Origin of the sequence: Rhizobium sullae (genome assembly GCF_900169785.1) — a bacterium.
Taxonomy (GTDB): Bacteria; Pseudomonadota; Alphaproteobacteria; order Rhizobiales; family Rhizobiaceae; genus Rhizobium; species Rhizobium sullae.
The window spans coordinates 1-49755 of record NZ_FWER01000040.1; the positions used below are offsets into that span (position 1 = coordinate 1).

The 49755-nt window shown below is 58.5% G+C and carries 46 protein-coding genes and 3 pseudogenes; 23 read left to right on the forward strand and 26 right to left on the reverse strand.

Translation table 11 applies throughout. The features are described from left to right. Positions 1-199: 199 nt before the first annotated feature. Positions 200-529 (reverse strand): ATPase inhibitor subunit zeta, encoded by a 330-nt coding sequence (locus BN1800_RS27535; protein ID WP_087001972.1) that lies wholly within the window; start codon positions 527-529, stop codon positions 200-202. Positions 530-785: 256 nt separating this feature from the next. On the opposite strand from BN1800_RS27535, the gene BN1800_RS27540 reads away from it, so the two are divergent. Further along, positions 786-1640 carry a DUF309 domain-containing protein gene (locus tag BN1800_RS27540; RefSeq protein ID WP_244564669.1) on the forward strand — a complete coding sequence of 285 codons (855 nt, stop codon included), beginning with the start codon at positions 786-788 and terminating at the stop codon, positions 1638-1640. 126 nt (positions 1641-1766) lie between these two features. Here the strand turns inward: BN1800_RS27540 and BN1800_RS27545 are convergent, their stop codons facing one another. The 7 genes from BN1800_RS27545 to BN1800_RS27575 all read right to left on the reverse strand — a co-directional run bounded on the left by BN1800_RS27545 (position 1767) and on the right by BN1800_RS27575 (position 7432). After that, positions 1767-2993 (reverse strand): GGDEF domain-containing protein, encoded by a 1227-nt coding sequence (locus tag BN1800_RS27545; protein ID WP_244564670.1) that lies wholly within the window; start codon positions 2991-2993, stop codon positions 1767-1769. A gap of 119 nt (positions 2994-3112) precedes the next feature. Further along, a complete protein-coding gene (locus tag BN1800_RS27550) occupies positions 3113-3913 on the reverse strand; it encodes an IclR family transcriptional regulator (RefSeq protein WP_027509150.1) in 801 nt (266 codons plus the stop codon). Between the two features lie 53 nt (positions 3914-3966). Next, positions 3967-4356 (reverse strand): RidA family protein, encoded by a 390-nt coding sequence (locus BN1800_RS27555; protein ID WP_027509151.1) that lies wholly within the window; start codon positions 4354-4356, stop codon positions 3967-3969. A 50-nt stretch (positions 4357-4406) separates the two neighbouring features. Next, positions 4407-5177: an amino acid ABC transporter ATP-binding protein gene (locus tag BN1800_RS27560; protein ID WP_027509152.1), complete on the reverse strand. Its 771-nt coding sequence runs from the start codon at positions 5175-5177 to the stop codon at positions 4407-4409. Between the two features lie 10 nt (positions 5178-5187). Then, positions 5188-5859 carry an amino acid ABC transporter permease gene (locus tag BN1800_RS27565; RefSeq protein WP_375714142.1) on the reverse strand — a complete coding sequence of 224 codons (672 nt, stop codon included), beginning with the start codon at positions 5857-5859 and terminating at the stop codon, positions 5188-5190. Continuing rightward, on the reverse strand, positions 5859-6521 hold the full coding sequence (locus BN1800_RS27570; RefSeq protein WP_027509154.1) for an amino acid ABC transporter permease: 663 nt from the start codon (positions 6519-6521) through the stop codon (positions 5859-5861). The genes BN1800_RS27565 and BN1800_RS27570 overlap by 1 nt, the downstream gene beginning before the upstream one ends. A gap of 62 nt (positions 6522-6583) precedes the next feature. After that, positions 6584-7432, reverse strand: a complete 849-nt coding sequence (locus BN1800_RS27575; RefSeq protein WP_027509155.1) for a transporter substrate-binding protein — start codon at positions 7430-7432, stop codon at positions 6584-6586. A 188-nt stretch (positions 7433-7620) separates the two neighbouring features. On the opposite strand from BN1800_RS27575, the gene BN1800_RS27580 reads away from it, so the two are divergent. Beyond that, the gene (locus BN1800_RS27580; RefSeq protein WP_027509156.1) at positions 7621-8685 is read left to right on the forward strand and encodes a D-TA family PLP-dependent enzyme; all 1065 of its coding nucleotides are present in this window, start codon (positions 7621-7623) and stop codon (positions 8683-8685) included. Between the two features lie 324 nt (positions 8686-9009). Here the strand turns inward: BN1800_RS27580 and BN1800_RS27585 are convergent. The 3 genes and pseudogenes from BN1800_RS27585 to BN1800_RS27595 form a co-directional block, all read right to left on the reverse strand. Beyond that, positions 9010-9254 (reverse strand): annotated as a pseudogene (locus tag BN1800_RS27585) (GTP-binding protein); the annotation flags it as partial. Between the two features lie 107 nt (positions 9255-9361). Next, positions 9362-10630, reverse strand: coding sequence for a DUF3422 domain-containing protein (locus tag BN1800_RS27590; RefSeq protein WP_179213906.1), 1269 nt, complete (start codon positions 10628-10630; stop codon positions 9362-9364). Positions 10631-11307: 677 nt separating this feature from the next. Further along, positions 11308-11790, reverse strand: coding sequence for an Lrp/AsnC family transcriptional regulator (locus BN1800_RS27595; protein WP_087001978.1), 483 nt, complete (start codon positions 11788-11790; stop codon positions 11308-11310). Between the two features lie 94 nt (positions 11791-11884). Here BN1800_RS27595 and BN1800_RS27600 point away from each other — a divergent pair, with 94 nt between their 5' ends. From BN1800_RS27600 to BN1800_RS27610, 3 genes are read left to right on the forward strand one after another with little or no spacing between them, the layout of a single operon-like run. Beyond that, positions 11885-13390: an aminotransferase class V-fold PLP-dependent enzyme gene (locus tag BN1800_RS27600; protein WP_087001980.1), complete on the forward strand. Its 1506-nt coding sequence runs from the start codon at positions 11885-11887 to the stop codon at positions 13388-13390. After that, positions 13377-14255 (forward strand): MBL fold metallo-hydrolase, encoded by an 879-nt coding sequence (locus tag BN1800_RS27605; RefSeq protein WP_087001982.1) that lies wholly within the window; start codon positions 13377-13379, stop codon positions 14253-14255. The genes BN1800_RS27600 and BN1800_RS27605 overlap by 14 nt, the downstream gene beginning before the upstream one ends. A 4-nt stretch (positions 14256-14259) precedes the next feature. Then, complete coding sequence (locus tag BN1800_RS27610; RefSeq protein WP_087001984.1) at positions 14260-15042, forward strand: sulfite exporter TauE/SafE family protein; 783 nt, start codon at positions 14260-14262, stop codon at positions 15040-15042. Here the strand turns inward: BN1800_RS27610 and BN1800_RS42865 are convergent. Next, positions 15016-15375 (reverse strand): annotated as a pseudogene (locus BN1800_RS42865) (hypothetical protein); the annotation flags it as partial. The gene BN1800_RS27610 and the pseudogene BN1800_RS42865 sit on opposite strands and share 27 nt — an antisense overlap. A gap of 202 nt (positions 15376-15577) precedes the next feature. On the opposite strand from BN1800_RS42865, the gene BN1800_RS27625 reads away from it, so the two are divergent. Both BN1800_RS27625 and BN1800_RS27630 read left to right on the forward strand, forming a co-directional pair. Continuing rightward, complete coding sequence (locus tag BN1800_RS27625; RefSeq protein ID WP_027509162.1) at positions 15578-17224, forward strand: acetolactate synthase large subunit; 1647 nt, start codon at positions 15578-15580, stop codon at positions 17222-17224. Between the two features lies 1 nt (position 17225). Then, on the forward strand, positions 17226-18617 hold the full coding sequence (locus BN1800_RS27630; protein WP_027509163.1) for an aldehyde dehydrogenase family protein: 1392 nt from the start codon (positions 17226-17228) through the stop codon (positions 18615-18617). Between the two features lie 261 nt (positions 18618-18878). On the opposite strand, the gene BN1800_RS27635 is transcribed toward BN1800_RS27630, so the two are convergent. Beyond that, positions 18879-19361, reverse strand: a complete 483-nt coding sequence (locus BN1800_RS27635; protein WP_087001988.1) for a RidA family protein — start codon at positions 19359-19361, stop codon at positions 18879-18881. 19 nt (positions 19362-19380) lie between these two features. Continuing rightward, the gene (locus BN1800_RS27640; RefSeq protein ID WP_087002036.1) at positions 19381-19815 is read right to left on the reverse strand and encodes a cupin domain-containing protein; all 435 of its coding nucleotides are present in this window, start codon (positions 19813-19815) and stop codon (positions 19381-19383) included. A 119-nt stretch (positions 19816-19934) separates the two neighbouring features. On the opposite strand from BN1800_RS27640, the gene BN1800_RS27645 reads away from it, so the two are divergent. Continuing rightward, a complete protein-coding gene (locus BN1800_RS27645; RefSeq protein WP_087001990.1) occupies positions 19935-21509 on the forward strand; it encodes a winged helix-turn-helix domain-containing tetratricopeptide repeat protein in 1575 nt (524 codons plus the stop codon). 171 nt (positions 21510-21680) lie between these two features. Beyond that, positions 21681-21932, forward strand: coding sequence for a Fic/DOC family N-terminal domain-containing protein (locus BN1800_RS27650; RefSeq protein WP_244564672.1), 252 nt, complete (start codon positions 21681-21683; stop codon positions 21930-21932). Between the two features lie 64 nt (positions 21933-21996). Here the strand turns inward: BN1800_RS27650 and BN1800_RS27655 are convergent, their stop codons facing one another. The 5 genes from BN1800_RS27655 to BN1800_RS27675 form a co-directional block, all read right to left on the reverse strand. Next, entirely contained in the window at positions 21997-23037 is a 1041-nt protein-coding gene (locus BN1800_RS27655) for a quaternary amine ABC transporter ATP-binding protein (protein ID WP_027509167.1), read from the reverse strand. After that, positions 23030-23917 (reverse strand): ABC transporter permease, encoded by an 888-nt coding sequence (locus tag BN1800_RS27660; RefSeq protein ID WP_087001992.1) that lies wholly within the window; start codon positions 23915-23917, stop codon positions 23030-23032. The genes BN1800_RS27655 and BN1800_RS27660 overlap by 8 nt, the downstream gene beginning before the upstream one ends. A gap of 93 nt (positions 23918-24010) precedes the next feature. After that, positions 24011-25012 carry an ABC transporter substrate-binding protein gene (locus tag BN1800_RS27665; RefSeq protein ID WP_027509169.1) on the reverse strand — a complete coding sequence of 334 codons (1002 nt, stop codon included), beginning with the start codon at positions 25010-25012 and terminating at the stop codon, positions 24011-24013. Between the two features lie 68 nt (positions 25013-25080). Next, positions 25081-25875: a pyrroline-5-carboxylate reductase family protein gene (locus BN1800_RS27670; protein WP_087001994.1), complete on the reverse strand. Its 795-nt coding sequence runs from the start codon at positions 25873-25875 to the stop codon at positions 25081-25083. A 10-nt stretch (positions 25876-25885) separates the two neighbouring features. Then, positions 25886-26515, reverse strand: coding sequence for a TetR/AcrR family transcriptional regulator (locus tag BN1800_RS27675; RefSeq protein WP_087001996.1), 630 nt, complete (start codon positions 26513-26515; stop codon positions 25886-25888). Positions 26516-26662: 147 nt separating this feature from the next. On the opposite strand from BN1800_RS27675, the gene BN1800_RS27680 reads away from it, so the two are divergent. Next, positions 26663-28699 carry an NADH:flavin oxidoreductase gene (locus BN1800_RS27680; RefSeq protein ID WP_087001998.1) on the forward strand — a complete coding sequence of 679 codons (2037 nt, stop codon included), beginning with the start codon at positions 26663-26665 and terminating at the stop codon, positions 28697-28699. A 310-nt stretch (positions 28700-29009) separates the two neighbouring features. Here BN1800_RS27680 and BN1800_RS27685 read toward each other — a convergent pair whose 3' ends face one another. Continuing rightward, positions 29010-30095: an FAD-binding oxidoreductase gene (locus tag BN1800_RS27685; protein ID WP_087002000.1), complete on the reverse strand. Its 1086-nt coding sequence runs from the start codon at positions 30093-30095 to the stop codon at positions 29010-29012. Next, a complete protein-coding gene (locus BN1800_RS27690) occupies positions 30085-31338 on the reverse strand; it encodes an aromatic ring-hydroxylating oxygenase subunit alpha (RefSeq protein ID WP_087002002.1) in 1254 nt (417 codons plus the stop codon). Before BN1800_RS27690 ends, BN1800_RS27685 begins: the two co-directional genes overlap by 11 nt. Before the next feature lie 290 nt (positions 31339-31628). On the opposite strand from BN1800_RS27690, the gene BN1800_RS27695 reads away from it, so the two are divergent. The 12 genes from BN1800_RS27695 to BN1800_RS27750 all read left to right on the forward strand — a co-directional run bounded on the left by BN1800_RS27695 (position 31629) and on the right by BN1800_RS27750 (position 43646). Further along, a complete protein-coding gene (locus BN1800_RS27695; protein WP_087002004.1) occupies positions 31629-32345 on the forward strand; it encodes a GntR family transcriptional regulator in 717 nt (238 codons plus the stop codon). Continuing rightward, complete coding sequence (locus tag BN1800_RS27700) at positions 32342-33253, forward strand: dihydrodipicolinate synthase family protein (RefSeq protein ID WP_087002006.1); 912 nt, start codon at positions 32342-32344, stop codon at positions 33251-33253. Before BN1800_RS27695 ends, BN1800_RS27700 begins: the two co-directional genes overlap by 4 nt. After that, positions 33246-34763, forward strand: a complete 1518-nt coding sequence (locus tag BN1800_RS27705) for an aldehyde dehydrogenase (RefSeq protein WP_087002007.1) — start codon at positions 33246-33248, stop codon at positions 34761-34763. The genes BN1800_RS27700 and BN1800_RS27705 overlap by 8 nt, the downstream gene beginning before the upstream one ends. After that, a complete protein-coding gene (locus tag BN1800_RS27710) occupies positions 34760-36106 on the forward strand; it encodes an NAD(P)/FAD-dependent oxidoreductase (RefSeq protein WP_087002009.1) in 1347 nt (448 codons plus the stop codon). The genes BN1800_RS27705 and BN1800_RS27710 overlap by 4 nt, the downstream gene beginning before the upstream one ends. Before the next feature lie 81 nt (positions 36107-36187). Next, on the forward strand, positions 36188-37033 hold the full coding sequence (locus tag BN1800_RS27715; RefSeq protein ID WP_087002012.1) for a glycine betaine ABC transporter substrate-binding protein: 846 nt from the start codon (positions 36188-36190) through the stop codon (positions 37031-37033). 92 nt (positions 37034-37125) lie between these two features. Further along, positions 37126-38217: a quaternary amine ABC transporter ATP-binding protein gene (locus tag BN1800_RS27720; RefSeq protein WP_087002014.1), complete on the forward strand. Its 1092-nt coding sequence runs from the start codon at positions 37126-37128 to the stop codon at positions 38215-38217. Positions 38218-38239: 22 nt separating this feature from the next. Next, positions 38240-39088: an ABC transporter permease gene (locus BN1800_RS27725; RefSeq protein WP_087002016.1), complete on the forward strand. Its 849-nt coding sequence runs from the start codon at positions 38240-38242 to the stop codon at positions 39086-39088. Beyond that, positions 39085-39936: an ABC transporter permease gene (locus BN1800_RS27730; protein ID WP_087002017.1), complete on the forward strand. Its 852-nt coding sequence runs from the start codon at positions 39085-39087 to the stop codon at positions 39934-39936. Before BN1800_RS27725 ends, BN1800_RS27730 begins: the two co-directional genes overlap by 4 nt. Before the next feature lie 100 nt (positions 39937-40036). After that, positions 40037-41047: a GlxA family transcriptional regulator gene (locus BN1800_RS27735; protein ID WP_087002038.1), complete on the forward strand. Its 1011-nt coding sequence runs from the start codon at positions 40037-40039 to the stop codon at positions 41045-41047. A 2-nt stretch (positions 41048-41049) separates the two neighbouring features. Next, positions 41050-41784, forward strand: a complete 735-nt coding sequence (locus BN1800_RS27740; RefSeq protein ID WP_087002019.1) for an MOSC domain-containing protein — start codon at positions 41050-41052, stop codon at positions 41782-41784. A gap of 279 nt (positions 41785-42063) precedes the next feature. Continuing rightward, a complete protein-coding gene (locus BN1800_RS27745) occupies positions 42064-43005 on the forward strand; it encodes a LysR substrate-binding domain-containing protein (protein WP_244564671.1) in 942 nt (313 codons plus the stop codon). A 239-nt stretch (positions 43006-43244) separates the two neighbouring features. Then, positions 43245-43646 carry a hypothetical protein gene (locus BN1800_RS27750; RefSeq protein WP_087002022.1) on the forward strand — a complete coding sequence of 134 codons (402 nt, stop codon included), beginning with the start codon at positions 43245-43247 and terminating at the stop codon, positions 43644-43646. A 272-nt stretch (positions 43647-43918) separates the two neighbouring features. Here the strand turns inward: BN1800_RS27750 and BN1800_RS27755 are convergent, their stop codons facing one another. From BN1800_RS27755 to BN1800_RS27765, 3 genes are all read right to left on the reverse strand, one after another. Beyond that, positions 43919-44764 (reverse strand): carbohydrate ABC transporter permease, encoded by an 846-nt coding sequence (locus tag BN1800_RS27755; protein ID WP_087002024.1) that lies wholly within the window; start codon positions 44762-44764, stop codon positions 43919-43921. Positions 44765-44770: 6 nt separating this feature from the next. Next, a complete protein-coding gene (locus BN1800_RS27760) occupies positions 44771-45709 on the reverse strand; it encodes a carbohydrate ABC transporter permease (protein WP_087002026.1) in 939 nt (312 codons plus the stop codon). Between the two features lie 83 nt (positions 45710-45792). After that, positions 45793-47040 carry an ABC transporter substrate-binding protein gene (locus tag BN1800_RS27765; protein WP_087002028.1) on the reverse strand — a complete coding sequence of 416 codons (1248 nt, stop codon included), beginning with the start codon at positions 47038-47040 and terminating at the stop codon, positions 45793-45795. Between the two features lie 490 nt (positions 47041-47530). Between BN1800_RS27765 and BN1800_RS27770 the strand changes: the two genes are divergently transcribed. Then, on the forward strand, positions 47531-48565 hold the full coding sequence (locus tag BN1800_RS27770; RefSeq protein WP_087002030.1) for a LacI family DNA-binding transcriptional regulator: 1035 nt from the start codon (positions 47531-47533) through the stop codon (positions 48563-48565). A 26-nt stretch (positions 48566-48591) separates the two neighbouring features. Here BN1800_RS27770 and BN1800_RS27775 read toward each other — a convergent pair whose 3' ends face one another. Both BN1800_RS27775 and BN1800_RS27780 read right to left on the reverse strand, forming a co-directional pair. Then, positions 48592-49527 (reverse strand): alpha/beta hydrolase, encoded by a 936-nt coding sequence (locus BN1800_RS27775; RefSeq protein WP_087002032.1) that lies wholly within the window; start codon positions 49525-49527, stop codon positions 48592-48594. Beyond that, a pseudogene (locus BN1800_RS27780) lies at positions 49524-49755 on the reverse strand (gfo/Idh/MocA family oxidoreductase); the annotation flags it as partial. The gene BN1800_RS27775 and the pseudogene BN1800_RS27780, both read right to left, overlap by 4 nt.

A 49755-nucleotide genomic window follows, 5' to 3' on the forward strand; every position in this document is an offset into this window, starting at 1 on the left:
GCATTAGACGTTTTCAATGATTTCTCAGCAGAAATGATCACGGACTATGCGCGCGAAAGCAGCCGAATCTTTGCCGTGGCGGCAAAGGCTGCGAAAGAGACCGAGACAATCGCACGCGGCGAGGCCTTGCGGACGATCGAGGACATCGCAGCCAGTTCGGTTGCTCCCTGACGCCTGCATACAGTACGTCGGTCGTCTGCTAGCTGGGCGTTGCGGCCTCGCTCTCCATGGCTTCGGCAGCCGTGTACATGAGGTCGTGCATCTTTTCGCGAATGAATGCTTCATCGGCAGCCTGGCCGGCGGCATTGAAGTCCACGACAATCTTCCGCAGCAAATCCTGATCTTCCGGTGAGGCGAGGGCCGTTGCCACAACCTCATCCACATAAGCCTCGAGGTCGTTTCGGCCGATTGCAGCGGCAACCCATTCTGCCAACAGGCGGTTTCGGCGGGCCCGAACCTTCAGTGATCGCTCAAGGTCGAGAATGTATTTGTCTTCAAGCGCCCGTCTTCTATCGTCCAAGGATGTCATGTGAAAGCTCTCCTTTTTTCTCGCCGCGCGCAAAGGCCGGGTGCGGTCGAGTGTGATCAGATGAAAACAGGACTTGCTTGTGCGCCATGACCTTACCTCCGTTTGAGGCGACTATACGCGCGCGACGGCAAGACGCTTTGATAGCGATCAGGCTCGCTCGTTTGAAAACGCTGTGACAGGGCCTGCCGTTCCCGACTTGTTGTTCGATTGAGCAATTTGGCCGACCGCAAGGACCCCGCTGATGGTGGCCTGACGGATGAGCCACCTCTCTCCGAGGATGAATTATATCAAGGATGACCGTCGCCACTGCAGAAGACGACGGCAGTGTTCGAACCACGCCGAGTGGATACGTATTTCTCCATTTGAGCGATCCGGTCAGATCACGGAAACAGTTCGCACCGTGCCCGCTTCTTTCTTCGTCCAAAGTTTTTCCGTCATCTCCGTCGCAAGCATCATGGACCAGAAGCGCTCGGCCGATTTGCAAACAGACTTGGCAACAGGTTTATATGGGACCATGGTCATTGCCATTATGTCATCCGCTTCGGCTATCGGTGTTGTGAAACGTCCTCGTTTGTTGCCGCAAAGAAGTTTTCCGGACTATGCTTATCTGCCGGGTCGGCAGCCGCATCCGGTGCGTGATCCCGCGGGGCACAGCTATCATGTCGGACCTTTGCCCCTCGCAGCAAAGGCATCGTTGGATTCTGACGCCTTCGCCTGGGGCGAAGATCTCTTCAATCACGGCTATTACTGGGAGGCGCATGAGGCTTGGGAAGGCCTTTGGCAGGTAGCGGAACGCGGCAGTGCAATGCGCATGCTCCTGAAGGGATTAATTCTGGTTTCGGCGGCGGGTGTGAAAATCCGCGAGGGTAAACATGACGCAACCGTACGTCATGCCGGACGCGCCGCCGCATTGTTTCGCCGATTGATGATAGGGCCGCGTCACCCCTTCGCGCGGGCACTTGGCATGTCGCCGGCGGTGCTTGCTGAGCACGTGGAGATAGCCGCGAGAACGCCCGCTGTTTTAGCGTCGACGATGCCGGGACAGCCTGAACCGGTGTTTGATTTTATCCTCGGGGCAAAATCACGTGCGAGTGGGCAAGCTCACCTTTAACTGTTCTGAACTGCAAGCGCGGCTCCGTGTGACCGCAGGTGAGAAAGGGACGACGGGGGTGCTCGGTGACCCGCTTTTCGGGCGCGCAAAGTCGCCGGAAGAACGAATCAACTAGCCGTCAGCTGGTCAACAAGTCAGAAGCGCTGTCTCCATCGTCCCTTTGGCTTCTCCGGAACGATCCGCCATTGCGGCCATGAACATCGAAACGGTGTTCCTGCCGTTCCGCTTCGCGTCATAGAGCGCAGCATCGGCGCCTTTGATCAGGTCCTCAAGCGAGAATTCCGACGTTTTGCCATAAGCCACGCCGAGACTGGCTGTGACGACGTGTCCGTCGCTGAGCCCGCGATGTTGGATACCGAGGGATTCTATCGCCGCCCTTGTCCTTTCCGCCATCGCTTGTGCCGCATCGCGGTCGGCATTGGCCATCAACACGAGGATCTCCTCGCCGCCGAAGCGGAAGGTTTCGCCCGCACTTGCCACTTCGCGCAAAATGCACCGGCAGACGGCGCGGATGCAGTCGTCGCCGTCGATATGGCCGTGAACATCGTTGAAGAGCTTGAACCTGTCGATATCAAGCATGATCACCGCGACCGAAGCGGCGGCATCTCCCCCGCACCAGATCGTATCGCGATTCCGCGCCAGCGAATGGCGGTTGAAAAGGCCGGTGAGTTCATCGCGCTCCGATTTGCGCTCCAGCTCAGCATGCAGCAGGCCGCCGCGCAGCTGATGGAGGAAATTCATCCGATCCTTGTGCTCCATGAAATAGGCACTCATCGCCAGAAAAATGGCGAGGGTAACGTAAAAGGTGACAATTCCGGTATAGGTGACCGCATCAAAGGACCCGTTCAACTTCGTCGTCGTGAATTGCACGGTGCACATCAGCACGAGGCCGAGCACGATGGTCGCAAAGCGCGGCCGCAGCGCGATGACGAAAAACAGGAATGCGGCGACATTGCCGTTCTGGTAGACGAACAAGTAGGGACTATGACTGTAGACCGCGACCGACATCGGCAAAAGAACGCCGAGCAACGCGACGGCAATGGATAGCAAGTCGTAGTTCCGTGCGGTCGGCCAGCGCCTCAAGGCCAGCACGCTGAACAACGCAAATGGCGTGAAAACTCCAAACCGCACCGCAACGAGTTCGGAGAACACATCCGGCATCATCGTGGCGTCGCCGAAGAACACCATATCGTAGATCAGCGTGCCGATCAGAGCCCAGATGGCTGCGAGCCTGACCCGGCTTGCCGCATAGTCGCAAAGGAAAGCCGCCTCAACGGTTGGTGTAAAACGTAGCAGCCTAAATCCGTTGCCGATTTGACGATCGACGTCCTCTAGCGTCGCGACGCCCATCATCGACTCTCCGGTTCAAGAAGCAGACTTACGTCTTCGTAACAAAAAAGTCTGAATACGTCCTAAAGAGCTATTATGCGCGCCTCACGTTGTTGGGAATGTCCTGATCCCGAGGCATCCCACTATCTCGCCATCCTAGCGCGAGTCGCGCTGAAGCCAAGTCGCTCCGAGATCTCGTTCGAAGCCGCAAGAAGGCTCTCGAGATACTGCGTACGATTGCGCAATCCGTCTTCCTTTGGCGCAACGAGACAAAGAGTTGCTACCGCTTGGCCGTCGACCTGTTTTACCGGAGCGGCAAAGCAATGGGTAAAATTCTCAACCGCGCTATTGAAGGTAAAATAGCCGTCGATCGCCGCCTGTCTAACCTCGGCTATGAACTTCGCCGGATCAAGGGGATTGCCATTCGGCAGCACAAAGTCATCTGCTGGGATGAAATCGAGAATTTCGCTGTCTGTCAGATGTGAGACGAGGAGCCGTCCAGAGGCCGTCCATGGGATCGGCACTAACTCGCCAATGTTGGACGAAATCCGGAAAGGCCTGATTCCCTCCCGCATCATCGCCACGGTATATTTGTTGCCCTCCAATAGGCACATCTGCGCTGTCTCACGGGTTTCGGTGGCAAGACGCACCAGCATCTCTTCGGATTCGCGCATCAGATCGAACTGATCGGCGTAAGCCGTGCCGAGAAAATACAGCTTCCGCCCAACGAAGACCCGCCCATCGCCGCCTTGGTAGTCGAGCATGCCGTGGCGCAAGAGGAGATTGACCAACTCATAGACCGAGGAGCGGGGAGCACCAATTTCAACGGCGATCTCGTTTGGTCTCATCGGTTGACGCTTGACCCGCAGAAACTCAAGAATCTCGAAGGCGCGATCAAGCCCACGCATGCGTCGCGATGTGATGTCCTCTGCGCTGTCGGCCATAATTACCTCGTTCGATGTCGGACACGACCCGTACAGGGCCGCATCCCATGACCTCACGTCCTGTCGGCACGATAGGCGATGCAGTCCACTTCGACTTTGCAATCGACCATCATCCGCGACTGGACGCAAGCGCGCGCTGGCGGGTTTTTCCCGAAGTACTCGGCATAGACCCCGTTGAAGCTCCAGAAATCGCGCGGATCGTCGAGCCAAACACCGACACGCACAACGTCCTCGATTCCATAGCCGGTCTCGTCCAGGATGGCGATCAGGTTTTCGATTGCCTTGCGGGACTGGGGGATAATGCCCCCGCCGATGATTTCGCCCTTCTCCATCGGCACCTGGCCCGATACGTGAAGCCAGCCATTAGCCTCAACGGCGCGGGCAAAGGGCAGGGGTTGTCCGCCAGCCCCGGTTTCTCCGACGCCGTAGCGCTTGATAGTCATACGATCTCTCTTTCTTTTTTGGAAAGCAATGCTCGATCACCTGGTTCCCGTCAGTTGAAACTGGACGTTTTCAGGAACTCGGCCAGCCGCTCGGTCTTCGGGTTTACGAACATCTCTTTCGGAGGTCCTTCCTCACAGATCACACCCTTATTCATGAAGATCACGCGGGAGGAAACCTCGTAGGCAAAGCGCATTTCGTGGGTGACGAGCAGCATGCTCATACCATCGGCCGCCAAGCCCTTGATAACCTGCAAAACTTCGCCGACGAGCTCCGGATCGAGCGCGGACGTGACTTCGTCAAACAGCATCAGGCGCGGGTTCATCGCGATGGCACGGGCAATCGCAACGCGCTGCTGCTGTCCACCGGAGAGCTGGCCGGGGTAGTGATCGGCACGAGACGCGAGACCCACCCGCTCGAGCCACTTTTCCGCGATGGCGCGCGCCTCCTCGCGCGGCATCTTCTTGACCTTCACCAGGCCGAGCATGACATTGCGGGCGGCCGTCATATGCGGGAACAGGTTGAATTGCTGGAACGCCATTCCAGTCAGCGCACGTTGACGCGCGATATCCCGTTCGCTCTTGCGTTTGCGGATCCCACCTGACTGCTCGTAGCCAATCTCTTCACCCTCCAGAAGGATGCGCCCGCCCTGGAATTCTTCGAGCATGTTGATGCAGCGTAGCATTGTTGTTTTGCCGGAGCCCGACGAGCCGATGATCGAGATGACCTCGCCCTGGTGCATGGTCAAATCAACGCCCTTCAGCACTTCAACCGCGCCATACTGTTTGTGGAGCCCCTGAATTTCGAGAAGTACCTTGCTCATGGTTGAGCCCTCACGACGGTACGGCTGTCTTGCGCTCGACATATTTGCCGAAACGCTCGATGCCGTAATTGATTACAAAGTAGAGAAGCCCCGCAAAGAAGTAGAACTGGAGGCTCATGAAATTACGCGAGATGATCTCCTGCGTTCGCAACAGCAATTCGGCCACTCCGATCACCGAAAGAAGCGTCGAGGCTTTGACCATTTCTGCCGCGGTGTTAACCCACGCGGGTAGGAACTGACGCAACGCTTGCGGCCAAAGGACATAGGCAAACGTTTGTCCGAAGGTGAGGCCGATCGCTTTTGCCGCTTCGGTTTGGCCCACAGGAATGGCCTGCAGGCCGCCGCGTACTATTTCTCCGACATGTGAGGAGCAGAAAACTGCCAAGGCGAGCACACCTGCCTGGAATGGGCCGAGTTCGATTCCGACGGTCGAAAGCACATAGTAACTTGCCAGGACGAGCACCAGAACCGGTGTTCCTCGGATGAAGTCCGTGTAAGCTCGGACGATCAGCCGCAGTATGCGATTGCCGTAGACGAGCGCCAGCCCGACAAGAACTCCGAGCAGTGACCCGACGATGATCGCAAGCAGCGAGATTGAAACTGTGGCGCCGAGCCCCTTCAGGATAACGAAGCGGGCAATCCAAAGCTGGTCGAGAAAAGGAGAAATGCTTGCCATGGGCATCACCTCGGAACGGCAAGGCGGCGCTCGACGACGCGCATCAGCGCGGCAAGCACAGAGCAGGTTGCAACATAGAGGCCCGAGGCGACAAGCCAGGTCTCGATGACGCGGAAGCTCTCGACGTTGATCTTCCTCGCTTCAAAGGTCAGCTCCGGCACGGCAATTGCGGCTGCGAGCGAGGTATCCTTGAATAAGGAGATGATCGTCGAAGAAAGCGATGGCAATACATTGCGCAGCATAAGTGGTGTGATGATTGAGACCCGAATTTGCGTCGGCGTCAGCCCGATCGCAAGACCGGCTTCCGTCAGGCCTTTTTGAATAGACAGCAATCCGGCCCGGAACACTTCCGCAAGATAAGCGCCGGAGTAGATCGATAGCACGCCGATGAAGCTCTGGATCTTGCCGAGCCGAACGCCCAGCTGCGGCAGGGCAAAGAAGGCGAAGAGAACGAGGACGAGAATCGGCAGATTCCGAATGATCGTGACATAGAGCGCTGCCGGTCTCTGCACCCAGCCGCTTTTCGATGTCAATGCAAAGGCAACGAGCAGACCGAGCGCTGCACCGATGGCGATGGAAACGAAAGCCAGGCCGAGACTGAGCAGCAAGCCTTCCAGGAGTTGATCGAAGCTGCGCCAGACGGCGGCGAAATTAAGCGTATAACCCATGGCGCAGTCCTGCAATCAAGGGCGAGGAAAGGACGGAAGGAGACCTTCCGTCCTAGACGATTTTACTTATATTCAACCGGAAAACCGATCTGCGGCGGCGTGAGATCCTTGCCAAACCAAGTCTTGTAGGACTTGGCATAGAAATCGAACTCGACACCGGTCATTGCTTCGTGCAGGGCGGTGTTGACGAAGTTCAGCCAGTCCTGATCGCCGCGCTTGACGCCGCAGGCGTAGCTTTGTGGATTCCAGCCATAGCCCGCGTCCTTGTAGCGGCCACTGTTCTGCGTCATGTACCAGGCAAGCGAGGACTGGTCCGTCGCAACCGTATCGGCGCGGCCGGATTCCAGCGCCTGATAGATGAGGTCCACCGATTCATACTGGTCCACGGTCGCTTCCGGGAGAGCGGCATGAACCATCGATTCCGCATAGACGTTCTGCAGCACTGAGACAGTCACGGAAGAGCCCGCAGCCTTAAGTGCAGCATAATCTGCATACTTGCCATCAGACTTCAGCATCAGGCCCACGCCCTCGCGGTAGTAGGGAATCGTGAAAGCAACCTGTTGCGCGCGTTCGCCCGTGACGGTCATGAATTGGCAGGTGAGATCCACCTTATCGGTCGTGATGTTCGGAATGCGGGCGTCGGACGACTGGTTGACGAACTCGATCTTGTCGGGATCGCCGAAGAGCGCCTTGGCCACGATGCGGCCCATATCGATGTCAAAGCCCTGGAGCTTGTCGTCGGCACTCTTGAAGTGCCAAGGCGCGTTGGTGCTGCCGGTACCCATGACCAGATGGCCACGGGACAACACTTCATCGAGCCTGCTCTTTGCCTCTTGAGCAGCGGCCGGCATTGCGGAAAGGACGAAAGCGGTGGCCAGCGAGAGCGCGCTGGTGCGCAGTGAGATGGTCATGATGTTCCCCTGATGAACAGTTCGTTCTTTTGATGTCCAATATATCGGACATGAGTCCGCTTTATCGGATTGACGTAGTGAGCGCCAAGATGCATAGATTGTCAAGGGATGATGTATGGTGAGAAGCGCGGTTCAGATTCAGACGAGTTCGATCAGCACTCAGTGGAGCACTTTTGAGCATGGCAACGATGTCATTTCATGGGCTGAATACACCCGTCGTTCTGGTCGATTTGGATATTGCTGATCGCAATATCCGTCGATTTCAGAACTATGCGGATGCACATGGTTTGAAGGTGAGGCCACATATCAAAACGCATAAGCTTCCCGCCATTGCAGAGATGCAGTTGCGGGCAGGTGCGATCGGCATCACCTGCCAGAAGCTATCTGAAGCGGAAGCTATGATTGCGGGCAGCCCGGAGATTAGGGATGTTCTGATCACCTACAACATTCTGGGTGCGGAAAAACTGAAGCATTTGAAAATCCTGGCCCGCAAGGTCGCGTTGAGTGTTGTTGCCGACAACGAGACTGTCATTGATGGACTCTCGTCCGCTTTTGCAAGTGAGCCAACGCCGCTCAGGGTCCTTGTCGAATGCAATACAGGCGCAGACCGTTGCGGCGTCGCAAGCCCGGAGGAGGCGTTGTTGCTCGCGCATAAGATCGCCGCCGCACCCGGCCTCGTGTTTGGTGGGTTGATGACATACCCCCCGGTGAACGGCGCTGAGGCAGTTGAAAGCTTCATGATGCAAGCGAAAGCTCGCATTGAGGCAAGTGGCCTCGCAGTCCCGGTGATTACCTCCGGAGGAACCCCTTCAATGATGGACGCAGCCGAAGCGCCCGTAACAACGGAATACCGACCGGGCACCTACGTCTATAACGATCGATCGCTCGTTTCACGCGGTGCCTGCGGTTGGGAAGACTGCGCGCTGACGGTGCTGGCTACAGTTGTGTCGGTTCCATCAAGCAATCGAGCAATTATCGACGCCGGCTCGAAGGTGCTTACCTCCGATCTGCTTGGACTTTCTGGTTACGGACATGTGGTCGGTCGGGACGATATCGTAATAGATCAGCTTTCTGAAGAGCACGGGCGGCTGGTTGCCGACGGGCTAATTGGCCTGAATGTTGGTGACCAAGTCCGCATCGTCCCCAATCACGCTTGCGTTGTCTCCAATATGGTTGATCGTCTCGTGGTGGTGAGCGACGGCTTCCAACAGCCGGAGATCTGGCCGGTGGTTGCGCGCGGACAGATTGTTTGAAACGCCGGTCATGCAAGACCGCCCCTTTCGTACGAGGTCGAGAAGAATTCTCAATCAACCACGCAGGTCGGAAAACAGGCTTTCCGTCATTGTGATTGTGGACGACATCAATGGCGTTGAATCTCCTGATAGGGAAAACCTCGGCCCTTCCGAATCGACTAAATGTGCCGACGTTAATTAGCATTCGACATTGATAATCGAAGTGCATTGCTGCCTATTTAACGGTGTCAGCAACCAGAGGGTGCTTCAGCTCCTCCACTAATCTTTGAACCCGGGCATTGGGCGGTGCATCCCAAAACGGCGAGCCATCCATAACCATTGTGTCAAGCGTCGACAGTCCGAAAGGCTCCGGCCATTCTCGTCGCGGAAATCGAAGGTCGCTGCAATCGGCAGGGGCTCCGGAATACCCCTCGATTCAATCAATAGGTAGGCGAACCGGTTCTGTTCAGCCGCGCACCTCATTGAGCAGGCATCGCGTAACGTGCAACAAATACAGCCATTGGTCATCTCCACCAGCCGCTCCTGCGTGTGGGGGACAGGGTCGCGCCACCATCGCGTACAACAGCGGCGCCGCCGACCGCAGGTGATCCTTTTTGTGGCATGCGGGAGCTTGAAATTTCCGGTTCCAATCGCAGGAGAAACTGGACGTCGCGGCTAGTTTGGCCCGATCAGCCCTCTAAGAGTCTGCGTGCCGGCGCCTCACACTTCGAACAAAGATCCAGACAAAGACCACTACGACGGGTACAGACACTCCCAATGCAACGGATGACATTGTCTCGGAGAGGCCATGGCTCAAGGCCTTCGCTGCGTAACTGAGTAGGCCTATGATATAGTAGGAAATGGCCGCGACCGAGAGACTCTCAACCGTTTGCTGGAGCCGGAGCTGAAGCTTTGCTCGTCGATCCATCGACGCAAGGAGTGCGGTGTTCTGGCGTGCGAGACCTACGTCAACCCAACTGCGCAGCAAATCTGTCGTCCTCGAAAGCTTGAGCGACAGATTTCCCTGGCGCTCTTCGAGCGACTTGCACGTGCGCATGGCCGGGGCAAGCCGCCGTTCCAGGAAGGAACCCAATGTCTCGCCGGCAATCGGCTCCTCGCCGAGCGAGGCGATACGTTCGCTTACGATCGAGTCATAGGCTTTGCTGGCTCCGAACCGATAAAGCGACTGGGCCGCGTTTGCCTCTAGTTCCGATGCCAGCCTCGTTATTTCGGTCAGCATTCCATCGGCGCTCTCCCACACCTGGCCCCTCATTTCCTGTGTGACTGCGCCCAGAGATTCTTCGATCTGCCGTATCTCTGGGGATAATGACTGGGCCAGAGGTAGAGCCAGTGTTGCAAGAGTGCGGTAGGTTTCGATGTCAAGGAGGCATTGCACCGTGGCGCCGCGACCGAGGTCGGTGAGACCGCGGTCGATGAGCAACATGCGGGTCAGACCATCGCCATCCTGCCGAAAATCGGTGGCGACCTCCGCCATACCACCGCGAACGCGGCTTCGACACAGACTTGCGATGTCAAATAACGCCAGCGCGTTTTCTGCCGCTGCCCCCTCCGGCCAAATCTCGAGCCGGATACCTGAGATTAGGCTACCTGGAGCGCGGAAGTTCCCTCCAAAGGGATGACGTGGAATGGCTCCTCCGAATTCCGTCGCTGCAGGCCCGTCCCAGAACCATGTCGAGAACTCCGTATGTCTTTCCCAGCGCAACGTCCCTTGGCCCCATTGCACTGCGCAATGTCTAGAGGCTCGATCTGGCACCGCCGCCCCTTGGGAGCGTGCAAGATCCTCGATTGCCTCTTGATGGCTGGCTTGGCCAGACTCCATCAAAAAAGCCAGTTGAAGGATCACCCGCGGGCACGTAACTGCCACGAACGGGCGCGCGTGGATCTCGCCCAGCGCCTGGCTGCGGTTTTCCGCAATTGGGAACGAGAGCCGTGCAGGGGAGCCGATACTGCTCGATGTCGCCCGTGTTTTCGCCACCTATCTCTCCCCTCCAACTTCGTCGACTTGATGATCTAGGTCGGCGGGATCTTCATAGACCGGGACGGCACCGGCATCCTCGAGCTTCGCAGTATATGGTCTCACTTCCCGCTCTCCAATTGGCACTGACAGACACCGGCGCGGCGAGATCATCAGTCTCGCATAGCCGCAGGTCGACGCTGACGACAGCGGCCTGAGACTTCAAGAGAGCAAGGAAGGTGCACCGGGTCAAGTTCAGTCGAACGAGTTGCTCACGCACAGCAGCTGGCGCAATTAACCGATAAGGCAACCGGCTGCGGCCGATCTTGAGAATGTCGACCTGATGCACGTCTTCGGGAAAGGGCGACAGGCTTAGGAAGCCGGGCCGCTTGGCTGCGATTGCTGATGAAAACCGTGGCATTGGTCATGGCGTACCTCCGGCATATCCACTTGGGATAGACCAAACTTCGCAACTCTTGAATTACAGGGGCGTCGCGCTTCGGGCCACGCTCTACTTGCCGCCTATGGCGGCCTGCGAAGGCGGGATCGGGCAATTGACCGGCGGCACTGCGGCACGGCGTGGCGACGGCAGTTGCGCGCGACACGGCGAGCGGCGTGCCCGCAAGCAGGGCAGGCTGCAAGGGGCGGTCGTCATTGCACCTGCTCGCTCATCGCAGTTTACTCAGATCCACTGGACGATTGTTGATGATCGCTTCCATTGAAAAGAAGCCTGTCACCGTCGCAAGGTCGAAATTCGTGATCAGCTTCTGATAGAACGCATCGTAGCCGGACATGCCTTTCGTCACGACCTTGATCAGATAGTCCCACTCCCCACCAATCCGATAGAAATCGATTACCTCCGGCAGCCGTTCGACATGAGCACGGAAGCTTTCACTCCACTCCTTTGAATGGTGGCGAGTGCGGATCATCACGAAGACGGTCAGGTCGAGCCCAAGCGCTTGGAGGTCGATATCGCTGTGCGATCCACGTATCAGACCGAGCGAGTGGAGGCGCTGGAGCCGCCGCCAGCAAGCATTTTGAGACAGTCCGACCTTTTCCGCCAAATCACGCTGCGAGAGGTTCGCGTCGATCTGCATGGCCGTCAAAATCTTCATATCAAATGTGTCGACTTTATTTAAAGTATCGATCATGTGACACGTCTTTTGCGAAAATTGGCAGAAAATAAGTGATTTTTCTCACGGTGGAGCAGATTACAATCTGTGTCAATATCCCGAGCCAAGGAGAATGACCGTGGAAGCCGTTCGCCCAGCGACAAGTCAGACCGAAACCCCTCTTTCCAGGTTCCGCCAGAGTCTGAGAAATGCAGGCGTGACTGCCGAACTTAGAGATGGACTCGTCGGCGCGACCGCGAAAATAGCCGGGCCTTACGGGGAAAAGGACCTGGTTTACGCCGACTATGTCGCATCAGGCCGCGCACTCCATCAGATCGAGCACTTCGTCCTGGAGGAGGTGCTTCCCTATTACGCCAACAGTCACACGGAAGCTTCTTACTGCGGAGGTTTCATGACCCGGATGCGGCGGGAGGCACGCGCGCTGATCGGCGGGTTCTGCGGTGCCACCGAACGGCATGCCGTGATCTTCACCGGCTCCGGCGCGACGTCGGGGATCAACCGCCTCGTCAAGCTGTTCGGTGTTGCCGAAGCTGCCGCCGCGGGCAAGCGCCCCCGGATCATTATCGGCCCCTATGAGCATCACTCCAATATTCTGCCCTGGCGGGAGAGCGGAGCAGAGATCGTTGAGATCGCCGAGCATGGGTCCGGCGGGCCTGACCTGTCCCTTCTCAAAGAGGCGCTGCGGGACGGATCGCCAGATCTGACGATATGCAGCCTGTCTGCTGCATCGAATATCACAGGCATCACCAGCGATGTCGCGACAATCACAGCGATGGTGAAGGCTGCCGGTGCAAAGATGATTTGGGACTACGCGGGCGCAGGCCCCTACGTGCCGATTTCCATGTCGCCCGCCGCTGATGCGGAGATCGACGCCATCGTTGTCTCACCTCACAAATTCATCGGCGGTCCCGGCGCCTCCGGGATCTTGATCCTCCGTCGAGACGCGCTTTCGACGAATAAACCGTCGTGGCCAGGCGGCGGGACGGTGAAGTTCGTCTCGCCGAAGACGCATGATTACAGTGACAGTCTTGAGTCCCGCGAGGAAGCCGGCACGCCGAACGTGGTCGGCGACATACGTGCCGCGCTGGCCTTCATCGTCAAGGATGCGATCGGGCTTGATACGATGGTAAGGCGCAATCGCGAGCTTGCGCAGCGTGCATTCAGCGCTTGGAAGGACGTGCCGCAACTGGAGCTCCTCGGTCTATCCGACCCCGACCGGCTGCCGATTTTTTCCTTCCGGGTGAAAAACGCAAAGGGCGGGTATGTCCACCAGCAGTTGATCACGCGCATGCTGAGCGACCGGTTTGGTATCCAGGCCCGTGGTGGCTGCGCCTGTGCCGGACCATACGTCCATCGACTGTTGTCGATCGATGACCAGCAGTCCGAGGAGATAAGGCAAGCCATTCTCTTCGGAGAGGAGATCAAGAAACCCGGCTTCATCCGGCTGAATTTCAGCGTTCTGCTGCCGGACGAGAAGGTACAATTCATTCTCGATTCAGTGGCGCAGATCGCGGCCGACGCAACGACCTTCGAATCCGACTACGACGTCGATCCACACCGGGCTAGATTCTTTCCGCGAGCCGCAGCCACAGAAGGCACAGCCTATGCGAAAGCCTGAAGTCGCTGGGTTCTACGATACTCGCACGGGCAGTATCCAGTATGTCGTTGCATGCCCGAGTACGCGTAAATGCGCCATCATCGATCCAGTGCTCGACTTTGACGAAAAGTCTGGCTCGACAGCAACGACAAATGCGGACCGTATCCTTGACTATGTCAACAGCCACGATCTGACGCTCGAGTGGATTCTGGATACCCATCCGCATGCCGATCACTTTTCGGCTGCACGTTATCTCAAGTCACACACCGGCGCGCCGACAGCGATCGGCGAGCATGTGACGGAAGTGCAGAAGATCTGGCAACAGATCTATAACTGGCCGGATCTCGCCTGCGACGGCTCACAATGGGATCGGCTGTTTTGCGACGGCGAGACATTCAACATCGGTGAATTGCAAGCCCGCGTCATGCATTCGCCAGGACATACATTGGCGTCGATCAGCTATGTCATCGGCGATGCAGCGTTCATTCACGACACACTTTTCATGCCCGATAGCGGCTCTGCCCGCGCAGATTTTCCAGGCGGCAGTGCAGCCAGCCTGTGGCACTCAATTCAGGACATTTTGAGCCTACCCGACCAAACCCGCCTCTTCACCGGGCATGACTATATGCCGGGGGGGCGCCAGGCTCTGTGGGAGAGTTCGGTGGCGGACCAGAAGGAAAAAAACCCGCACGTGGCCGGCCAATCAGAGAGGGACTTCATCAGACTTCGAGAGACCCGCGACAGGACATTGCCGATGCCAACGCTCATCTTGCATGCGCTACAGGTCAATATCCGTGGAGGGGAATTGCCTCAGGCCGAGGAAAATGGCCGGCGTTATCTGAAGATCCCGCTCGACGCGCTGCCAGGATCGGTCTGGGGTTCGTAACGAAGTGGATGGTTCTCTCCAGCAGCTTTTACTCGCGATCGGTTCAGGATCGCTGATCGGATGTACGCTCGGTCTGATTGGCGGAGGCGGGTCGATCCTCGCCACGCCCCTGTTGATCTACGTCGTCGGGATGCGCGATGTTCATATGGCGATCGGGACCGGCGCCCTTGGCGTTTCGGTCAACGCCTACCTCAACCTGGCCGGTCATGCCATTAAGGGCCATGTGTGGTGGCGATGCGCTGTTATCTTCGCGATCACCGGTTCACTCGGCGCCTATTTGGGTTCGAGCCTTGGAAAGATCGCCGAGGGGCAAAGCCTGCTCTTCATGTTCGGCCTATTGATGATGTTCGTCAGTGTTGTCATGCGAAAGACGAGGAGCCAGGCAGATGTCACAGCACAATCGCTGACGACCCGGACGCATGGGAAGACGAGCTTGGTTGCGCTTGCAACCGGACTGAGCTCGGGCTTTTTCGGAATAGGCGGTGGCTTCCTCATCGTCCCGGGCCTCTTACTCTCCACCGGCATGCCCCTCATCAATGCGGTCGGCACGTCACTTCTCGCTGTTGGCACTTTCGGTCTGATGACGGCCGCAAACTATGCCGCGTCTGGCTTTGTCGATTGGCTGACCGCCGGATACTTTATTGCCGGCGGCATTGGTGGCGGAATTGTCGGCACCATAGCCGCCAGTCGGCTGGCAACCCATCGAAACGCACTTGCCCAGATCTTCCGGTGGGTCGTCTTCTGCGTCAGCCTTTATGTTTTATGGCGCAGCTACGCCGCATTTTAGTGCTGCTCGCCGCACCGACCCGTTTCGGCGCAGTCCCAGCACCTCGTTGCTCCTCTCGAACGGGAAGATCCGTCCATCACTGGGCGGATTTGACCCCCCTCGATCAGGGAGGTGATGTTTCCGAGCTGCCCGCCGTTCGCTGTCACGCAGAGAAACGAATAGTCGATCCTTTGGGGGGCGTTTAGATTTTCTCCTAATGCTGGAGCTCAGCAGGCGCATGACCTGTCGACGCAGCCAGCCGTCGCCGTTCTGCCTCGCGAAGCCCGGATCGGGCGGACCGGGAATCGAGATCGGCTTCCCGCCCGGCTTCATCCCGAGCCTGATCTCCAAGGTTGGGGGAGAATATCAGCTGCCTGGCGCCGTCGCGACAGACTTTCTCGTTGAAGGCAACAATCGATGAGCCGATGGCGCCCCGCCAGAACCGGCGCCAAATCCGATTGGACTACGCCGCAAAGGCGCCTATCTTCAGGGTTGCCGTCTTCCAATCCTGGAACCCTCGACCGATTGACACGCCAACCAGCACAGGCACCCATCCATGACCAAAGGCTCTGATCTTCTCGTGGCCGCACTTGAGAACGAAGGTGTCGACCGTATCTTCGGCATTCCCGGCGAAGAGAACCTCGACGTCGTCGAGTCCATCCGCAAATCGTCAATCCAGTTGGTGCTCACCCGCCACGAACAGGCGGCTGCGTTCATGGCTGCGACCTACGGCCGCCTGACGGGAAAACCGGGGGTGTGCCTGGCGACGCTTGGGCCGGGTGCATTGAACCTTTCGACGGGTGCGGCATACGCGCTGCTCGGCGCGATGCCGATGGTGATGATTACCGGTCAGAAAGGTATCCTGTCGTCTCGCCAGGCCCGGTTCCAGGTGGTCGATGTCGTTGCCTCGATGAAGCCGCTTACCAAGCTCGCAAGGCAGATCGTATCGCCGCAGATGATCCCGACGACGGTCAGGGAAGCGTTCCGGATTGCGCAGGAGGAAAGGCCAGGCCCCGTTCACCTGGAGCTCCCGGAGGACATCGCCGCCGAGGAATGTCAGCCGATGGCCATGGTCGCGCCACATCAGCTCGAGCTGCCGACCGCAAGCAATGCGGCGCTTGATCGCGCCGCCGCCCTCATCACTGCAGCGAAACGTCCGCTGCTGATGTTCGGCGCCGCTGCCTCGCGCCCGCGCTCGACGTCCGACATTGCGCAGTTCGTCTTGCGCACCCGCATCCCGTTCTTCACGACCCAGATGGGCAAGGGCACGGTTCCAGGCGGGACCGAACTTTATATGGGCACGGCCGCGCTTTCGGAGCGGGACTATGTCCATGAGGCCATCGAGCAGGCCGACCTGATCATTACCATCGGCCACGATACGATCGAAAAGCCGCCGTTCATAATGGGTAAGGGCGGCCCTCATGTCGTCCATGTCGGATACCAGCCGGCGACCGTCGAACAGGTCTATTTTCCACAGTCGGAGGTGATCGGCGACATCGGGCCGTCGCTTAAGGCGCTTGCCGATCGCATTGAAGGCCGGCTCCCGAACGCCCAGGCACTGCTCCACCTCAGGGAGCGTATCCTCGAGCGCATCGCGGCCCGCGCCACCGAGGACCGCTTCACGCCCCAGCGCCTTGTCCACGACATCCGTGAGGTGATGCCGCACGACGGCATCCTCGCGCTCGACAACGGCATGTACAAGATATGGTTTGCCCGGAATTATCGGACGAAGATGGCGAACACGCTGCTGCTCGACAACGCGCTTGCCACGATGGGAGCAGGGCTGCCCTCGGCCATGGTCGCCTCGATGCTCCACCCCGATCGCCGTGTCATGGCGATTTGCGGCGACGGCGGATTCATGATGAACAGCCAGGAACTCGAGACGGCGGTGCGCATGAAACTGAACCTCGTCGTCCTCGTCATCGAGGACCGTGCGTACGGAATGATCCGCTGGAAGCAGGCCGTCGACGGGTTCCCTGACTTCGGCATGACGTTCGCAAATCCCGACTTCGTAAAATATGCCGAGTCCTACGGTGCGAGCGGGACCAGGGTCGATGACATCGGCCAGTTCGAACAGGTTCTCGAAAATGCGTTCTCCGGCGGCGGCGTGCATCTGGTGACCGTCCCGGTCGACTACTCGGAAAACGAACGGGTGCTGGTGAAGGAGCTCCGTGAACGGCTCCCCGCGATATTGGAGATCTGAGATGCCGCTCAACTTGAAGGTTTACCAGGCGTTTGATCGCGAACTCATTGCGGAAGTCCCGGCCGACGATGCCGCGGCTCTCGATCACAAGCTTTCTGTCGCCGCGAAAGCCTTCGCCGACCGCGATGCCTGGCTGCCAGCGCATCAGAGGATGGCGATCCTGAGAAAGGCGTCGGAGCTTTTGGAGGAGAACCGTGACCGCTTTGCAATGATGATCGCTCGCGAGGGCGGCAAGCCGCTTACGGATGCGGTCATTGAGGTTACACGCGCGATCGACGGCCTCGTCAACGCGGCCGACGAACTCCGTAACTTCGGCGGCAAGGAAATCCCGATGGGACTTACTGCTGCCAGCACGAATCGATGGGCCTTCACCACCAAGGAGCCGATGGGCGTGGTGGCGGCGATTTCGGCGTTCAACCATCCGCTCAATCTCGTCATCCACCAGATCGCGCCAGCAATCGCCGTCGGTTGCCCGGTGATCATAAAGCCGGCGGCGACGACGCCGGTTTCCTGCGTGGAGATTGCCAAGTTGCTCTGGCAAGCCGGCCTCGATGAGCGGTGGTGTCAGACATTCGTTACGGAGGACAATGCGCTTGCCGAAGCGTTCGCAACCGATCACCGCGTCGCGTTTTTAAGCTTCATCGGCTCTGCGAAAGTTGGGTGGTACCTCAAGAGCAAGCTTTCGCCAGGCACCAGATGCGCGCTCGAGCACGGCGGGGCGGCGCCCGTCATCGTTGACCGCAGCGCAAACCTCGACGTGATCGTCGGCGCCATTGTCAAAGGCGGCTATTATCATGCCGGGCAGGTCTGCGTGTCCGCGCAGCGTCTCTTCGTGCATGAGGACATTCTGACCGCGTTCACGGACACTCTCGCCGCCAAGGTCGGCACCCTTCGTGTCGGTGATCCGACACTGAAAGAGACAGAGGTCGGACCGCTCATCCTGCCACGCGAGACCGAACGTGTCGCGAGCTGGATCAAGGAAGCGGTTGACGCCGGCGCCAGGCAGCTCGGAGGAGGGCGGATGTCAGAGACCACCCTCCTGCCTTCGGTCCTTCTTGATCCTCCCGAAGACGCCAGGGTATCTCGTCTCGAGGTTTTCGGACCACTGACCTGCGTATATCGTTACAGCGAACTTGACGAGGCAATCCGCATTGCCAACGCGTTGCCATATGCGTTCCAGGCGAGCATCTTTTCCTCCGACATGGCAGTTGCGCTGAGGGCGGCGAAGCGTCTGGATGCGTCGGCTGTGCTCGTGAACGACCACACCGCTTTCCGGACCGACTGGATGCCGTTTGCAGGGCGCCGGCAGTCGGGATACGGGGTCGGCGGCATTCCCTGGACGATGGAAGAGATGGCCGACGACAAAATGATCGTGTTCAACCACGTTTCTTAAGCAATCGCGTCGTCGCAGCATCCATGCCTCAGGGATTCAGTTGGAGAACGTGCAACGCCGAATCGTCTCAGGAGACCTGGGCCTGTGGGGCCGGCCCGGGTCGCTCTGATCTGCAAGTGGGTAGCGATCGACCGCGCCGCTTAGCGTCCGACAAGCGATGCGCCGGCGATCCTTGAGGCGGCAGAACATGCGCTCGACGACGCTACGCTTTTTGTAGACGGCCTTGGGATTCGAAGACGGTTAAAGATCGATCCTAAGCGGTCACCCGTCAATTTCCACTTCCGCTTCGCAGTTTACGGGCGCGTTCAAAGGGATGGCCATGCCGATGGACGAGCGGGCGTGAGCGCCAGCGTCAGGCCCGTACAGCTCCAGTATCAAGTCGGAATAACCGTTTGTGACAAGCGGCGTCTCATTGAATCCCGGAGCAACATTCACCATGGCGAAGACGCGCAGCCAGGCCGTAACCCGATCGAGGTTCCCGACAGCCCGCTTGAGGCTCGCGAGATGGGCCAGGGCAACGAGCCGCGCTGACGCGTAACCCTGCTCCGGCGAAACCTCGGTCCCGACCTTGCCGAGGGGCCTTGCCAATGTCCCATCCCGGTTACACGCGACGTGACCCGAGATGTAGGCGCGCGTGCCGCGCACCCGGACCCAGGCGAAAGGCATATGCAGCCCTTCGCGCACTTTCAGAGGCTCGGGCAGTTCCAGACCCATAGCGGCCAGACGTTGTTTAATGATGGCCATAGCGCACCTCCCGGCCTGATTAGGGTACGATGTCGTCGAGTTCCGGCATCAGCACGACGCTCTCGTTCGCTGCGGGGTCGTTGCGGGCACCGAGGAACTCGGCGGTTTCCGTGCTGCGATTGACGGCCACGTGCGGAACGCCGGCCGGAATGAATAGGTAGTCGCCGGGGAAGACCTTTTCGCACCGTTCGAGCCCGGCCCCCGACCAAATCTCGATCTCTTTGCCTGCGGTCATAAGCAGGGCCGTCTCGTGTCCCTGATGGTGATGGGCGCTGGTTCGTCTCCCTGCGGGTAGCGATATCATCCCGAGCCACAGGATGCTGGATCCGACGCTCTCCGCCGAGACTCCCGAGCGATAGACAGATCCCTGCTCGGCGACATAGCTGTCACTCCCGCCTACGATTTTCGCGGTTAATACATGAGCATTTTTCAGTTGCATTGCTTCGTTCTTCATCGCTCTCAGGACCTCAACTGCTGCATGGAGCTGAGTTTGCTCGCGGAGCCGGCGCAAGTCCTGAAACGAGGGCCGAAAAATTCCAAAAAATTCCGAAATCGGGCGTATCATCCCCAATCATGAGCACCCCGCGCCTTGCATTCGGCCCCTTCGAGTTCATTGCCGAGAACGGATGCCTTCTCCGTGACAATCGGCCTGTCGCCATCGGCGCCCGTGGCGCTTCGCTGCTTGCCGTTCTACTCGCTGCAGATGGGCGCGTCGTCACCAAGTCGGCGCTGATGGATGTCGTTTGGCCGGGCCTCGCCGTCGAGGAGAGTAATCTTTCCGTTCAGATTGCTGCCCTCCGCAAGCTGCTCGGCCCGGCATCAGACGGTGGCGACTGGATCGTCACGGTCCCGCGGGTCGGATACAGATTTTCCGGTCCGGTGGAGCGCCGGACCGACGGACCCGATAGCCCAAGGCATTCGGAGGCGAGATCCAGCCCCGGGATTGCAGTACTGCCTTTCGAGAATCTCGGCGGCGATGCCGAGAGACAATATCTGGCCGACGGTATCGCCGACGACCTGATCATGGCGCTCGCTCGGTTCCGATGGTTCCGCGTCGCGTCGCGTGGGGCGAGTTTCGCATTGAGGAACGGCCCGAGGGATCCGAAGTCTATCGCGCACCACCTTGGCGTCGATTTTCTGGTGGATGGAGCCATCCGGCATACCGGCGATCGGATGCGGATATCGGTGCACCTCGCCGACGCAATGAAGGGCGCCACCGTCTGGTCCGAACATTACGATCTTCAAGTGGTCGACGTATTTGCGGTGCAGGACGCCATCGCCGAGCGGATCGCAGCTGCGGTCGAGCCCGAACTGCTGTTGCGCCATGGACTTCAGGTTGCTCCGCACACCGGCAACGTCACCGCCTGGGACCTTGTACGGCAAGGCACATTCAATTTTCACAAGGTAACGCAGCCAACCCACCTTCTCGCACGGCGATTCTTCCGAGAGGCCGCGGAGCTCGATCCCATGCTGCCAGAGGCGCAGATCTGGCGGGCGCGGGTCAACGCAGGCCTCATCGCCTATGGCTGGACGGAAAATCCCGCCTCGGACGGGAAGGAAGGACTCGATGCGGCCCTGCGGGCGATATATCTCGACGCCCGGAATCCGTATGCCCACTATGCGCTGGCGATTGTGTCGGCCTACACAGGCAGGGCTAACCAGGCGATCCTCGCAGCGGAACGGTCCATCGAACTCGGTCCGAGCTTCGCCTTGGGGTATCTCGTGCTCGGCATGGCCCGTCTTTTCGTGGGCGATGCGGCCGGTGCGCGAAAGCCGCTGGCTCGCGGCCTCGAACTCAACCCCCACGATCCTCAGAATGCGGTCTGGTTCAGCCTCTTGATGCTTGCGCTGTTCTTTTCGGGCGACCTCGAGGGCGCGCTCGACACGGGGCGTGCGGCGCTAAAGGCGCGGCCTGACTGGCCGGCGCTGCTCCGCATTCAGGCGTGCTGCCACACGGCCGTGGGAGATAGTCAGGAGGCTCGCCGCTTCGCCGCCGCTGCAGGCGATCTCCCGGAGCCTGCCGGCGATGCGCTTGGTCCGTTCAGAGATGGCAACAAGGAATGGGCGACCTGCCTCGAGGGCCTGCTGCGACAGGCAGGGCATCAAACGACCGGTTCCGATCGTACCGCCACCTTTCCAGAAGTCTAGGAACGAGGAACGATTCCTTTACTAACGAATCTTGTTAATAAAGACTTCGTTCTTGGTGGAGTCGGCAGGGGAATGCGACCCGCCTGGCCACCGCTCATAACTGACGGCAAGCTTGAGCGTCGCCTTCGGGAAGCCGACCAGGCGCCCGTTCGGCTCGATTTGGCAGGCGAGATGGTGCCATCGTTCGATTGGTTCATCGACGCCTTCGTGCGCAAGGAGGCGGTGATCTCGTCGCAGATCGAGGGCACACCAAGGCATCGCTCGTTGACCTTCTCACCTTCGACGCCGAAGAGCATTCTGCACCCAATGCCGACATCGAAGAGGTCACGAGGGCCTCACGTTGGTCAGCTGCGTTTCACGCAGTCCGGGCCGCGGCAGTACTCGACCTGTCAAGCGAATCGAGAAATTGACCCCCTTCATTGATTTTGGTCGGTTCCTTTGTTTCAAGCGCCGCTCCGGTCTTCTGCAGAAGGCCGGAGCGGCCAGTTTAATGAGGAGTGACTATCGCAGATGCCAGTTGTCGGAGGCTAAGGGTGCCGATAGCCGCTCCGGTCGAATCCGTCACGGCGACGTCCTCGTCCGCGCGTCGATCGGTCAATATCCTTATTGCATCTTCGATCGTCGTTCCCGATGCTATGTTCGTGCCATTCAGGCGATGCTCAGGCCCGGCCGGCGTCATAACCGCATCCACGTGGATCACTCGGCCCCGATTGACCTCCTTCACGAAGTTGGCGATGTATTCGTCGGCCGGTCTGAGGACGATGTCCTGGCTGGTGCCTTGCTGAATGACCTCGCCGTCCCTGAGAATGGCTATCTGGTCACCCAGGCGGAGAGCCTCATCGAGATCGTGAGTGATGAATACGACCGTCTTTTTGATCTCCTTTTGCAGGTCCAACAGGACGGTCTGCATGTCCGTCCTGATCAGCGGATCAAGGGCCGAGTACGCTTCGTCCATGAGCAAGACCGGCGCGTCGTTGGCCAGCGCGCGGGCAAGGCCGACGCGTTGCTGCATTCCTCCTGAAAGCTGATTGGGATATTTCTGTTCGAATCCCTTCAGCCCGACGCGCTCGATCCATTGCATGGCTGTTTCGACGCCTTTGGAGCGCGGGACGCCTTGGACTTCCAATCCGTAGATCGTGTTTTCAAGAACAGTGCGGTGCGGAAGCAGCGCAAATTTCTGAAACACCATTGCCGTCTGGTGGCGACGAAACTCCTGCAATTCCGCGGGGTTCATCTTGACAACGTCGACACCGTTCACCCGAACCTCGCCGGCGGTCGGATCGATCAAACGGTTGATATGCCGGATCAGCGTGGACTTCCCGGAGCCCGACAGCCCCATAATCACTTGAATGGAACCAGCCGGCATCTCGATGTTGATATCTTTCAGACCGAGCACGTGTCCGTGCCTTTCGTTCAGTTCGGCTTTGCCGAGACCGTTCCGGACGGCGTCGACATAGGTAGCGCCGTTGGGCCCGAAGATCTTGTAGAGGCGGCGGATTTTGATGCCGCCGAAATGGTGATCAACCATGGACGATCTCCCGGTGCCTTTGGAGTCTCTTGCCATAGGCTTGGCTGACTCTGTCGAAGATTATGGCGATGCCGACGATGGCAAGGCCATTGAAAATTCCCAATGTGAAGTACTGGTTCGCGATCGCCTTGAGAACAGGCTGGCCAAGCCCCTGCACGCCAATCATCGATGCGACCACGACCATGGCGAGTGCCATCATGATGGTCTGGTTGATGCCGGCCATGATGGTCGGAAGCGCCAGCGGCAGTTGGACTTTGAACAGCTTCTGTCGGCCTGATGATCCGAACGCATCGGCGGCCTCAAGGACGTCCTTGTCGACGAGGCGAATACCCAGATCCGTCAGTCTGATCATCGGCGGAATGGCGTAAATGACGACTGCAATCAGCCCGGGCACTTTGCCAATCCCCAGGAGCATGACCACCGGTATGAGATAGACGAAGCTCGGCATGGTCTGCATAACGTCAAGGATCGGATTGACGATCCTCTGAACCCGGTCAGACCGGGACATTAAAATGCCGACCGGAATACCGATGGCGATAGAGAGTAGGGTGCACACAAAGATCATCGAGAGGGTGCGCATGGTGTCGTCCCACATGTCGAAATAGCCAATGGCCAGCAGCGTAAAAAGACAGCCTGATGCGACCTTGAAGCTGCGGCTTGCCGCCCAGGCGATCGCGAGGACAAGCACGGTGATGATCGGCCACGGCGTCTGCGTCATAAACCGGTCGGCGGCGATGAGAAAATGCTGCAGCGGGGAGAAGAAACCTTCGATCGCATCGCCATAAGCGCGGGTGAATGTGCGAAACCCGTCGTCGATCGCCTTCTTGAGATTGCGAAGAGCGTCATCATCCATATGCGGGAATTTGTAAAACCATTCCATGCGGTTCCCCTTATTCTTAAAAAGAGCCGGCCAAATTCTTCTTATTTTCGGCGTTTACGTGCGGTGCGCATGGATACGCACCGCACACAGAACTTAAAGAGAAGCTTCGATTTTCTCTGCTGCTTCAGGCGAGACCCACTTGGTCCAGATGTCCTTGTTTTCTTTTAGGAAGTGTTTCGCACCATCTTCGCCGGATGCTTGATTTTCAGTCATCCAGGCCATCAGCTTGCCGACCGTGTCATTGCTCCAGGAGCGCTTCTCGAGATAGCTCATGACCTCAGGGCCGACCTTTTCGGAGAACGGCTTCGCGACCAAGGTCACGACCTTGTCGACCGGCCAGGCGTTCGGCTTCGGATCAGGGCAATCCGCCACAGTGTTGCAACGCTTCCACTCGGCAGAATCATGGGGCACACCGGGATCCAGCTTTACCATCGCATACTTGCCAAGAAGCGCAGTCGGAGCCCAGTAATATGTCGCAAAGCCCTGCTGACGCTCATAGGCCTTTGCAATCGCCCCATCGAGGCCGGCGGCCGAACCAGTATCCACGAGCGTGAAGCCCGCTTTTTCGCCGGCGAAAGCCTTGTAGAGCTGCGAGGTGACGACCGTTCCTCCCCAACCCTGGGGACCGTTGAAAATCGCGCCCTTCTTCGAATCCTCCGCATCGGGGACAAGTTCGGGGTGTTTCAGCATGTCGGGGATTGTCTTGAGGTCGGGATGAGCGTCCGCAAGATATTTGGGAATCCACCAGCCTTGAACGCCGCCATCGGGAAGAGGGGAGCCGACCTGAATGATCTGGCCTGCTTCCGTTCCTTTTTTCACGACATCCGGCAAAAGGTCGATCCAAGCTTCCGGCGCGATATCCGGCTGGCCTTTTTCCGCCATTGAGGTGATGGTCGGAACGGTGTCGCCAACGGTGATGTCCGCGCTACATCCATAGCCTTCGTTCAGGATTATTTTGTCGAGGTTCGAGAGAACTTCTGCACTTTGCCAGTTCATGCTCGCAATCGTCACGCTTCCACACTCTGCGGCGTTCGCAAGTGATGCTCCACCCAGGAGGCCGAACATCAGGCATGTTGATGCAAGGAGTCTGTTCATTATCGTTCCCTTTATTTAAGCGGCGCTTTTGCGAAGCGGGGCGCTGCGTTAGCCCGCTCAAGCGGTTGTCAGGAGGCGTCTCCCATACTCACCGATTTTCTGAATGCTGCCGAAAGTCCTTCCGAAACGGTGGCTTCCAGGCCAAAAGCGCGCATCGCCTCGATTGCCGCTGCGGTCGTTCCCCGATAATCGAGAAACGAATTGACGATGTTGTTTGGACAGTCATCCCGATGCTCCAGCAAAGCCCCAGCCCCTATCAGCACCGTGTTCACGGCGCGGCGTGCGATGTCTGTGGAAAGGCCGTGATGGACGGCATCTTTCATCATCGCGGCGCCGAATAGCGCCGGAAACGCGGGCCCTGACCCGGACAAACCGGTCAAATAGTCGATATCGCTTTCGCCATTCACTTCGTCCTCGACGCCACAAGCACGAAAGATACGACGTGCGACATTTCGATCGGCCTCGTCCATGCCACCTGATGCAATCCACGGCGTATAGGATCTGCCAACCTCAACTGCGGCGTTGGGTAGGGCACGGACAACGCGGCTCGTTTGATGATGTGCCGCAAGCTGGTGCAGGCGGATGCCCGCCATAACAGAGATGACGAGCTTGCCCTGGGCGTCGACCGACAGAGACGGCCAATCGGCCGGACGGACAGAAACGATGATCACGTCCGATCGCTCTGCAAGCTCCTGGTTGTCTTGCGTGCAGTAAACGTTCGGAAAACCCGCAGGCCTCTCGTGCCGATAGGAGAGCGCAAGTGCTTCGTGCCGAACAACTCCCTTGTTGAGAATCGCGTTGGCAAGGGCTTTCCCGAGCCACCCTCCGCCACCGATCACTCCGATCCTCATCGAGTCCTGCATCCGCTTCTTCTCATTTCGGTTTATGGCCATGCCTGGCAAAGAAGCGATCAAGCTCTCTTTGCTGGGGAATCTGGCCGGTGTAGATCGCGATATATTCGGGAATACGCTTCATTCGCACCGCGATCTCTTCGCGGGACTGCATCGAGATGTAGCCGATCTGAACGAGATAGGTCGTCCGGGCTCGGACGTCGGCTGTTGTTTCCTCGTATCCAAAGCGCAGGAACATTCGCTTGAGCGCCTCAAGCCGAATTTGATCTGCCTTTTGAACCTCGAAAAGAATCTCTTCTGATTGCAGCGCCCAACTGCGTACGGCAAATTCGAACTTGGAGTCGAACAAGTTCTGATCGAGCCAGCAGTCAAAAACGTTGAGCATGGCCTCGGCAAGTGATTCCGCGTAGGCTTCGCTCTGCTTTATTATGTTTCCGGTGTTTTTCTCCCGCCAGCGCGCAATCAGGCCGGCAAGCAATTCTTCGCGGTCCTTGAAGAACCAGTAGAAGCTCGTCCGCGAAAGGTTGAGTTTCTTGGCCAAGGGAAGAATTTTCACTGAATCGACGCCGGATTCTAGGAGAGATTCGTAGGCTGCTTCCAGCCAGCCCTCCTGCGATCCACGCCAGCCGGTATCGTTCAAAGCCTGTTCCATGATTGACCTCCTAACAAAAAATGAAACTCGATACAAGAAAAATGTACACCTATGTCAATGGAAATGACTTAAGTGTTTTGTTAGTTGACATGAATGTACATTTCCGCTTAGCGTTTACCACAACTGTCCTAGTCCGGAGCCCGACAGATGTCGAACGATCCTCTCCTTCAGCCTTATCAACTCAAGCACCTGAAGCTTCGCAACCGCATCATCGTGACGTCGCACGAACCGGCATATCCGGAAGACGGTATGCCCAAGGAGCGCTATCTCGCCTACACCGTGGAAAGGGCAAAGGGTGGTGTCGCCATGACGATGACGGCCGGTTCCGCGGCTGTTTCAAAAGACAGCCCGCCCGTCTTCAACAACCTGCTCGCCTACAAGGACGAGATCGTACCGTGGCTGAAGGCAATGACCGATGCGGTGCATGAGGAAGGGGCGGCGATCATGATCCAGCTCACTCACCTCGGCCGGCGCACGCGCTGGGACAAGGGCGACTGGCTTCCCATTGTCGCACCGTCGCATCATCGCGAGGCCTCGCACCGGGCTTTCCCCAAGAAGATCGAAGATTGGGACATCGAGCGCATCATAAAGGACTTTGCCGACGCTGCAGAACGCATGAAGGCCGGCGGTATGGATGGCGTTGAGCTCGAGGCCTACGGGCACCTTCTTGACCAGTTCGCATCTCCGCTGACGAACGAACTCGAAGGTCCTTACGGTGGTTCGCTCGACAATCGCATGCGCTTCTGTCTGGATGTTCTAAGGGCGATCCGGAAACGGGTTGGAGAGGACTTCATTCTGGGAATACGCTACACCGCTGATGAATGTCTTCCAGGCGGCACCGGCAAGGCTGACGGCCTCGAAATTTCGAAGCGTCTCAAGGAAAGCGGCCTGATTGACTACTTGAACGTGATCCGCGGTCATATCGACACCGATGCCGGCCTCACAGACGTCATCCCGATCCAGGGTATGGCGAACTCCCCGCACCTCGATTTCGCGGGCGAGATTCGCGCCGCGACGGATTTCCCGACCTTCCACGCGGCCAAAATCCCGGATGTTGCAACTGCCCGCCATGCGATCGCGTCGGGCAAGGTCGATATGGTCGGTATGACCCGCGCTCATATGACGGACCCGCACATCGTTCGCAAAATTATGGAGAAGCGCGAAGAGGACATCCGTCCCTGCGTCGGCGCCAACTACTGTCTCGACCGCATTTACCAAGGCGGGGCCGCCTATTGCATCCACAATGCAGCAACCGGCCGCGAGCTGACAATGCCGCACGTGGTCAAAAAGGCGGACCTTCGGAAGAAAGTTGTCGTCGTCGGCGCAGGCCCAGGTGGGCTCGAAGCTGCACGGGTTGCAGCCGAGCGTGGCCACGAGGTCGTCGTATTCGAGGCGGCCAACGACCCCGGCGGCCAAATCCGCCTAACGGCCCAAAGCGAGCGCCGCAGGGAAATGATAAGCATCATCGACTGGCGGATGAACCAGTGCGAGAAGTACGGTGTGGTCTTCCATTTCAACACCTGGGCGGAAGCAGACACAGTGGAGGCGGAAAGGCCCGACGTGGTAATCATCGCCACGGGTGGCATGCCGCATACGGAAGTCCTCTCGGTAGGCAACGAACTGGTCGTCTCGGCATGGGACATCATCTCAGGTGACGTGAAACCAGGAGCCAACGTTCTCATCTTCGATGACGCCGGCGATCATGCAGGGCTGCAGGCTGCCGAGTTCATTGCCGAGGCAGGCGCCAAGGTGGAAATCATGACACCCGACCGTTCCTTCGCGCCGGAAGTCATGGCGATGAACCTCGTGCCCTACATGCGTTCGCTGCAGAAACTCGACGTCACCTTCACCGTGACCTTCAGGCTCGAAGCGGTCGAAAAGAACGGCAACCAGCTCATTGCCCGTGTAGGCAGCGATTACGGCGGTGTTGCGAAGAGGCGCACGGTCGACCAGGTTGTGATCAACCATGGAACGATACCGCTCGATGAACTCTATTTCGAGATGAAACCCTCTTCCACGAATCTTGGCGAAATTTCGCAGCAGCAATTGGTCGCCGGTGAACCCCAGACTATCGTCCGCAATCCTAAAGGGAAATTCCGTCTTTTCCGGATCGGGGATGCCGTGGCCGCTCGCAATACCCATGCCGCCATCTACGATGGGTTGCGGATCGCCAAGGATATTTAATCAATATGGCGGTTCAGGCTCCATTAGTTGACGGCAGTGACAGCGGATCGGCGGACGAAAAACGCCGCAGGAAGATCAGAGCTGTATTCGTATTATCCTGAACATGGCTCAGGTTCTATGATCGCAGACGGCCGCCTGGGCTCCAATACCACGATGCGTGGCACACTTCCCCGCTCTAACTCCATCTTCCGAGAGAAAGGGTCGATGTACATCAAGCGCCCGGCAACAGTCCCCTTTCTCCAGATGCGCAGCGCGCGCTAGTGCAGGCGTGGCATCCACGCTGCCTTACGCGCAAGGTCACTGGAAGTTTCTACCGATCGATCACAAGATCGCTTAGCGGCTTGGAACAGCAAGGGAGAAACAAGCCTGCGTCGATCTCTCGCTGCCTGATGCCGCCGTTGTGCTTCATGTCCACAGATCCGGAGACGAGCCTGGACTTGCAAGTGCCGCATACTCCGTTCGCGCATGAGGACGGAATTCTCAATCCTGCCTTCTTCGCACAACTGAGCACCGTCTGTTCGCGGGCAACGCCGATCGTCCGCGCCTGCTTCAGGAACTCCACCTCGAAGGATTTCGCAGTGACGACCTCTCCAACGGGAAGCTGCGTTTCATCGATCACTGCGGCGTCGAAGCTTTCTTCGATGTAGCTCGACGCTGGCACCCCGAGTTCGGCGGAGATCTTCCGTGCTGCGGCCATGAATGGAGCCGGTCCGCAACACATAACGATCCTCTCGGCAATGTCTGGAACCGCAAGCTTCATGAATTCCGACGAAATCCTGCCGGTCAAGCCCGGCCATGACGGCTCCCCGGTAACCACTTCCGGAAGGAAATGAAGTCTCAACCCTTTCATCCTGCCTGCCAAATTCGAGAGCTCCTCCCTGAAAATGAGATCCTTGGGTGTCCGAGCGGCATGGAGAAAGACGACGTCCGTTGGCTCGCATGTATCAGCCAGGTCTCTGACGATGGACATAACCGGCGTAATGCCGGATCCACCAGAGAGCAGCAGGAATTTCCTTCCAGCATCACGCGGCCGGACGAAATGACCCAGCGGCCCCTGCACCTTGACCGTTGTGCCGCTCGCTAGCTTGTCGTGCAGCCAGTTCGAGATCTTTCCATCCGCGATGCGCTTAACCGTAACCGTGAAGGTGCTCATCCGCTGAGGCGAAGAGGAAATGCTGTAGCAGCGGCGTTCAGGGTCGGGGTCGAGTGGGAAATCGAACAAGAAATACTGACCGCTGTCGAAGGCGAACCACTTGCCCTGCGGGGACGCAAACGTGAAGCTCTTCACGTCGTGCGTCTCCTGATGGACGTCTATGCAGACGACCGTGTCGTCGAGCTCTGGATCCCAGGCGTCATTCCGATGGCTCGATGAGGGGTGCACGATCTTAGTATCCATGAGCCCGCATCCGGTCGATGTACCAGGCCGCAAACCGGTCCAAGTTGGTTTCGGAAAACGGCGAGTAGGGTCCTGGTACATATGCAGGATCGAGGACACCGGCGTGAGATCGGGCGACAAGCTCCGCATCCTGGTCGGTCGTTGCGATCCAAACGTTCGTCAACTTTTCGAGATCGTAGTCGATGCCCTCGACGGCATCCTTGTGAACAAGCCACTTTGTGCGCACGAGGGTCTTGTCAGCGGAGAGCGGAATGACGATCGCAACGACCGCATGGTCGCCCATGAAGTGGTTCCAGCTATTGTGTCCCCACAGATGCGTGTCACCCAAGTCTTTCCGGGTCATGGTGCCGAGAAGCTTTGACGAAGCCGCGGTCGCGTCGGGCGTCTGCGATTCGCCAGCACCCGAAATGATCAGGCGCTGCGTTCTGAAGTTTGTCTCGCAGTCGACGAGTTGTTCGACGGCGGCAGAAGGGTAGCCGTCGGCCTCCCAGCTCTTGGTTTGCTCTGCATACAGAGCTTCGTGCTGTTCTGCCTGCTCCCTGTCTTCTGGGCTCAGGCTTTCCGGATCGAATCCGAAATCCAGATCGACGAACGACACGCAGAGCTCGGGATGGTTCGCGGAGCAGTGATAGCATTCGCGATTATTTTCCATGGTGAGCTTCCAGTTGCCATGTTCGACCACGTCAGCCTGGAACGCCACCTTTGTGTTGCGGATATCATAAGGCGCGAGCCGTTCCGTCATCACCGCCTCAAGTCGGTCGATGTCGGGCGGAGGGTTGTCGGAGAGGCAAGCATAGATGAGACCGCCGATCGATTTGAAATTGACCGGCCTGAGACTTTTGCAGCTCTTGTCGAAATCGGCGCCCATGTGAGGCGCGTAGGCGAGTTCGCCGTCAAGCTCATATGTCCACTGATGGTATGGACAGACGAGCTTGGAGATGACGCTTGATCCCGCGTTAAGGATTCGTGAGCCGCGATGACGGCATACGTTATGCACGACCCGAACCTGATTGTCATCGTCGCGAAGAATGATGAGGCCGCTGTTGCCAATATCGACAACGGTGGCGTCTCCCGGTTCTGGAACATCGCATTCCAGACCTATGCAAATCCAGTGTTTGCGAAAGAATACGTCGATGTCGGCCTCGAAAACATCCTCGCGGGTGTAGAGGCCGGCTGGAAGCGAATGGCCGTCCCCCCTCGTGTCGAGAAGCGAGGAAATCGAAGAAGCGAAGGTCTGAAGCATAATTCTACCTCATGGTTGGATGGGCAATAATCCGCTCGATCTTCCTGTGGCTCAACGGCACAAATCAGCCTTGGTTACATAAACAAATGTAATGGCACGGCGAAGACGCGACCATGAGAACTTGCCGGTTCACCTGAGACCTCGCGGGCTCGCGAGCGTCGAAATGGTCGATCTGTGAATTGTATTTTTGCGCAATACCAATTGTATACGCAAAGTACACAAATGTTGACTCCAGCGCCGAGCCATGCGAACGTGGGCTGGTCAGATAAAAAAAGAGGCTGAGATAACCGATGGCGAAGAGCGTCAAGAGCAATCTCTACGATGACTTGAAGCGTCAGATCCTGACGATGGAGCTGGACCCGGACGCCGACCTGGACGAGGCGAGTCTAAGCGAGCGGTACGGTCTGTCCCGAACGCCCGTTCGGGACATATTCCGCCGTCTCGCGGGCGAGGGTTACGTCGACATTCGCGAGAACAGGGGTGCGCGGGTCATCCCGATGAACCACTCCACTCTGCGGAACTTCTTTCTCGTCGCGCCGATGATCTACGCGGCGATCGGCCGTCTCGCGGTGCAGAACTTCAAGCCCGCCCAGCTCTCAGACCTGAAGCAAACTCAAGAGCGATTCCGCGCCGCCAGCGAGAATATGGACGTTCTGGCGATGGTGATCGAGAACAACCGCTTTCACGAGATCTTCGGGGAGATGTCGGCCAACGTCTACCTGCAGCCCAGCCTGGGCCGGCTTCTCATCGATCACGCGCGTATTGGTCACACGTTCTTCCGGCCCAGGAACGACGACATGAAACGCCGGCTCCAATTGGCTGTCGAGCATCACGACAGCTTCATCGAGGCGCTTAGCGTTCATGACGAGGACGCGGTGGTCGACCTTGTCTTCGAGCACTGGGAATTGTCTCGCGAGAACATGGAGATGTTCATCGCGCCGCAAGGGCTCAAGGCGGACGCCTTCGTCGGCGGTCCGGCTGCGCAACCATTGGAGAGGTCGTCGTGAAGTTTGAGGGGATCTATACGCCGGCGGTGACGCCGCTCGACCGGGATGGGCAGATAGACCGCGTGGCATTTTCCGCGGTCATCGAGCACCTCATCGATGCGGGCGTGCACGGCGTCATCGTCGGCGGCTCGACGGGCGAGTATTACGCCCAGAGCAGCCAGGAGCGCTTCGAACTTGCGGCCTATGCCAAGGACGTCATCGGTACCCGGCTGCCGCTCGTCATTGGGACGGGCGCAACGAGAACCGAAGACTCGGTCGAGTACGCGAAGGCGGCAAAGGAAATCGGCGCGGACGCGATCCTCGTGTCCTCGCCACCCTACGCACTGCCGACAGAACGTGAGAACGCAGTCCATGCACTGACTGTCGATCGCGCGGCCAACCTGCCGATCATGCTCTACAACTATCCGGCTCGCATGGGCGTCATGATGGCGGAGGAGTATTTTTCCCGCGTCGGCAAATCCAGGAACGTGGTCGCCATCAAGGAAAGTTCTGGCGACATGGGCAACCTTCATCTTCTTGCCCGCAAGTATCCGCACATCTCGCTCTCCTGCGGCTGGGACGACCAGGCTCTCGAATTTTTCGCATGGGGCGCGAAGAGCTGGGTATGCGCCGGATCCAACTTCCTTCCGCGCGAGCACGTCGCACTTTACGAAGCCTGCGTCCTGGAAAAGAACTTCGACAAGGGTCGCGCGATCATGACGGCGATGCTGCCGCTTATGGATTTCCTGGAATGCGGGAAGTTCGTCCAGTCGATCAAGCATGGATGCGAGTTGATCGGCCTGAATGCAGGGCCGGTACGCGCACCGCTGCGTCCGCTGAATTCCGAAGAAAAGCAAACTCTTCAGACCGTTGTCGCCACGTTGAAGCGCACGGTCGCGCAGATCACGTCGGGAGCAAATCATGCATGAACCCTTGACCGCTGTCGAATACAAGGCGATCGCCGCAGGCCTTCAATTCCCGACGAATGCATTCATCGACGGCGCATTCCGTCCGGCGCATTCCGGCCAGACATTCACGTCTACAAACCCTGCCACGGGCGAGGTTCTTGCCGAAATCACCGCGTGCGATGCCACCGACGTGGACTACGCCGTGACTAAGGCCAAGCAAGCCTTCGACGATGGCCGCTGGCGGTTGCGTTCGCCTGGCGAGCGCAAGGCCGTGCTCCTCGAGCTCGCCAAGTTGCTGGAGCGCAATCGTCATGAGCTCGCCGTTATGGAAAGCTTGGACAGTGGCAAGCCGATCCGCGAATGCCAGACGGTCGACGTTCCCGATACCATTCATACCATTCGCTGGCATGCCGAACTGATCGACAAGCTTTACGACAGCACCGCACCTGTCGGGGCGAATGCACTGACAATGATCGTCCGCGAACCTGTCGGTGTGGTCGGATGTGTGCTTCCGTGGAATTTCCCGCTGCTGATGCTAGCCTGGAAGATCGGTCCGGCTCTTGCAGCCGGCTGCTCGGTGATCGTGAAGCCTGCGCAGGAAACGACGCTCACCACGCTGCGGGTCGCCGAACTTGCCCATGACGCAGGGATCCCTGCGGGCGTCTTCAACGTTGTTACCGGCGGCGGCAAGGAGGTCGGCGAACCGATCGGCATGCACATGGATGTCGACATGGTGGCCTTTACCGGATCGACACCCACCGGCCGTCGCTTCCTGCGCTATGCCGCCGACTCCAACCTCAAGCGCGTCGTGCTCGAATGCGGAGGCAAGAATCCCGCGGTCGTTCTCGACGACGCCGAAGACCTCGACCTTGTCGCCGAGCAGGTGGTCAACGGTGCCTTCTGGAACATGGGCGAGAACTGCTCGGCCACGTCGCGGCTTATTGTCCATGCCAAGGTCAAGGACGAGTTGCTGAAGCGCATCGGAGCCTACATGCGCGAATGGAAGACGGGCGATCCGCTCGATCCCGAAAACCGCATCGGTGCGCTCGTCAGCAAGACCCACTTCGAGAAGGTGAAATCCTTCCTCGACGACGCGAAGCAGGAGAAGCTTTCAGTCGCTCACGGCGGCGACACGCATGGCGGCATCTTCATCGAGCCGACGGTGGTCGATGGCGTGACGCCTTCCAGCCGCCTTTTTCAGGAGGAGATCTTTGGGCCGGTCCTTTCGGTCACCCCCTTCAATTCGCTCAGTGAAGCCGTCACTCTTGCCAACGACACGAACTATGGCCTCACGGCGTCCGTCTATACCGCAAGCCTGAGGAACGCCATCAAGCTTTCGCGCGAAATCCGTGCCGGCGTCGTCACCGTCAACTGCTTCGGAGAAGGGGACGCGACCACGCCGTTCGGCGGCTACAAGGAGTCCGGGTTCGGCGGCCGCGACAAGTCGGTCTTTGCCCACGACAACTACTGCGAACTCAAGACGATCTGGATCGACGTCTCGGATCGTTCGGTCGACGAGACGACCCGATGACCCGGCATGTGATCAAGCGTCTGCCGATCGACACCGGCACTTCGGGATGGGAGGCGATCAGCGAACGTACCTTTCCCGCAACGGCGCTTGACTACGATATTACGGCTGACTGGCTGATCATCGGCGCGGGATTTGCCGGCCTGTCGGCGGCTGAGCGTCTCTCACAACTGCGGCCCCAAGATAAGATTGTCGTCCTGGAGGCTCGTGAACTTGCGAAGGGACCGGCCGGGAGGAATTCCGGCTTCATGATCGACGTGCCGCATAACTTGTCGGCAGGCGAATACTCGTCAGCAGACGAGCAGGCAAGCAAGGACGAGATCAGACAGAACCGGTTGGCGATCGCCTTCGCGGCTGGTGTCGCGGCCGAATACGACCTGTCTAGGGAAACGTTCGATCCGTCAGGCAAGGTAAATGCCGCAGCCTCCGACCGCGGGCTCGGCCTCAACGACAATTACCGCAAATCTCTTGAAAAGATCGGCGAGGAACACCGCGTTCTCGACGCCGGCCAAATGCGGGAAATGACGGGCTCGCGCTATTATCGCGGGGGGCTTTACACCCCAGGCGCCGTGATGATCCAGCCCGCCGACTATATCCGTGGCCTGGCGCACGGGCTTCGATCGAAGGTTGCCATCTACGAACATTCGCCGGTGCTGCAGCTTTCACGCGAAGGCAACTCTTGGAAGGCGAAGTCCAGCCGCGGATCTGTTTCCGCACCGAAGGTCATTTTAGCCGTAAACGGCCACGTCGAAAGCTTTGGCCACTTCCGTGGACGGCTGATGCACATCTTCACATACGCGTCGATGACCGCCGCCTTCTCCCAGAACGAGTTCGCAGGGGACGTTACCGGCACCGATCGATGGGCACTGTTGCCGGCAGATCCCATGGGAGCGACAGTACGCAAGATCACCACCAATGGGCTTTCCAGGATCGTCATCAGGACGAGGTTCACATACGACCCAGGTCTCAAGGTGTCGGAGAGGCGTGTCGCCTCTGTGGCTGCCGAGCAGCGTCGGTCGTTCGACGCCCGCTTCCCCGGACTGGAAAGCCTGCCGATGGAATACAGCTGGGCCGGTGCGCTGTGCCTCAGCAGGAACCATGTGCCAGCATTCGGCGAAGTGGAAGAGGGCCTTTTCTCGGCGTGTTGCGAGAATGGTCTAGGCACCGTCAAGAGCACCCTCGCGGGATTGATGGCCGCCGATCTGGCGGCCGGCGCGGATAGCCCCGAACTCGACAAATACAAGAACCAGCCGGAGCCGAGCAGGTTGCCTCCCGAGCCCGTCGCGTGGCTGGGGGTCAATTCGGTCATCCGCTTTCAGGAATTGCGTGCAGGCCGCGAGGGATGATCCCTCGGCCCACGCAATATGAAGACTGCGCTGCCCGCAGGACTTCGATGAGAATGGGAACGAGAACTAGGAGTAAGAACAATGAAGGCTTTGTGGAAGGCGCTCTGCGCCGCTGCGATGATCGGAATGAGCATGCTTCCAGCGCACGCGGAAGAAAAGACGATCAACATGGGCACGCTGTCGTGGGAAGACCTGACGCCCATCACCGGAATAACAAAGAAGGTTCTTGAGGACGCCGGCTACACCGTGAAGGTGACCGAGTTCTCCGAATGGGGCATTGCCTATGCCGCGCTTGCCAAGGGCGACATCCAGGTTCTCGCCTCTCAGACGGACTACGTCGCTCAGGACTACTGGGACAAGAACAAGAACCGTCTCGAAAAAATTTCGCCCGTCTCGCATGGTCTCTACCAGGGTGTTGCCGTTCCTAAGTACGTCCCCATCGATTCGCTCGAACAGCTCAACGAAAATGCCGATAAGTTCGGCGGCAAGATCATCGGGATCGAGCCGGGCTCCGGCCTAATGCGCGACACGTCGAACGCGGTCAAGGACTACGATATCAAGCTGCAGCTTGTCGAAGGCAGCACGGCCGCGATGACCGCGGCGCTGAAATCCGCCTATGACCGCAAGGAATGGGTCGCGGTGACGATCTGGGAACCGTCATGGATGGTCCAGAAGTACGAGGTGAAGTACCTGAAGGACCCAAAGGGCGTCTTCCCGCCGCCGCAGAGCTACTACTGGATCGGCCAAAAGGGCTTTTCGGAAGAGAACCCGCATGCACGCGAAGTGATGGCCAGCGTCTACGTTCCACTCGCCGACATCACCACCATCAATGGCCAGGTCAAGGACGGCAAGACGATGGACCAGGCTGTCCAGGACTGGATCGGCGCCCATGCCGATCTAATCAAGCGCTGGGAAAACATCAAGTAATACTGGCCGCGTCGTGGCCGTCCGATCTCGTCGGGCGGCCGCCCTGAAGCCAACGAGAAAAGCCAGCGCCAATTGGCTCAAAGGGGATCGCTATGAAAACCGAAAATGTCGATACCAATGAAGTCCTGATTGACTGCCAATCCCTCTGGAAGGTCTTCGGAGACAAGTCCTCTGCCGCGATGAAGTCCCTCGCTCAGCGCGGTCTCAGCAAAAAACAGGTTCTGCAGGAGTTCAACTGTGTTGTCGGCGTGTCCGAGGCGAGCATCCAGGTGCGGCGCGGCGAAATCTTCTGCATCATGGGACTGTCGGGGAGCGGAAAGTCGACGCTCATCCGTCTGCTCAACAAGCTGATCACGCCGAGTGCGGGAAAGGTCCTAGTGAAGGGACGCGACTTGGCTGCCATGTCGCCTGCTGATCTTAGGCAGATGCGCGCCCGCAATATCGGAATGGTATTTCAAAGCGTGGCTCTGTTGCCGCACAGAACGGTGCTCGAAAACGCGGCCTTTGGCCTTGAGGTGCAGGGAATTCCGAAACCCGAGCGAAACGAGACTGCGAGTGCGGCTTTGGAGAAGGTCGGCCTTGCCGACTGGGTGACCCGCTATCCCGGGGAACTTTCCGGCGGCATGCAGCAACGCGTCGGTCTTGCCCGCGCGCTCGCCGCCGACCCCGAAATCATCCTTATGGACGAGCCGTTCAGCGCGCTCGATCCCCTTATCCGTCGCCAGCTTCAGGATGAGTTCAGGCAACTGACCAAGGCGCTCGGCAAGTCTGCGGTTTTCATCACGCATGATTTGGACGAAGCGATCCGGATCGGCGATCGCATCGCCATCATGAAGGATGGTGTGATCATTCAGACCGGCACGGCCGAGGAGATCATTCTCAATCCCGCCGACGCCTACGTCGCCGAATTCGTTGCCGGCATATCCCGCCTTCATCTGATCAAGGCACATTCTGTCATGCGCAGCGTCACCGAGTTTCAGCGGAGCGAGCCAAACTCAGACATTTCGTCGCTGGCGCGCACCACGCCGGATGCCGACATCGACGAACTCATCACGTTGACGATGCAGTCGGAACGCGACGCCATCGCCGTCGTAGACAACGATCGGGTTGTCGGCGTGGTTACGCCACGGAGCCTCCTGATGGGCGTCAAGGGAACTTCCACGAACGATCTCGCGGCGGCATAACCCCTCACTGGAGCTTAATGACATGGACAGTTCAGGCTTCACCGATATTTTTGACGAATGGACAGACTCCGCGCTCGAATGGGTGAGTGACAACGGGGAGGTCCTTTTCGATTACATCCGATGGGGTCTCGAAGGACTCCATGACGCCATCCTGTGGCTCCTGGAACTTCCACCGTTTTATGTGGTTGCTCTCGTCGTAGCGCTTGTCGGCTGGCGGCTGGTCAATGCCTGGTTCGCCGTCCTGAGTGGTGCTGCACTCGCGCTCTGCTTTTCCATGGGCCTTTGGCCGGAGACGATGAGCACGTTGGCTCTGGTGCTGACAGCCACCGTACTTGCGTTGGCCATCGGAATCCCGATCGGTATTGCAGCCGGGTTCTTTACCGCCCTGGATCGCTTCATGGAGCCTGGCCTGGATTTGATCCAGACGCTTCCGCCGTACATCTACCTGCTGCCTGCGATCGCGCTGCTTGGCTACGGGCCGGCCACGGCGCTCATTGCGACTGTCGTCGTCGCCATGCCTCCAGCTATCCGGCTGACCTCTCTCGGTATCCGAATGACGCCTAAGGAGTTCATCGAGCTCGGCGAGGCAAGCGGCATCACGCCAGGCCAGATGTTCTTCAAGATCCGCCTTCCGTTTGCGCTTCCTAGCATCATGGCGGGGATCAACCAAAGCCTGATGATGGCATTCGGCATGGTCGTCATCGCAGGCATCGTCGGATCCGGCGGGCTGGGGGAAACCATCTATGGAGCTATCCGAACGCTCGACATCGCGACCTCGATCAACGGAGCGATTGCCATCGTGGTTCTCACCATGGTGCTTGACCGGATAACCCAGAGCGCAGCACGCCTCGGTGCGGGGAGGACGTCATGAACCCTTCGATCTTGCAGTTTTCCCCCGGCGCCTTCCTGGCACCGGCAGTCGATTGGCTCAACACCAACCTTCATCCACTGTTTGCTGCGATCAGTTATGGCGTCGAAGCTGTCCTTTCGGGAATCGAGGCTGCACTCCTTTTTGTGCCACCCTATGCGCTGATTGTGATTGTCATCGTCTTGGCATTCGTGGCCGTGGGCCTCCGCTCCGCAATCCTTGCCGGCCTTTGCCTCTGTTTCTGCCTGCTCGTGGGGCTATGGACGGCGTCGATGCAGACTGTTGCTCTGGTTACCGTTGCTGTGTTGATATCCGTGCTCATCGCGTTTCCGATCGGCGTGCTATGTTCGCGCCACAAGACCTTGGAGGCAATGGTACGCCCGGTTCTCGACGTGATGCAGACGGTTCCGCCGTGGGTCTACCTTATCCCGGCGGTCATGATCTTCGGCCTCGGGAGGGTGCCGGCAATTATCGCCACTATCGTTTATGGCATTCCGCCAATGCTGCGTTTGACGACACTGGCATTCAACCAGGTGCCGAAGGAGTTCATGGAGCTCGGCAGCGCCATCGGCGCCCATCCGCGATCGGTGCTTTGGAAGATCGAGATCCCTCTTGCGAAGCAAACGCTTCTCGTCGGGCTCAACCAGTGCATTCTTCTGTCTCTGGCGATGGTGGTGCTGGCCGGCCTCGTGGGAGCGGGTGGCCTTGGTGCAGAGGTGACACGCGGTTTAACACGTATGGAGATGGGCCTTGGGTTGCGAGCCGGCCTGGCAATCGTCGCAGTCGCCCTGCTGCTCGACCGGTCGTCCCGCGGGCTGTTTAATCGCAACAGTCTTTCAAAGCCGAGATGAAAAATGGCTTCTTCTGCATCGATGAACACTGCTTGCTCGCAGTTTTCGGATCAAATCAACGTCTGCTCCAGGCGAGCAAATGTACCAGGGAGACAATATGATGCGACCGGAAGATTTCCGAACGGGAAATGCCACGTTACCTCCTAAGCGTCTTAAGGTAGGCTTCGTTCTGGCTCGATCGTTTACGCTTTCGGCCTTTGCGCTATTCGTCGACACCTTGCGCCTGGCGAGTGACGAAGCTGATCGTTCCGGAAGGGTCCTTGCCGATTGGCAGGTGCTCGGAAGTACCAGACATCTGATTACATCGAGCTGCGGTGTCCAGGTCGCTCCCACGTCGGACTTCGTCGATCCGTCCCGTTTCAACTACATCATCGTGGTTGGCGGGCTGCTTTGCGTGGAGCGGCCTGTTGACCAGGAAACGGTTGCCTTCCTGAAGCGCGCCTCCATCCAGAAAGTGCCGCTGATTGGGCTCTGCACCGGTTCGTTCATTCTTGCGGATGCCGGACTGATGACACGTCATGAGACGTGCGTAAGCTGGCTGCATGCCAAGAGTTTCCGGGAGAGGTTTCCCGATCTTCCGGTGCGGTCGGATCGGATTTTCAATCTCGATCGCCAGCGCGGGTCTTGCGCAGGCGGAAGCAGCGCTGCCGACATGGCTGCCTTGCTTGTGCGACGATACATCAGCCGGGAGGCTGAGCGAAACGCCTTGGAGGTTTTGCAGATCGAAAAGGCGCGGTCTCCAGCGGATGTACAGCCCCGCCGGCCGCTCCACGAAAATTACGACGATGCACGCGTGAAGGCTGCGATGATCACGATGGAACAGCATCTGGAAGACGGGATCTCGATCCCGGCGCTGGCGTCGTCGGTGGGACTGTCGCGGCGCCAACTCGAGCGCGTATTCCTTGAGAAGACTGGAATGTCGCCAGCCCAGGCCTATACCCGTGTGCGCATGGAGCGTGCAAAGTCATTGCTGGCCCATTCAAGACTTCCGATGATCGAGATTGCCCTCGACGTCGGTTTCGAAAACGCGTCTCATTTCACGAGAACGTTCAAGCGCCTATTCGGACAGACTCCCTCCCAGCTTCGCGCTGCGACCGTGGGAGTTCATTAAACGTGCGTCAAATAGGTAGTATCGGTGAACTTTGGCGCTATCCGGTAAGCTCAGTGGCGGGAGAGAGACTGGATCATGCTGAGGTTTCCGTCGACGGAGTGGTCGGTGATCGACGGTTTGCCCTGGTGGAGGTAGCGACGGGAACTGTTGCCCATCCCGAACGCGATCAGCGTTGGCATAAAGCCATATTCGTCAAATCCAGGACTACGGCTACCGGCGGAGTGGAAGTCCAAGTGCCAGACCAAGATTGGCTTGCCATCGGCGCACCACATCTCGCCGGCCTTTTGTCTGCATTCTTCGGTTTCGAAGTGACTGTGAGACCGTATGAGCGATCCGGATACGGTACGGCCGAACCGGAATTTGCCGTCAATCGATATGATGTTGCGCCACTCCATCTGCTCACAAGCGCTTCTGTGGAATACCTTAAATCCATCCATCCCGACGGCGATCCAGACCGCCGGAGATTTAGGCCTAATATATTCGTGAAATCTGATATCGGCATCAAAGGCTTTGCCGAGTTGGACTGGATCGGTCGGCCGCTCCGCCTGGGAGCAGTCTCAAACGCCGTAGTCGCGCCGACGAAGCGTTGTGGGTTTACAATTATCGCTCAGGAAGGCCTCGAGAATGATCCTGAAATGCTCAGGAATGTCATTCGGTATGGCAACCGGAATATGGGTGTCTATTGCCGACCTGGTCATCGCGGTATTTTGAGGGTCGGCGACGCGGTGCTTCTTTAAGACGGGAACCGGCGCCCCCACGCTTCAGCGCCTTTTTGCCGAATTAGACGGTTCTAGAGAACGGGAAACGTTTTCCATCCGCCCGCTGCCGCGTCTGAGCCGTAACTCGGACTATAATTCGGCCTTATGCTACGATCGTGATGAAATCCTGCAGAACGTCCTCTCCAATGGCATTTCTCAACCGGATAGGACATAACTCAATGTAATGCTAAAGAGACTGGCGGTTAAGGTCATGGGAGGTCCGTTGTCTTGGTGAGTTTGCGTAGAAAGCTCCCTCCTTTGACCGGATTGACCGCATTCGAAGCTGTTGCCCGGCTAGGGAGCTTCACCAAGGCCGCGAGTGAATTGGGCGTCACGCAAGCAGCCGTCAGCCGCCAGATCCATCTGCTGGAAAAAGACCTTGGCGTTCCGCTCTTCAGGCGCTTGCATCGAAGGATCGAAGCCACAGACAAGGGCCGGACCCTTTCTGCGGCTACAACGACGGCCTTTAACCTTGTGGCTGACACGATCGCGGAAATAAAAAGGGACGAAAGCCACGAAGGCCTTACGATTTCGGCCAGCGTCGCCTTCTCCCATTTCTGGCTACTGCCGAAGATCGCCTCATTTTCTAAAAAGTACCCGGAGATCCCGCTTCGGATCATCTCTCAAGACAATGCTGCAAGCCTCGATGGAAGCGATATCGATTTGGCGATCCGTTATGGAAATGGGATGTGGCCAGACGGTCGAGCCGAACTTCTCTTCGAGGACGAGATTTTTCCGGTCTGCAGCCCGGATTATGCCGAGCAGCTGGAGCAGTTTGCAGACCTGCACGAATTAACGCGGCACCCTCTAATCAGCTCTGACACTGAAGATCCAAGCTGGACCGGATGGGACGAATGGTTCGCCGCGTTTGCGATTCAGGCCCCGAAACGGCCGTCAGGCTTGCGATGCAGTTTTTATACCGAAGCTATCTACGCGGCCTTGAACGGTCAGGGTATTGCATTGGGGTGGAAGCGTCTGGTCAAAAACTTGTTGGATCAGAAAGCTCTGGTCAGACTTACCCGGCATTCGGTCACTACACGAAACGGCTACTTCCTCATCGAGCCGTCGCGAAGCACCAAGAATGCTCGCGTTGCACAGTTTGTCGAGTGGCTGAGGGTTGAAGCGCGGGACCTGGAACCAAACCCGTCGTTCAAAGATAAGTCGTCGCTAAAAAGCTCGTCGGACACGCGGCCAGGGTAATTTATGCCATTGGCTCGGCCGTCCCACGTATCTTTGAACCTTCGCCACAAAACGACGCGCTTTCGGTTGATCCCCAACTCGATTCAGCTCTTCCCAAACACCACCAGCCGTCTGAACGGGTGCTCGAAGTGTAAGAATCGGAAACACTTTGTGACTAAGCTACTACGAATATTACGTTTTTCTATCTTGTCGCGCGGGCAACGCTGAAGGATATTAGCGCGACATGAGAGGTAGCCATCATGATCAGAATGATTGATGACCCAGCGGAGCTGGCGGGTGAGGACATCACCGGCAAATATATTCTGCGGAAGCTGAACTACCACTGGTTCGCCTACGGCAAGGCCGCCATCGTCACCGCGTGCAAGGGAACCATTCTGCACCTCGACCGCGAAGAGACAGTTCATTCGGAACGCTGGGGCCGCCGCGCCTATACCGGAGCCGGGAAACGCTATCCAGGCGGCATCTGTCCTATCTCGGCAGTCGCCTGCATCTGTGACACACCAGACGATGTCAACGCTGTCATCCAGCTGGATGTTGAGGCGCAGGACGAATTCTATCAGCTGATCGCCAAGACTGAAGCTAGGGTTCACGCTCTCGCCGCTTCCTCACAAAACAGCTTCTTTCTGGCAGCTGCCGAATAAGGCGGTTGATGACCGCCGTTGATGGGATCGGTAGCCCCGGAATTCTACAAACATAGGCTCATCGCGAAAATTCTATCTCAAGGCCGGCCCCGTGGCAGTCTCGATTTGGGCGAAGACGAAACATCACCTTATGATCGCATTCGCCGCCAGCGAGACATTGCTGATCTCGTTATGCGCTTTCTGAAGGCGGTCGGGCGCGGCGGACGAGCTCTTCGCCAATCCCCTTGAGGTTGATGATGTCTTTCGCGCCGCGTGGCAAGCTCGGGACCGCTTTAGCTCTTCACGGAACCGGCGGTCATACCGGCCAGGAAATAGCGCTGGGCGACGAGGTATAGAACCAGAAGCGGAAGCGATCCCAGCACGCTCATCGCCATCATCTCGTTCCATTCGAAGGCGTGTTGTCCCATCAGGAGCTGGATGCCGATGGGCACCGTTCTGAGATCCATCGACTTGGTGAGCGTCAGGGCGAAGAGGAATTCGTTCCAGGCCAGCAGAAAGGTGTAGACCGCCGTCGCGACGATCCCGGGGACCGAGACGGGGACGATCACCCGCCACAGGGCCGTCCAGCTCGATCCGCCATCCACCATAACCGCTTCGTCGAGTTCCTTCGGAAGCGTGTTAAAATAACCGGTCATCAGGAGCACGGCGTAGGGCAGGGTGAAGACCATGTAGGTCATAACCAGCGCCAGATAGGTATCGAATATCCGGAACGCCACGACCATGCCGAAATAGGGGATGAGCAGGGTAATCGGCGGAACGGTCTGCGTGCTGATGATGAAGACGTTCAACGTGTTCTTGAAGCGGAACGAATAGCGGCTGAAGGCGTAGGCAGTCAGGATCGCGATCACCACCGTCAGAAAGGTCACGACGCTGGCGACGAAATAGCTGTTGATGAAGAACCGGACCTTCACGGGGTCGTTGAAGATCGTGAGATACGCCGCGATCGTGAAGGTTTTCGGCTGAAGCGTGGGCGGGAGGGCGAAGATCTCGGTGTTGGATTTCAGGGAGCTGAAGAACATCCAGACGATCGGGAAGGCCGCGAAGACGAGGCCGATGGCAAGCCCGATATAGGTGAGGATGGTCGGCAGGACCGTGTTTTTGAAGGAACGCTTTGCCATGGCCGCTTACCTGCGCTGCTGGTGCTTGATGTAGAAGTAGGTGACGCTCATCGAGATGATGAGAATGATGATCGCGCTGGCCGAGGCGAGCGAGAATTCATAACGGGCAAAAGCGAGCTTGTAGGTGAATGTGGAAAGCATTTCCGTCGAGTAGATCGGACCGCCTCCCGTCGTCATCCATACGAGCGGGAAGACCTGCATCGTCCAGATGAAATCCAGGAGCGCGATGCTGACGATGATCGGCATGAGCTGGGGAATGGTGATATGCCAGAACATGTCGAATTCGTTGGCGCCGTCGATGCTGGCGGCTTCGTACAACTCCTTCGGAATGCCCTGGAGGCCGGCAAGCAGGCTAACCATGTAGAGCGGATAGCCTGCCCAGATGTTCGCGAAGGTGAGCGCATGGATTGCGGTGCTCGTGGAGGAGAACCACTCGACCTTGAAGTCGATGACGTGGAGCGCCAACAGCACGCTGTTGACGACACCGTTCGGGTCGAGCAGTAGGCGCCATATAATGGCGATGATGACAGCCGTAAACAGCCACGGCAGGATGTAGAGAACGCGCAGGATGCTGCGAATGACCGGGTCGACACGTGTCGTATTCAGCAGAAGCGCGAAGGCGAGGCCGATGATGAAATGGAAGACCACGCTCATCACCGTGAAATAGAGCGTCTGGCCGACCGATTGCCAGAAAACCGGATCCGCGAAGATGGTGATGTAGTTCTGCAATCCGGCGAAGGCAGCGTCCTTCTTCATGATGGCACCGTCCATCAGCGAATAGCGTAGGACCATCAGCATGGGAAACAGCATCAACAGGACGAGGAGAAACGTGGCCGGCGACACGTAGAGATACGGTACCAGCTTTCTCAGGGTGTTATAGCTCAGCCAGCCCTTCTTGTGCGTCCTTGTCTGTGCCGTGGTCAATGCCGGAGCGGAACCAATCATTGTGCGACTTTCCAATGTGCCGGAAACTGACGATTTGCACCGACGGCGCAGTTGCGCCGCCGGTGCTGGTAAAACATCGTCGATCAGAACTTGGCCAGCCAGGCCTTCTGCGCATTGGCGACCGCTTCCTTGGTCGTCTGGCCGCCATCGAACACCTTCTGGACTTCGACGTTCAGGTCGCGCATCAACTCTTCGGCGACCGGAAGGCCGACGAATTCGTTGGCCGGATAGCCGCTTTGGAAGATCTTGAAGGCTTCCGCGAAGATCGGGTCGGAGGCGACGAAGTCGGGCTTCGCATGGACGTTGCCGGGGAAGGCGTTGGCGATCGACACGAGACGCCCGTTCACTTCCGGGCTCATCAGATATTCGACCAGCTTCCAGGCCTCGTCCTTGTGCTCGCTGCCTTCGCTGATGCCAATGCCCCAGGATGCGTACGGCATGCCGCGTTTGCCCGTGTAGCCGTCGGCGGCCGGCAACGCGGAGATGCCGAATTTGAGATTCGGACTGCGCTCGCGGATGAGGTTAACGTGCGCGAGCGAATCGACCATCATGCCGACGCGGCCATTGACGAATTCCTCGACCTTGTCCTGTTCCTTCTTCGCGAAGATGCCGGGCGAGATGACGTGCGCCTTGTTCAGCGACTCGATGTAGTCGAGCGTGCCGACGACGGCCTCGTTTTCGAGGTCCGGCTTGCCGTCCTTCAACATGGAGGCGCCTGAGGCCCAGACCCAGGACATCACGTCGTTCTGGATGCCGCCCGGGGACTGCAGCGACAGCGGCAGCACCCAGCCGTACTGGTTCTTGGAGGCATCGGTCATCTTCTTCGCGGCGTCAGCGAATTCGCTGCGCGTGGACGGCATCTTGTCGATGCCGGCAGCCTTGGCTAGATCCATGTTTACGAAGACCGGATAGACGAAGGAGGCAAGCGGGAACATCACGCTCTTGCCGTCGACCTTGACGATATCGGCAAGCTGGGTCCTATCGTAGCCCACCTCGTCCATCAGATCGTCCATCGAAGCGATGGCGCCCTGCTTGGCGAGGCTGTTGACCCATGCGCCATCGAGGCCCACCACGTCGCTCAGCGTGCTAGAAGCGGCGCCGACGACGATCTGGTCGCGTGTCGTGGCATAGGGACCGCTGACGAGCGTGACCTTGATGCCGGGGTTCTTGGCTTCGAAATCATCCATGATGCCGCGCAACGCGCCGGCGGGCATCTCCGGTTCCCACCACTGGATGAACTCGATCGTGGTGTCTGCGAATGCGGACGTGGCACAGAGCGCCCAAGCGGCCGCGGCGGCTCTAATACTCCTGCTGAAATTGTTGAATCTCATGTCTACCTCCCGTTAGACGTTCAATGGATCGATCCTCCCGAAGATCGCTTGAAGAGTAGGTTCCCGGACGCCCCTGCCTGTCAACAAGGAAGCGCTTGAAAGGTGCCATCATGGCATCATCAAGACACCGATTTTCATGATAAATTGTTGATTTAAAACAATTTAAAAAATTTTGCGCGCGAAAAGTTCTTGCATCATTTTTATTGCTTGCGACGTGTTTTTTCTTTACTTTCGTAAGCAAATGAAAGTTTGCCCAATGTGCCGGAATTCCGGCGTCGAGAATTCACACCTCGTTCTTCGGACAACGGCGCGGGGTTCCGGTTTGCGAGGTCTTCGAGAATGCTTCTGCTCGAAACGGCAATGGGTTGCCCGGTGCGGCTTGATACGATTTATCTATTGCCTAATTTCGCCTGTCATTGAATGTCTTGCTGCGTGTGCAAAGGCAGATTCGACCGTTAGTGAAACGATCCGCACGGCGGTAAGGAATTGAATGGCCAAGAAGACTTACAGATCCATGGACGACTTCGCCAGCGCCTGCGGCGTATCGCGTCCGACGCTGTCGAAGTATTTTGACGATCCGACGCTGATCAAGGATGTTACGCGCAAGCGGATCGAGGCGGCCCTCAAGAAATCGAACTTCGAGCCGAACCTCTTTGCGCGGCACCTCAACCGCAAGCGGACCAAGAACATTGGAATCATCGTCCCCACGATGTCGGATCCTTTCTATGTCCAGGTCGTGTCTTTGATCGAGCTCAAGCTGCGTGCCAAGGGATTCTGGCCGGTGCAGCTTTCGTCGCATACGCGACCCGAGCTGGAAGAGGAGGCGGTGCGGACGCTGCTATCGCTGAAGGTGGCCGGTGTGATCGTGGCGCCCCTGGGGTCCGGCTCGCGCCGTTCGGCCCTGGAAAGGCTGACGGATGCCATACCGGTTGTCTGCTTCGACAATCCTGCAAGCGCCGACCTGCCTTTCGTCGGAAACGACAATTCTCAGAGCGTGGCGGAAATCGTTCAGTATCTTTGCCGATCCGGCGAGCCGCCGATTTTCCTCGATGTTCCGCATCTGACGGAAAATGCGGGCGAGCGACAGGAGAGCTACCGCGCCGCAATGATCAAGGAGGGACATTCGCCGCTGGTCATCGATTGCGACGCGCCGCCCTCCTGGGAGTTCGAACGGCTCGGCTACGAGCAGATGCGGAGAATTCTCGCGAAGAATGGCCTGCCCGGCAAGACGCTTTTGTGCGCCAACGATCGTTTTGCCTTCGGTGCAATGGCTGCGGCTTTTGCTTCGGGATTGAAGATCGGCCGCACCGAGACGTGCGATGTGCGCATTGCCGGCCACGACGACCATCCGCTCAGCCGATACGCCTGCCCCTCGCTGACGACCATGGCCCAGAATGCCTCTGAGATCGCGGCGAATGCCGTGGAACTGCTGTTGGGCGGCATCGAGGATCGGGAAGCCGACCGGAAGGTTGCGGCAAACAAAGTCATCCTCGAGGCGACCCTCGTCATGCGCGACTCCGCCTGAGCGTCTTCAGATCCTGCCCGCGGAGGTCACGGGCCGAACGCCGGATCCATCCGACGCCAGGCCGCCACGATGGCATCCAGTGCTTCGCGCGCTTCCGGTATTGCGCGCCCCATTGAAACGAAACCGTGGATCTGGCCCGGCCATATGCGGCAGGTGCAGCTCGCTTCTGCCTCGAGGCGCCGCGCATAGGCGTGGCCCTCGTCGAAGAGCACGTCGTGTCCCGCCAGGACTAGGAATGCCGTTGCAACGCCTTTCAGCGATGCTGCCAGAAGGGGGGAGGCACGCCAGTCAACCCCGCCGGCGCCTTCCGGGATGTAGTGATCCCGGAACCATCGCATGCCCTTGGCCGTCAGGCCGAAATCCTGCGCATAGCGGTAATAGCTTTCCGACGTCTGCCGCTGATCGGTGACCGGATAGATCAGCACCTGTCCGATGACCGCCGGCAGCGTTCCGTCGCGCGCCAGAAGGGCGACGACGGCGGCGAGGTTTCCGCCGGCGCTGTCTCCCGCAATGAGGATGCGGGTCGGATCGATACCGAGCGCGCCGGCCTGTTCGTTCATCCAGATGAGCGCGCCGACGCAGTCATCGATCGCTGCGGGAAAGGGATGCTCGGGTGCAAGGCGATAGTCGGGCGAAACCACGACGGCGCCGGCTGCATTGGCGAGGTTCCGGCAGATGTCCTCGTGGGTCTCCGGCGCTCCGATCACCCAACCGCCGCCGTGGAGATAGAGCAGCGCCGGCTGGCGGCCGCGCGGCGCATGCCGCCCGCGCCATACTTTCAGTCGAATACCGCCCGCCTGCCTTTCCAGGACTTCGCCGACGCCTTCGAGCGGCCACTGCTTGTCCGCGAAGCGGTCGAGATATTGGCGCCGCGCTTCTTCCGGCGTGCAATCTTCCACCGGCTTCAGCGGGGTGCCTGGCCATGCGAGGGCACGCCTTGCAGATTCGTCCAATCCCGTCATGACAGCAGGCTCCGGGCCTCGTCTTCCCGCAGTTCCTTCGGCTGCGCGACAGTTCCGGAAACGGCCTGGGCGGTGCCGATTTCGCCGGCACGCAGGATCGCTTCCATGACTTCCAGCACGTGCAGGGCGAGATCGCCGGACGCACGGGGCGGCCGTCCCTCGACGATCGATCGGGCCAGATCGGCAAGGCCGAGCATCCGATAGTTGGCGCGGTCCGGAGCGGCGGCC

What these genes read in the sequence shown, in the direction of transcription:
- BN1800_RS27640 (WP_087002036.1), bottom strand. Translation starts at nt 19,815, where the DNA reads ATGAAGAACGAAGCAATGCAACTGAAAAATGCTCATGTATTAACCGCG.
- BN1800_RS27605 (WP_087001982.1), top strand. Translation starts at nt 13,377, where the DNA reads ATGCGAAAGCCTGAAGTCGCTGGGTTCTACGATACTCGCACGGGCAGT.
- BN1800_RS27675 (WP_087001996.1), bottom strand. Translation starts at nt 26,515, where the DNA reads ATGGAACAGGCTTTGAACGATACCGGCTGGCGTGGATCGCAGGAGGGC.
- BN1800_RS27595 (WP_087001978.1), bottom strand. Translation starts at nt 11,790, where the DNA reads ATGATCGATACTTTAAATAAAGTCGACACATTTGATATGAAGATTTTG.
- BN1800_RS27625 (WP_027509162.1), top strand. Translation starts at nt 15,578, where the DNA reads ATGACCAAAGGCTCTGATCTTCTCGTGGCCGCACTTGAGAACGAAGGT.
- BN1800_RS27550 (WP_027509150.1), bottom strand. Translation starts at nt 3,913, where the DNA reads ATGGCCGACAGCGCAGAGGACATCACATCGCGACGCATGCGTGGGCTT.
- BN1800_RS27555 (WP_027509151.1), bottom strand. Translation starts at nt 4,356, where the DNA reads ATGACTATCAAGCGCTACGGCGTCGGAGAAACCGGGGCTGGCGGACAA.
- BN1800_RS27690 (WP_087002002.1), bottom strand. Translation starts at nt 31,338, where the DNA reads ATGCTTCAGACCTTCGCTTCTTCGATTTCCTCGCTTCTCGACACGAGG.
- BN1800_RS27705 (WP_087002007.1), top strand. Translation starts at nt 33,246, where the DNA reads ATGCATGAACCCTTGACCGCTGTCGAATACAAGGCGATCGCCGCAGGC.
- BN1800_RS27645 (WP_087001990.1), top strand. Translation starts at nt 19,935, where the DNA reads ATGAGCACCCCGCGCCTTGCATTCGGCCCCTTCGAGTTCATTGCCGAG.
- BN1800_RS27770 (WP_087002030.1), top strand. Translation starts at nt 47,531, where the DNA reads ATGGCCAAGAAGACTTACAGATCCATGGACGACTTCGCCAGCGCCTGC.
- BN1800_RS27580 (WP_027509156.1), top strand. Translation starts at nt 7,621, where the DNA reads ATGTCATTTCATGGGCTGAATACACCCGTCGTTCTGGTCGATTTGGAT.
- BN1800_RS27720 (WP_087002014.1), top strand. Translation starts at nt 37,126, where the DNA reads ATGAAAACCGAAAATGTCGATACCAATGAAGTCCTGATTGACTGCCAA.
- BN1800_RS27665 (WP_027509169.1), bottom strand. Translation starts at nt 25,012, where the DNA reads ATGAACAGACTCCTTGCATCAACATGCCTGATGTTCGGCCTCCTGGGT.
- BN1800_RS27600 (WP_087001980.1), top strand. Translation starts at nt 11,885, where the DNA reads ATGACCGTGGAAGCCGTTCGCCCAGCGACAAGTCAGACCGAAACCCCT.
- BN1800_RS27670 (WP_087001994.1), bottom strand. Translation starts at nt 25,875, where the DNA reads ATGCAGGACTCGATGAGGATCGGAGTGATCGGTGGCGGAGGGTGGCTC.
- BN1800_RS27650 (WP_244564672.1), top strand. Translation starts at nt 21,681, where the DNA reads ATGGTGCCATCGTTCGATTGGTTCATCGACGCCTTCGTGCGCAAGGAG.
- BN1800_RS27735 (WP_087002038.1), top strand. Translation starts at nt 40,037, where the DNA reads ATGCGACCGGAAGATTTCCGAACGGGAAATGCCACGTTACCTCCTAAG.
- BN1800_RS27765 (WP_087002028.1), bottom strand. Translation starts at nt 47,040, where the DNA reads ATGAGATTCAACAATTTCAGCAGGAGTATTAGAGCCGCCGCGGCCGCT.
- BN1800_RS27570 (WP_027509154.1), bottom strand. Translation starts at nt 6,521, where the DNA reads ATGGGTTATACGCTTAATTTCGCCGCCGTCTGGCGCAGCTTCGATCAA.
- BN1800_RS27560 (WP_027509152.1), bottom strand. Translation starts at nt 5,177, where the DNA reads ATGAGCAAGGTACTTCTCGAAATTCAGGGGCTCCACAAACAGTATGGC.
- BN1800_RS27760 (WP_087002026.1), bottom strand. Translation starts at nt 45,709, where the DNA reads ATGATTGGTTCCGCTCCGGCATTGACCACGGCACAGACAAGGACGCAC.
- BN1800_RS27545 (WP_244564670.1), bottom strand. Translation starts at nt 2,993, where the DNA reads ATGATGGGCGTCGCGACGCTAGAGGACGTCGATCGTCAAATCGGCAAC.
- BN1800_RS27730 (WP_087002017.1), top strand. Translation starts at nt 39,085, where the DNA reads ATGAACCCTTCGATCTTGCAGTTTTCCCCCGGCGCCTTCCTGGCACCG.
- BN1800_RS27685 (WP_087002000.1), bottom strand. Translation starts at nt 30,095, where the DNA reads ATGGATACTAAGATCGTGCACCCCTCATCGAGCCATCGGAATGACGCC.
- BN1800_RS27710 (WP_087002009.1), top strand. Translation starts at nt 34,760, where the DNA reads ATGACCCGGCATGTGATCAAGCGTCTGCCGATCGACACCGGCACTTCG.
- BN1800_RS27565 (WP_375714142.1), bottom strand. Translation starts at nt 5,859, where the DNA reads ATGCCCATGGCAAGCATTTCTCCTTTTCTCGACCAGCTTTGGATTGCC.
- BN1800_RS27775 (WP_087002032.1), bottom strand. Translation starts at nt 49,527, where the DNA reads ATGACGGGATTGGACGAATCTGCAAGGCGTGCCCTCGCATGGCCAGGC.
- BN1800_RS27660 (WP_087001992.1), bottom strand. Translation starts at nt 23,917, where the DNA reads ATGGAATGGTTTTACAAATTCCCGCATATGGATGATGACGCTCTTCGC.
- BN1800_RS27575 (WP_027509155.1), bottom strand. Translation starts at nt 7,432, where the DNA reads ATGACCATCTCACTGCGCACCAGCGCGCTCTCGCTGGCCACCGCTTTC.
- BN1800_RS27715 (WP_087002012.1), top strand. Translation starts at nt 36,188, where the DNA reads ATGAAGGCTTTGTGGAAGGCGCTCTGCGCCGCTGCGATGATCGGAATG.
- BN1800_RS27695 (WP_087002004.1), top strand. Translation starts at nt 31,629, where the DNA reads ATGGCGAAGAGCGTCAAGAGCAATCTCTACGATGACTTGAAGCGTCAG.
- BN1800_RS27535 (WP_087001972.1), bottom strand. Translation starts at nt 529, where the DNA reads ATGACATCCTTGGACGATAGAAGACGGGCGCTTGAAGACAAATACATT.
- BN1800_RS27540 (WP_244564669.1), top strand. Translation starts at nt 786, where the DNA reads ATGAGCCACCTCTCTCCGAGGATGAATTATATCAAGGATGACCGTCGC.
- BN1800_RS27755 (WP_087002024.1), bottom strand. Translation starts at nt 44,764, where the DNA reads ATGGCAAAGCGTTCCTTCAAAAACACGGTCCTGCCGACCATCCTCACC.
- BN1800_RS27635 (WP_087001988.1), bottom strand. Translation starts at nt 19,361, where the DNA reads ATGGCCATCATTAAACAACGTCTGGCCGCTATGGGTCTGGAACTGCCC.
- BN1800_RS27750 (WP_087002022.1), top strand. Translation starts at nt 43,245, where the DNA reads ATGATCAGAATGATTGATGACCCAGCGGAGCTGGCGGGTGAGGACATC.
- BN1800_RS27630 (WP_027509163.1), top strand. Translation starts at nt 17,226, where the DNA reads ATGCCGCTCAACTTGAAGGTTTACCAGGCGTTTGATCGCGAACTCATT.
- BN1800_RS27725 (WP_087002016.1), top strand. Translation starts at nt 38,240, where the DNA reads ATGGACAGTTCAGGCTTCACCGATATTTTTGACGAATGGACAGACTCC.
- BN1800_RS27655 (WP_027509167.1), bottom strand. Translation starts at nt 23,037, where the DNA reads ATGGTTGATCACCATTTCGGCGGCATCAAAATCCGCCGCCTCTACAAG.
- BN1800_RS27680 (WP_087001998.1), top strand. Translation starts at nt 26,663, where the DNA reads ATGTCGAACGATCCTCTCCTTCAGCCTTATCAACTCAAGCACCTGAAG.